Origin of the sequence: Microlunatus flavus, assembly GCF_900110855.1 — a bacterium.
In the GTDB taxonomy this organism is placed as follows: domain Bacteria; phylum Actinomycetota; class Actinomycetes; order Propionibacteriales; family Propionibacteriaceae; genus Microlunatus; species Microlunatus flavus.
In genome coordinates this window covers 1-56436 of record NZ_FOFA01000008.1, presented here as the reverse complement: position 1 = coordinate 56436, position 56436 = coordinate 1, and the positions used below count along the sequence as shown (strand labels likewise).

General features: G+C 73.5%; 52 protein-coding genes, 2 tRNA genes and 1 pseudogene (1 of these 55 only partly in view). 30 read left to right on the top strand and 25 right to left on the bottom strand.

What is annotated here, in order from left to right:
- Positions 1 to 797, top strand: the 3' portion of a protein-coding gene (locus BMY04_RS16835) for a magnesium transporter CorA family protein (RefSeq protein WP_139209919.1). It extends 229 nt beyond the left edge of the window; 797 of the gene's 1026 nt are visible here — the last part of the coding sequence; its start codon lies off the left edge, out of view; it ends in the stop codon at positions 795 to 797.
- A gap of 13 nt (positions 798 to 810) precedes the next feature.
- Here BMY04_RS16835 and BMY04_RS16830 read toward each other — a convergent pair whose 3' ends face one another.
- Positions 811 to 2031: an acyltransferase family protein gene (locus BMY04_RS16830; protein ID WP_091183715.1), complete on the bottom strand. Its 1221-nt coding sequence runs from the start codon at positions 2029 to 2031 to the stop codon at positions 811 to 813.
- A gap of 116 nt (positions 2032 to 2147) precedes the next feature.
- Between BMY04_RS16830 and BMY04_RS16825 the strand changes: the two genes are divergently transcribed.
- The 3 genes from BMY04_RS16825 (at position 2148) to BMY04_RS16815 (ending at position 5134) form a co-directional block, all read left to right on the top strand.
- Positions 2148 to 2606, top strand: coding sequence for a DUF3151 domain-containing protein (locus tag BMY04_RS16825; protein WP_091183712.1), 459 nt, complete (start codon positions 2148 to 2150; stop codon positions 2604 to 2606).
- Between the two features lie 153 nt (positions 2607 to 2759).
- A complete protein-coding gene (locus BMY04_RS16820) occupies positions 2760 to 4046 on the top strand; it encodes an adenylosuccinate synthase (RefSeq protein WP_091183708.1) in 1287 nt (428 codons plus the stop codon).
- Positions 4047 to 4120: 74 nt separating this feature from the next.
- Positions 4121 to 5134 carry a LacI family DNA-binding transcriptional regulator gene (locus BMY04_RS16815; protein ID WP_091183704.1) on the top strand — a complete coding sequence of 338 codons (1014 nt, stop codon included), beginning with the start codon at positions 4121 to 4123 and terminating at the stop codon, positions 5132 to 5134.
- A 10-nt stretch (positions 5135 to 5144) separates the two neighbouring features.
- On the opposite strand, the gene BMY04_RS16810 is transcribed toward BMY04_RS16815, so the two are convergent.
- Positions 5145 to 6440 carry a glycoside hydrolase family 32 protein gene (locus BMY04_RS16810; protein ID WP_091183702.1) on the bottom strand — a complete coding sequence of 432 codons (1296 nt, stop codon included), beginning with the start codon at positions 6438 to 6440 and terminating at the stop codon, positions 5145 to 5147.
- Between the two features lie 118 nt (positions 6441 to 6558).
- Between BMY04_RS16810 and purD the strand changes: the two genes are divergently transcribed.
- From purD to BMY04_RS16780, 6 genes are all read left to right on the top strand, one after another.
- Positions 6559 to 7818 (top strand): phosphoribosylamine--glycine ligase, encoded by a 1260-nt coding sequence (gene purD, locus BMY04_RS16805; RefSeq protein WP_091184305.1) that lies wholly within the window; start codon positions 6559 to 6561, stop codon positions 7816 to 7818.
- Complete coding sequence (gene purB / locus BMY04_RS16800; protein ID WP_091183699.1) at positions 7815 to 9260, top strand: adenylosuccinate lyase; 1446 nt, start codon at positions 7815 to 7817, stop codon at positions 9258 to 9260. The genes purD and purB overlap by 4 nt, the downstream gene beginning before the upstream one ends.
- A gap of 164 nt (positions 9261 to 9424) precedes the next feature.
- On the top strand, positions 9425 to 10039 hold the full coding sequence (locus BMY04_RS16795; RefSeq protein ID WP_091183695.1) for a TetR/AcrR family transcriptional regulator: 615 nt from the start codon (positions 9425 to 9427) through the stop codon (positions 10037 to 10039).
- On the top strand, positions 10020 to 10433 hold the full coding sequence (locus BMY04_RS16790; RefSeq protein ID WP_091183692.1) for a hypothetical protein: 414 nt from the start codon (positions 10020 to 10022) through the stop codon (positions 10431 to 10433). The genes BMY04_RS16795 and BMY04_RS16790 overlap by 20 nt, the downstream gene beginning before the upstream one ends.
- Complete coding sequence (locus BMY04_RS16785; protein WP_091183688.1) at positions 10430 to 10930, top strand: alpha/beta hydrolase; 501 nt, start codon at positions 10430 to 10432, stop codon at positions 10928 to 10930. The genes BMY04_RS16790 and BMY04_RS16785 overlap by 4 nt, the downstream gene beginning before the upstream one ends.
- 74 nt (positions 10931 to 11004) lie before the next feature.
- Entirely contained in the window at positions 11005 to 11598 is a 594-nt protein-coding gene (locus BMY04_RS16780; RefSeq protein ID WP_091183685.1) for an alpha/beta fold hydrolase, read from the top strand.
- On the opposite strand, the gene BMY04_RS16775 is transcribed toward BMY04_RS16780, so the two are convergent.
- On the bottom strand, positions 11576 to 11761 hold the full coding sequence (locus BMY04_RS16775) for a PspC domain-containing protein (protein ID WP_091183681.1): 186 nt from the start codon (positions 11759 to 11761) through the stop codon (positions 11576 to 11578). The two genes, BMY04_RS16780 and BMY04_RS16775, sit on opposite strands and share 23 nt — an antisense overlap.
- Positions 11762 to 11877: 116 nt before the next feature.
- Here BMY04_RS16775 and BMY04_RS23715 point away from each other — a divergent pair, with 116 nt between their 5' ends.
- The 5 genes and pseudogenes from BMY04_RS23715 to BMY04_RS16755 all read left to right on the top strand — a co-directional run bounded on the left by BMY04_RS23715 (position 11878) and on the right by BMY04_RS16755 (position 17524).
- Entirely contained in the window at positions 11878 to 12783 is a 906-nt protein-coding gene (locus BMY04_RS23715; protein ID WP_232506461.1) for a phosphoribosylaminoimidazolesuccinocarboxamide synthase, read from the top strand.
- Positions 12784 to 12987: 204 nt separating this feature from the next.
- Positions 12988 to 13224, top strand: a pseudogene (purS, locus tag BMY04_RS23710) (phosphoribosylformylglycinamidine synthase subunit PurS); the annotation flags it as partial.
- Positions 13225 to 13328: 104 nt separating this feature from the next.
- Positions 13329 to 14009 carry a phosphoribosylformylglycinamidine synthase subunit PurQ gene (gene purQ, locus BMY04_RS16765; protein ID WP_091183678.1) on the top strand — a complete coding sequence of 227 codons (681 nt, stop codon included), beginning with the start codon at positions 13329 to 13331 and terminating at the stop codon, positions 14007 to 14009.
- 16 nt (positions 14010 to 14025) lie between these two features.
- Positions 14026 to 16083, top strand: coding sequence for a hypothetical protein (locus BMY04_RS16760; RefSeq protein WP_091183675.1), 2058 nt, complete (start codon positions 14026 to 14028; stop codon positions 16081 to 16083).
- A 103-nt stretch (positions 16084 to 16186) separates the two neighbouring features.
- A complete protein-coding gene (locus BMY04_RS16755) occupies positions 16187 to 17524 on the top strand; it encodes an endonuclease/exonuclease/phosphatase family protein (RefSeq protein WP_170854192.1) in 1338 nt (445 codons plus the stop codon).
- A gap of 18 nt (positions 17525 to 17542) precedes the next feature.
- Here the strand turns inward: BMY04_RS16755 and BMY04_RS16750 are convergent, their stop codons facing one another.
- Together BMY04_RS16750 and BMY04_RS16745 are read right to left on the bottom strand one after the other, a co-directional pair.
- Positions 17543 to 18184, bottom strand: a complete 642-nt coding sequence (locus BMY04_RS16750; protein WP_091183669.1) for a hypothetical protein — start codon at positions 18182 to 18184, stop codon at positions 17543 to 17545.
- A 233-nt stretch (positions 18185 to 18417) separates the two neighbouring features.
- Positions 18418 to 18972 (bottom strand): hypothetical protein, encoded by a 555-nt coding sequence (locus tag BMY04_RS16745; RefSeq protein ID WP_091183666.1) that lies wholly within the window; start codon positions 18970 to 18972, stop codon positions 18418 to 18420.
- Between the two features lie 163 nt (positions 18973 to 19135).
- Here BMY04_RS16745 and purL point away from each other — a divergent pair, with 163 nt between their 5' ends.
- The gene (gene purL / locus BMY04_RS16740; RefSeq protein WP_091183661.1) at positions 19136 to 21403 is read left to right on the top strand and encodes a phosphoribosylformylglycinamidine synthase subunit PurL; all 2268 of its coding nucleotides are present in this window, start codon (positions 19136 to 19138) and stop codon (positions 21401 to 21403) included.
- 84 nt (positions 21404 to 21487) lie between these two features.
- Entirely contained in the window at positions 21488 to 22828 is a 1341-nt protein-coding gene (locus BMY04_RS16735) for a dipeptidase (protein ID WP_091183657.1), read from the top strand.
- Positions 22829 to 22888: 60 nt separating this feature from the next.
- Here the strand turns inward: BMY04_RS16735 and BMY04_RS16730 are convergent, their stop codons facing one another.
- The gene (locus BMY04_RS16730) at positions 22889 to 23929 is read right to left on the bottom strand and encodes a Gfo/Idh/MocA family protein (protein WP_232506460.1); all 1041 of its coding nucleotides are present in this window, start codon (positions 23927 to 23929) and stop codon (positions 22889 to 22891) included.
- Complete coding sequence (locus BMY04_RS16725; protein WP_091183654.1) at positions 23926 to 24924, bottom strand: Gfo/Idh/MocA family oxidoreductase; 999 nt, start codon at positions 24922 to 24924, stop codon at positions 23926 to 23928. Before BMY04_RS16725 ends, BMY04_RS16730 begins: the two co-directional genes overlap by 4 nt.
- Positions 24925 to 25212: 288 nt before the next feature.
- Here BMY04_RS16725 and zwf point away from each other — a divergent pair, with 288 nt between their 5' ends.
- The gene (gene zwf, locus BMY04_RS16720; protein ID WP_198410245.1) at positions 25213 to 26649 is read left to right on the top strand and encodes a glucose-6-phosphate dehydrogenase; all 1437 of its coding nucleotides are present in this window, start codon (positions 25213 to 25215) and stop codon (positions 26647 to 26649) included.
- A gap of 13 nt (positions 26650 to 26662) precedes the next feature.
- Here zwf and BMY04_RS16715 read toward each other — a convergent pair whose 3' ends face one another.
- Positions 26663 to 28042, bottom strand: coding sequence for an 8-oxoguanine deaminase (locus BMY04_RS16715; RefSeq protein WP_091183649.1), 1380 nt, complete (start codon positions 28040 to 28042; stop codon positions 26663 to 26665).
- Between the two features lie 88 nt (positions 28043 to 28130).
- Here BMY04_RS16715 and purF point away from each other — a divergent pair, with 88 nt between their 5' ends.
- The 6 genes from purF (at position 28131) to BMY04_RS16685 (ending at position 34683) form a co-directional block, all read left to right on the top strand.
- On the top strand, positions 28131 to 29699 hold the full coding sequence (gene purF / locus BMY04_RS16710) for an amidophosphoribosyltransferase (RefSeq protein WP_091183644.1): 1569 nt from the start codon (positions 28131 to 28133) through the stop codon (positions 29697 to 29699).
- 10 nt (positions 29700 to 29709) lie between these two features.
- Complete coding sequence (gene purM / locus BMY04_RS16705; RefSeq protein ID WP_091183640.1) at positions 29710 to 30774, top strand: phosphoribosylformylglycinamidine cyclo-ligase; 1065 nt, start codon at positions 29710 to 29712, stop codon at positions 30772 to 30774.
- 160 nt (positions 30775 to 30934) lie between these two features.
- On the top strand, positions 30935 to 31177 hold the full coding sequence (locus tag BMY04_RS16700) for a DUF3073 family protein (protein ID WP_091183637.1): 243 nt from the start codon (positions 30935 to 30937) through the stop codon (positions 31175 to 31177).
- Between the two features lie 41 nt (positions 31178 to 31218).
- Positions 31219 to 32199 (top strand): DUF4870 domain-containing protein, encoded by a 981-nt coding sequence (locus tag BMY04_RS16695; RefSeq protein ID WP_091183635.1) that lies wholly within the window; start codon positions 31219 to 31221, stop codon positions 32197 to 32199.
- Between the two features lie 12 nt (positions 32200 to 32211).
- Positions 32212 to 33198 carry an alpha/beta hydrolase gene (locus tag BMY04_RS16690; protein WP_232506459.1) on the top strand — a complete coding sequence of 329 codons (987 nt, stop codon included), beginning with the start codon at positions 32212 to 32214 and terminating at the stop codon, positions 33196 to 33198.
- Positions 33199 to 33414: 216 nt separating this feature from the next.
- Complete coding sequence (locus BMY04_RS16685; RefSeq protein ID WP_232506481.1) at positions 33415 to 34683, top strand: NAD(P)/FAD-dependent oxidoreductase; 1269 nt, start codon at positions 33415 to 33417, stop codon at positions 34681 to 34683.
- Positions 34684 to 34786: 103 nt separating this feature from the next.
- Here the strand turns inward: BMY04_RS16685 and BMY04_RS16680 are convergent, their stop codons facing one another.
- The 7 genes from BMY04_RS16680 to BMY04_RS16650 all read right to left on the bottom strand — a co-directional run bounded on the left by BMY04_RS16680 (position 34787) and on the right by BMY04_RS16650 (position 39190).
- Positions 34787 to 35665, bottom strand: coding sequence for an SDR family oxidoreductase (locus BMY04_RS16680; protein ID WP_091183629.1), 879 nt, complete (start codon positions 35663 to 35665; stop codon positions 34787 to 34789).
- 78 nt (positions 35666 to 35743) lie between these two features.
- Positions 35744 to 36526, bottom strand: a complete 783-nt coding sequence (locus BMY04_RS16675) for a fructosamine kinase family protein (protein ID WP_091184292.1) — start codon at positions 36524 to 36526, stop codon at positions 35744 to 35746.
- Positions 36523 to 37341 carry an anti-sigma factor domain-containing protein gene (locus BMY04_RS16670; RefSeq protein ID WP_091183626.1) on the bottom strand — a complete coding sequence of 273 codons (819 nt, stop codon included), beginning with the start codon at positions 37339 to 37341 and terminating at the stop codon, positions 36523 to 36525. Before BMY04_RS16670 ends, BMY04_RS16675 begins: the two co-directional genes overlap by 4 nt.
- Positions 37322 to 37885 carry an RNA polymerase sigma factor gene (locus BMY04_RS16665; RefSeq protein ID WP_170854191.1) on the bottom strand — a complete coding sequence of 188 codons (564 nt, stop codon included), beginning with the start codon at positions 37883 to 37885 and terminating at the stop codon, positions 37322 to 37324. Before BMY04_RS16665 ends, BMY04_RS16670 begins: the two co-directional genes overlap by 20 nt.
- Positions 37886 to 37927: 42 nt before the next feature.
- Positions 37928 to 38001, bottom strand: a tRNA-Phe gene (locus tag BMY04_RS16660).
- Between the two features lie 65 nt (positions 38002 to 38066).
- Positions 38067 to 38140, bottom strand: a tRNA-Asp gene (locus BMY04_RS16655).
- Positions 38141 to 38176: 36 nt separating this feature from the next.
- On the bottom strand, positions 38177 to 39190 hold the full coding sequence (locus BMY04_RS16650) for a helix-turn-helix transcriptional regulator (protein ID WP_170854190.1): 1014 nt from the start codon (positions 39188 to 39190) through the stop codon (positions 38177 to 38179).
- 105 nt (positions 39191 to 39295) lie between these two features.
- On the opposite strand from BMY04_RS16650, the gene BMY04_RS16645 reads away from it, so the two are divergent.
- The gene (locus tag BMY04_RS16645) at positions 39296 to 39712 is read left to right on the top strand and encodes a VOC family protein (protein ID WP_091183619.1); all 417 of its coding nucleotides are present in this window, start codon (positions 39296 to 39298) and stop codon (positions 39710 to 39712) included.
- A gap of 19 nt (positions 39713 to 39731) precedes the next feature.
- Here BMY04_RS16645 and BMY04_RS16640 read toward each other — a convergent pair whose 3' ends face one another.
- Together BMY04_RS16640 and BMY04_RS16635 are read right to left on the bottom strand one after the other, a co-directional pair.
- The gene (locus BMY04_RS16640) at positions 39732 to 40496 is read right to left on the bottom strand and encodes a DUF427 domain-containing protein (protein ID WP_091183618.1); all 765 of its coding nucleotides are present in this window, start codon (positions 40494 to 40496) and stop codon (positions 39732 to 39734) included.
- Positions 40497 to 40791: 295 nt separating this feature from the next.
- Positions 40792 to 41079, bottom strand: a complete 288-nt coding sequence (locus tag BMY04_RS16635) for a hypothetical protein (RefSeq protein ID WP_091183616.1) — start codon at positions 41077 to 41079, stop codon at positions 40792 to 40794.
- A gap of 459 nt (positions 41080 to 41538) precedes the next feature.
- Between BMY04_RS16635 and BMY04_RS16630 the strand changes: the two genes are divergently transcribed.
- Positions 41539 to 42996 (top strand): sensor histidine kinase, encoded by a 1458-nt coding sequence (locus BMY04_RS16630; protein ID WP_091183614.1) that lies wholly within the window; start codon positions 41539 to 41541, stop codon positions 42994 to 42996.
- A complete protein-coding gene (locus tag BMY04_RS16625; protein ID WP_091183612.1) occupies positions 42993 to 43628 on the top strand; it encodes a response regulator in 636 nt (211 codons plus the stop codon). Before BMY04_RS16630 ends, BMY04_RS16625 begins: the two co-directional genes overlap by 4 nt.
- Before the next feature lie 70 nt (positions 43629 to 43698).
- On the opposite strand, the gene BMY04_RS16620 is transcribed toward BMY04_RS16625, so the two are convergent.
- The 6 genes from BMY04_RS16620 to BMY04_RS16595 are packed head-to-tail and all read right to left on the bottom strand — an operon-like array spanning position 43699 to position 48510.
- Complete coding sequence (locus BMY04_RS16620; RefSeq protein WP_170854189.1) at positions 43699 to 44640, bottom strand: SLAC1 family transporter; 942 nt, start codon at positions 44638 to 44640, stop codon at positions 43699 to 43701.
- An 8-nt stretch (positions 44641 to 44648) separates the two neighbouring features.
- Positions 44649 to 45059 (bottom strand): cupin domain-containing protein, encoded by a 411-nt coding sequence (locus tag BMY04_RS16615; RefSeq protein WP_091183606.1) that lies wholly within the window; start codon positions 45057 to 45059, stop codon positions 44649 to 44651.
- On the bottom strand, positions 45056 to 45997 hold the full coding sequence (locus BMY04_RS16610; RefSeq protein ID WP_091183602.1) for an alpha/beta hydrolase: 942 nt from the start codon (positions 45995 to 45997) through the stop codon (positions 45056 to 45058). Before BMY04_RS16610 ends, BMY04_RS16615 begins: the two co-directional genes overlap by 4 nt.
- Positions 45998 to 46007: 10 nt before the next feature.
- Positions 46008 to 46865: an alpha/beta fold hydrolase gene (locus BMY04_RS16605; protein WP_091183599.1), complete on the bottom strand. Its 858-nt coding sequence runs from the start codon at positions 46863 to 46865 to the stop codon at positions 46008 to 46010.
- Positions 46866 to 46913: 48 nt separating this feature from the next.
- The gene (locus tag BMY04_RS16600) at positions 46914 to 47735 is read right to left on the bottom strand and encodes an alpha/beta fold hydrolase (protein WP_091183596.1); all 822 of its coding nucleotides are present in this window, start codon (positions 47733 to 47735) and stop codon (positions 46914 to 46916) included.
- Positions 47736 to 47793: 58 nt separating this feature from the next.
- Positions 47794 to 48510 carry an alpha/beta fold hydrolase gene (locus BMY04_RS16595; protein ID WP_091183592.1) on the bottom strand — a complete coding sequence of 239 codons (717 nt, stop codon included), beginning with the start codon at positions 48508 to 48510 and terminating at the stop codon, positions 47794 to 47796.
- A gap of 209 nt (positions 48511 to 48719) precedes the next feature.
- Between BMY04_RS16595 and BMY04_RS16590 the strand changes: the two genes are divergently transcribed.
- Positions 48720 to 49469 carry an SDR family oxidoreductase gene (locus tag BMY04_RS16590; protein WP_091183589.1) on the top strand — a complete coding sequence of 250 codons (750 nt, stop codon included), beginning with the start codon at positions 48720 to 48722 and terminating at the stop codon, positions 49467 to 49469.
- A gap of 15 nt (positions 49470 to 49484) precedes the next feature.
- On the opposite strand, the gene BMY04_RS16585 is transcribed toward BMY04_RS16590, so the two are convergent.
- The gene (locus tag BMY04_RS16585) at positions 49485 to 52352 is read right to left on the bottom strand and encodes an ATP-binding protein (protein ID WP_091184285.1); all 2868 of its coding nucleotides are present in this window, start codon (positions 52350 to 52352) and stop codon (positions 49485 to 49487) included.
- Positions 52353 to 52505: 153 nt separating this feature from the next.
- Here BMY04_RS16585 and BMY04_RS16580 point away from each other — a divergent pair, with 153 nt between their 5' ends.
- Entirely contained in the window at positions 52506 to 53447 is a 942-nt protein-coding gene (locus BMY04_RS16580; protein ID WP_198410223.1) for a LysR family transcriptional regulator, read from the top strand.
- 93 nt (positions 53448 to 53540) lie between these two features.
- Here BMY04_RS16580 and BMY04_RS16575 read toward each other — a convergent pair whose 3' ends face one another.
- Positions 53541 to 54260 (bottom strand): SDR family oxidoreductase, encoded by a 720-nt coding sequence (locus BMY04_RS16575; RefSeq protein ID WP_091183587.1) that lies wholly within the window; start codon positions 54258 to 54260, stop codon positions 53541 to 53543.
- A 116-nt stretch (positions 54261 to 54376) separates the two neighbouring features.
- On the opposite strand from BMY04_RS16575, the gene BMY04_RS16570 reads away from it, so the two are divergent.
- Positions 54377 to 55255: a LysR family transcriptional regulator gene (locus BMY04_RS16570; protein WP_091184276.1), complete on the top strand. Its 879-nt coding sequence runs from the start codon at positions 54377 to 54379 to the stop codon at positions 55253 to 55255.
- Positions 55256 to 56436 lie beyond the last annotated feature (1181 nt).

Here is a 56436-nt window from a genome sequence, read left to right as displayed (position 1 = left end):
CGCTGGACGGGCGGGCCAAGTTCGAGGAGATCGGCTCGGCGAGGATCATCACGACCAACGTCGTCGCGCTCGACCCGGAGGCGGTGGAGCTGCGGACGCACCCCGTGGCGGTCGTCGCCACCGACCGGCTGCTGATCTGCCTGGTCGACCCCACGCCGGACTTCCGGCCCGCCGAGCTCCTCACCGGGCACGCCGACCACCTCACGACCGGAGGCACGGACGCGGCGCTGCGCGAGCTGATGATGGCGGTGGTCGCCGGCTACGACGAGGTCGCCACCTGGCTCGAGGATGCGAGCGACGCCCTCGGGGAGCAGCTCACGGCGCTCGAACCGCTGAGCAAGGCCGGCCAGCTGCGCGCCTTCCACCTGCGGACGGTCCTGTCCCGGCTGCGGCGGGTGACCGACCCCATGCGCACGGTGATGGCCGACGTGACGGCGAGCCCGCCGGTGCCGCCCGGCAAGAAGGGCGGCGCCTCCTCCCAGGTGCGCCGTCGGTGGCTCATGATCAGCGAGCACCACACGCGCGTCGCCAACGCGGTCGACGCGCTGCGCGAGGCCCTGCAGTCGGTCGTCGCGACGAGCCTGTCGCTGTCGGACGCGCAGGGCAACGAGACGATGAAGAAGCTGTCCGGCTGGGCCGCCATCATCGCCGTCCCGACCTTGATCAGCGGGTTCGTCGGCATGAACGTGCTCGTCCCGCTCACCGGCAGCCGCGCCGGGTTCTGGATCTACCTGGCGGTGATGGTGGTCGCCGCCGTCGTGCTGTACCTGGTCTTCAAGCTCAAGCGCTGGGTCTGACTCAGCCCGCCGGTCAGCGGCCGACGTCGGCCGTGACCCGGGTGCGGGCGACGACCCACGCGCGCAGGCGCTGCGGCCAGGTCCGGTCCATGCACGGGCGCTCGACGAGCACGAAGAAGACCGCGGACACGGCGACGACGAACGGGACCATGACCAGCGCCTGCACGGCGAGGTCGAGGCCGTAGACGCCGGTCGGCGCGAGGTCCTTCGTCACGAAGAGCGTGTTGTTCAGGAGCACGTTGTGCAGCAGGTAGATCGAGTAGCACATGCCGCCCACGGTGGTCACGAGCGGGACGCGCAGGAAGGCGTTCAGCACGACTCCGCGGAACGCCGCGAGGCAGACCACGAGAAAGAGCCAGGGCAGTGCGAGCTCGGCGGCCACCCACCGTGCCGGCGTGTCCGACGGCAGCCAGGTCGCCACCCCGGTGCCGGTGTGCAGCAAGACCACCAGCGGCACCGTCGCGAGCGCCAGCGCGTCCCAGAGCAGGCTGCGCGGCCGGCGGAGCTGCCCGGAGACCATCAGGTCGGCCAGCAGGAAGCCGACCAGGAAGTACTGGGCGAACCGCAGCAGCGTGTTCTCCAGGTGCGGGCTGACCCCCGCCAGCTGCGGGCCGACGAGGGACGTCAGCACGACGGCGGCGACGATCACCGTGCGCCGGACCGCGGGGGACCGGATCGCCAGGAGCAGGGTCAGCCAGGGCACCAGCAGGTAGAACTGGATCTCCACCTCCAGCGACCACGCGACGTTGTTGATCACGCTGTCGCGGGCGTACACGAGGTCGTGGACGTAGAGCAGGCTGGCGAGCAGGTGCGGCGCGAGGGCCGCGGGGCTGCGGCCGTGCACGACGACCAGCAGCAGGAAGCAGCCGATCATCACCAGCGCGTACGGCGGCTCGAGGCGGGTCAGCCGGCGCAGGAAGTAGGCGCGCAGGCTCACCGGGCGCTCGCCGAGGAGGTGGTGGCGGGCGAACGGCAGCGCGAGCACCAGGCCGGACACGATGAAGAACAGCTGCACGCCCAGCTCGCCCGAGCGCAGCGCCAGGTGCAGCGGGTCGCCCGGCACCGGGTAGGCGAAGGCCGTCGGGTTCCGGCTCGCGAGGTTGATCGCGAGGTGGAAGGCGATCACGGCCATCACGGCGAGGAACCGCAGCCCGTCGACCTCGGGGACGAAGGTCTCGCGGGTCGTGACCCGGGAGAAGCGCGCCAGGAACCGCGGGTGCCGGTCCTGCTGCATGGACGAGATCTCAGCACACAACGGTGACGCAGGTGTTTCGAAGCAAGAACTGCCCGCGCCCGCAGCCGGGGTGGACGACGGCTCCCCGGCCACGACCTGGGCCTAGCCTCGAGGTCATGAGCGAGCGCACCCGCGAGAACCTCCTGGCGCACGGGCCGGGCACCCCCGACACCCTGCTGCCCGCCGACCCGGCCGCCGGCCTGCTGGGCGACGGTGCCGGCGCCGGTCCGGACGCCGTCGTCGACGCGGTCCGCACGCACCCGGACTCCTCGCTGGCCTGGGCGCTGCTCGCCGAGGGCGCGCTCGCCGCGAGCACTCGGGAGGCCGACGTGCAGGCGTACGCGTACGCCCGGACCGGCTACCACCGCGGGCTCGACGCGCTGCGCCGCTCGGGGTGGCGGGGCGCCGGGCCGGTGCCGTGGGAGCACGAGGCCAACCGGGGCTTCCTGCGTGCGCTGTGGGCCCTGAGCGTGGCCGCCGGCCGGTTCGGCGAGACGGCGGAGGAGGAGCGCTGCGCCCAGTTCCTGCGCGACTCGTCGGCGACCGGGTACGAGGTCCTCGCCCGGCAGGGCTGAGGCCCGCGGGCTCCGAGACGACGGCCCGGCCGGCGCGGGGATGACCGCGTGCGGGTCCGTCCGGTAGCCTCTGGTCGCAAGAGTCCCCCAGGCGATCGCCTGAGGGACTTCACTCTTTGGCGCGCGGGGCGCGTCGAGAAGGGCGGCGATCACATGCCGGGCATCGTTGTGGTGGGCTCCCAGTGGGGCGACGAGGGCAAGGGCAAGGCGACCGACCAGCTCGGTGACCGCGTCGACTTCTGCGTCCGTTACTCGGGCGGGAACAACGCCGGACACACCATCGTCGTCGGCGGCGAGCGCTACGCGCTCCACCTGCTGCCGTCGGGGATCCTCAACCCGGGCTGCGTCCCGGTCATCGGCAACGGCGTGGTCATCGACCTCGACGTGCTGTTCAGCGAGATCGAGGGGCTGGAGGCCCGCGGCGTCGAGGCGGCCTCGTCGCTGCTCGTCTCCGCCAACGCGCACCTGATCGCCAGCTACCACCAGGTGATCGACAAGGTGACCGAACGGTTCCTGGGCAAGCGCCGCATCGGCACCACGGGTCGCGGCGTCGGCCCGGCGTACGCCGACAAGGTCAACCGCATCGGCCTGCGCGTGCAGGACCTCTTCGACCCCGAGCTGCTCGCCAGCAAGGTCGAGGCGTCGCTGGAGCAGAAGAACCACCTGCTCGCGAAGGTCTACAACCGCCGGGCGATCGACCCGGCCGAGGTCACCGAGCACCTGCTCTCGTACGCCGACCGCGTCCGCCCGCACGTCGCCGACGTCTCCAAGGTGCTCAACGACGCCCTGGACGAGGGCCAGGTCGTGCTGTTCGAGGGGGCCCAGGCCCACCACCTCGACGTCGACCACGGCACGTACCCCTACGTCACGTCGTCCAACCCGGTCGCCGCCGGCGCCTGCGTCGGTTCCGGGGTCGGTCCGACCCGCATCGACCGCGTGATCGGCATCGCGAAGGCCTACACGACCCGCGTCGGCGAGGGCCCGATGCCGACCGAGCTGCTCGACGACGACGGCGAGCGGCTGCGTCAGGCGGGCGCGGAGTTCGGCACGACCACCGGCCGGCCGCGGCGCTGCGGGTGGTTCGACGCCGTCGTGGTGCAGGCCGCGGCGCGGGCGAACGCCTTCACCGACGTCTTCCTCACCAAGCTCGACATCCTCACCGGCTGGGACCGCATCCCGGTCTGCGTCGGCTACGAGGTCGACGGGCGGCGCCTCGACGCGATGCCGCTGACCCAGTCGGAGTTCGCGCGGGCCGTGCCGGTCTACGAGGAGCTCGACGGCTGGACCGAGGACATCAGCGGCTGCCGCGCGTTCGACGACCTGCCGAAGAACACGCAGGCCTACGTGAACCGGCTCGAGGAGCTGTGCGGCGCCCCGATCTCGGGCATCGGCGTCGGGCCGGACCGCGAGCAGTCGATCGTCATCCGCGATCTGCTGTGAGGCGGAGCGACCCGGGCGCCGTGCTCCGCTCTTTGGGTTGAGCACCGAAGGAATAAATTCCCTAGTCTGACGCCATGACGCGCCGAGCGACTGCGCAGGACGTGGCCGACCTGGCCGGCGTCTCGCGCAGCACGGTCTCCCTGGTGCTCAACGGCCGCGCCGACGGCAACATCTCGCGGGCCAAGCAGGAGGCCGTGCGCGACGCCGCCGAGCAGCTGCGCTACACGCCCAACGCGGTGGCGCTGAGCCTGCGCAGCAAGCGCACCGAGACCATCGGCGTCCTCACCTGGCCGGACCGCCGGCACATGCCGCTGGCGCTGCTGGGCGCGGTCTACACGGCGGCCAGCCGTGCGGGCTACCTGCTGATGATGGTGGACGCCGTGCAGCGGCCCGGCCAGGTCGACGCGCTCCTCGACCGCCGCGTCGACGGGTTCGTGGTCGTCGCCCCCGAGCTCACCGCCTTCGCCGTCCCCGAGGCCGTCGCGTCCGTCCCCGTCGTCATGGTCAACTGCTTCGACGAGTCGCTCGCGGCCTCCTCCCTCGTGCCCGACGAGGTCGGCGCGGGCGCCAGCGCGGCCCGGCTGCTGCTCGACGCGGGCCACCGAGAGCTCGCGGTGCTGACCGGCGACGGCCTGGCCGGCGAGCGGCGCGTGCTGGGCGTGCGCCGCACCGCGGCGAACGCGGGCCTCGTCGAGCCCGTCGTGCTCGCCGCCGGCCACAGCGTCGACGACGGGTACGCCGCGGCCCGCCGGCTGCTGCAGTCCGACCTGCCGCCGACCGGCTTCGTCTGCACCCACGAGCGGCTGGCGCTGGGCGCGCTGCTGGCCGCGGCCGACCTCGGACTGCGGGTGCCCGACGACGTCTCGCTGGTCAGCCTGGACGACGGGGAGGACCTCGCGGGCCTGCTGGTGCCGCCGGTCGGCCGCGTCGAGCGGCCCGACGAGGTGATCGCCGCCCACGCCATCGAGCTGCTCGTCGACCAGCTGCGCCACGGCCGTACGGACGTGCGGCGGCTGAGCTTCGTGTGCCCGGTGCAGCCCGGCAGCTCCATCGGCCCGCCCCGGCTGCGGGCCGCGCCGACGGGCTAGGCGGATCGGGTCAGGACGCCGCGGCCGCGGGCAGCGCGAGCGGCCAGAGCGTGAGGCAGGCCGGGTCCACGTCGACCGTCCAGCAGGTGGAGGCCGTCGGGTAGGCCCGTTCGGTGCGGGTCTGCCCGCCGCGGAAGTGCTCGACGATGCTGCCGTCGACGAGCACGGTGGTCGGCACCTCCGCCGAGCCGCCGACGTCGAGGGTGAACACCTCGTGGTCCCCCTCGAGCAGCCGGAGCCGGCCGGCGCCGAGGCAGCGGAGCTCGAAGGCGTCCGTCCCGATCGCCGCGCCCGGGGCGGCCGGCTCGCCCCGCAGGGACGTCAGCTCGCGGGCGGGGCGGGCGCCGAGCGCGCCGTCGGCCTCGAGGTAGAGCTCGCGCGGGAACGTCAGCACGCCGGCCCAGCCGGCGGCGCGCACCTGCTCCTCGCTGCGCCCGACCTCCCAGGCCCACCCCCACACGAGGGTCCGGTCGCCGTCGGGCAGCACCTGCGGGGCGTAGAAGGCCGCGCCGCGGTCGAGCACGCAGCCCGAGGTCGCGACGAACCTCAGGCCCGGGCCGTCGGGCTGCAGGTCGCCGACGAGGTAGCGGACGCCGGCCAGCTCGTGCTGCTCGTCGACCCAGCGCCACAGCGAGACCAGCAGGACCCAGCGCTCGCCGCCCGCGGGGTCGGGCAGGCGTACGAGGTTGGGGCACTCCCAGAGGTTCGCGCCGGCCACGGCGGCCGCGACGGGGTCGTCGTCGGTCAGGAGCGGGCCGAGGTCCACCCAGTGCTCCAGGTCGTCCGCGGCCCACAGCAGCAGGCTCGGCCGGCCGTGGCGTGACCCGGCCCCCTGCACGACGTAGCGGTGCCCGTCGACGTGGACCACGAAGGGGTCGCGCACCTCCTCCACGCCCTCGACGAACGGCGGCCCGGCGACGAACGACGTCCCGGCCGTCCACGTGAGCAGCGAGCGGTCGCTGCGGGCGAGCAGCGCGCCCGCCTCCTGCGCGTGCCCCGGAACGGCCGTGAAGACCGCGGTGGGGGTGCCGGCGTCGTCGGTGACGCAGCCGCTCCAGCAGCCGGCCGCGTCCGGCGTCCCGGGCTGCGGCACCAGCGCCGGCGGGTGCTCGGTCCACGTGAGCAGGTCCGTCGAGCTGGCGTGGCCCCAGTGGATGTCGCCGTGCACGGGCGCGTACGGGTTGTGCTGGAAGAACACGTGGTAGGTCCCGTCCACGCGGCACAGGCCGTTCGGGTCGTTGACCCAGCCCTCGCGGGGGCGGACGTGCAGGCGGGGGAGCTCGGGACCGGGCTCGGGCGCGTGCATCTCGGCACCCTAGCGGCGTACGGCGTGCCCGGTCTGCTCGCACCCGTGACCGGGGCTGCGGTTCGGTGGTCGGCGCCACGGCCCCCGCTCGGTAGGCTTGCGCGACGTGCCTGACCCGCTGCGTGTGCTCGTCCTCGGTTCCGGCGGCCGCGAGCACGCGCTCGCGCTGGCGCTGGCCCGTGACCCCGGAGTCGGCGAGGTCCACGTCGCCCCGGGCAACCCCGGCACCGCCGAGGTCGCCACCAACCACGCGGTCGACCCGCTCGACGGCGCTGCGGTCAGCGGGCTGGCCCGCCGGCTCGGCGTCGACCTCGTGGTCGTCGGCCCGGAGGCGCCGCTCGTGCTCGGCGTCGCCGACGCCGTCCGCGCCGCCGGCGTCGCCTGCTTCGGCCCGTCCGCCGCGGCCGCCCAGCTCGAGGGCAGCAAGGCCTTCGCCAAGGACGTCATGGACATCGCCGGCGTCCCGACGGCCGCCGCGCGCCTGTGCCGCGACCTCGACGCCGTGGCGGCGGCGCTGGACCACTTCGGCCCGCCCTACGTCGTCAAGGACGACGGCCTCGCCGCCGGCAAGGGCGTGGTGGTGACCGACGACCGCGAGGCGGCTCTCGCCCACGCGGCCGGCTGCGAGCGCGTCGTCGTCGAGGAGTTCCTCGACGGCCCCGAGGTCAGCCTCTTCGCCCTGACCGACGGCCGCTCGGTGCGCGCGATGCAGCCGGCGCAGGACTTCAAGCGCGTGGGCGACGGTGACGCCGGGCCGAACACCGGCGGCATGGGCGCGTACACGCCCCTGCCCTGGGCCCCGCCGGACCTCGTGGAGGAGGTGACGCGGCGGGTCCTCGAGCCGACGGTGCGGGAGATGGCCCGCCGGGGCGTCCCCTTCAGCGGGCTCCTCTACGCGGGCCTGGCGCTGACGGCCGCGGGAGTACGGGTGGTCGAGTTCAACGCACGGTTCGGCGACCCGGAGACCCAGCCCCTGCTGGCCCGGCTGCGGACCCCGCTCGGCCGGCTGCTGCACGCCGCGGCCACGGGGACGCTCGGCGAGGAGCCGGAGCTGGAGTGGTCCGACGACGCCGCGGTCGGCGTCGTGCTGGCCGCGCGCGGCTACCCGGGGACGCCGACCCTCGGCGACGCCGTGACCGGGCTCGACACCGTCGCCGCGACGGGCGCGTCCGTCGTCCAGGCCGGCACCGCGTACGGGCCCGACGGCGCGGTCGTCAGCAGCGGTGGGCGCGTGCTCACCGTCGTCGGCACCGGCGCCGACCTCGCCGCCGCGCGCGCCGTCGCGTACGCCGGCCTCGAGCGCCTCGGCCTCGAAGGTTCCTTCCACCGCCACGACATCGCCGAGGCCGCAGCGCTCGGCCAGCAGGAGGACCGATGAGCGTCCCCAACGTCCTCGCGAACCGCTACGCGTCGCCCCAGATGCGGGCGGTGTGGTCCCCGGAGAACAAGGTCGTCGCCGAGCGGCGGCTCTGGCTCGCCGTGCTCGCGGCGCAGCGCGACCTCGGCGTCGCCGTGGGGGTCGAGGGGGGCGGCGGCGAGGACCCCGACGCGGTCATCGCCGCGTACGAGCGCGTCGTCGACGACGTCGACCTGGCCTCGATCGCCGCCCGCGAGCGGGTCACCCGGCACGACGTGAAGGCGCGCATCGAGGAGTTCAACGCGCTCGCCGGGCACGAGCAGGTGCACAAGGGCATGACCTCGCGCGACCTGACCGAGAACGTCGAGCAGCTCCAGATCCGCTCGGCGCTGGAGATCGTGCGCGACCGCGTCGTCTCCGCGCTGGTCCGGCTGGGGGAGCGGGCGGCGCAGTACGCCGACCTGCCGATGGCCGGCCGTTCGCACAACGTCGCCGCGCAGGTGACGACCCTGGGCAAGCGGTTCGCGACCGTGGCCAACGAGCTCCTCGTCGCGTACGCCCGGGTCGAGGAGCTGCTGGCGCGCTACCCGCTGCGCGGCATCAAGGGGCCGGTCGGGACGGCGCAGGACATGCTCGACCTCGTCGACGGCGACGCCACCCGGCTGGAGGCGCTGGAGCAGCGCGTCGCCGAGCACCTCGGCTTCGGCTCGGTGCTGGTCAGCACCGGCCAGGTCTACCCGCGCTCGCTCGACTACGAGGTCGTCACCGCGCTGGCCCAGGTCGCGGCCGCCCCGTCGAACCTCGCCACGTCGATCCGGCTGATGGCCGGCCTCGAGCTGGTGACCGAGGGCTTCCAGCCCGGCCAGGTCGGCTCCAGCGCCATGCCGCACAAGATGAACACCCGCTCCTGCGAGCGGGTCAACGGCCTCGCCGTCGTCGTCCGCGGCTACGTCTCGATGGTCGGCGAGCTCGCCGGCGACCAGTGGAACGAGGGCGACGTCTCCGACTCCGTCGTGCGCCGCATCGCGCTGCCCGACGCGTTCTTCGCCATCGACGGTCTGTTCGAGACGTTCCTGACCGTGCTCGAGGACTTCGGCGCGTTCCCCGCGGTCATCGAGGCCGAGCTGCGCCGCTACCTGCCGTTCCTCGCGACGACGAAGGTCCTCATGGCGGCGGTACGCCACGGCACCGGCCGCGAGACCGCGCACGAGGCGATCAAGGAGCACGCGGTGGCCGTCGCGCTGCGCATGCGCGAGAGCGGCGGCGGCAACGACCTCGTCGACCGCCTCGCCGCCGACGAACGCCTCGGCATGACGCGCGAGGCCCTCGAAGCCGCGCTCGCCGACCCGATCGAGCTCACCGGCACCGCGCGCGCCCAGGTCGCGACGCTGGTCGCCCGCATCGACGACGTCGCCGCCAAGCACCCGGACGCCGCCGCGTACGTTCCTGGCCCAGTCCTCTAGGTCCGGCTCGGGCCGCCGCCGTCGGCCCGCACTTGTCCGAGGTTCCTCGTGCTCTACCCGTCCTGCAGGTGTGGCAGAGCGCGTGCATTTCACGACAACGTGAAATGCACGAGCCGGCCCACCAGGTCTTGCCAACGGTAACTTGACGGCGGTAACTTCGCCGGGTGAGTCAACCGGCGCGGACGTACCACCACGGGGACCTGCGCGCCCAGCTGCTGGCCCGGGCGGCGGAGCTCGTCGCCCGGGACGGGGCCGAGGCCTTCAGCCTGCGGGCCGTCGCCGCCGAGCTCGGCGTCAGCCACACCGCGCCCCGGCACCACTTCGGCGACCGGCTCGGCGTGTTCACCGCGCTCGCCGCCGAGGGCTACACCCTGCTGTCCGAGGCGCTGGAGACGGCGGCGCCGCTGGGGTTCGCCGAGGTCGGCGCGGCTTACGTGCTCTTCGCCGTCAGCCACCCGGGCCACTTCGCCGTCATGCACGCCCCGGACCTGGTGCACGGCGACGACCCGGCGCTCGCGGCGGCGGCGTCGCGGGCCAACCGTCAGCTCGTCGACGGCGTCGCCGACGTCGCGCCGGGGACCCGCGACCAGGTCGCCGTCAAGGCGGCGGCCGCGTGGGCGCTGGTCCACGGCCTCGCGACCCTCGCGCTGAGCGGGGCCCTCGAGCGAGACCGCCTCATGGGCAGCGGGCTCGGCGACCTGCACCACCTCGTGCTGCGGGCCACCTCGCTGCTCGACCTGACCCGCGACGGAGAGATCGATGACCCTTTCCAGCTCTGAGCTCGTGACGGCCGGCGTCGTCCTGCTGCTCGTCGTGACCGTCGCGTACGGGGGGACGTTCGTCCTGCGGGTCACCACCGGGCAGCAGCCCGCCAACGAGCTGCAGCGCTCCTTCTTCCGCGCCGGCCACGCCCACGCGGCCGTGCTGATCGTCCTCGGGCTGCTCGTCCTGGTCCTGGTGAGCAGCCCGGGCGTGCCCGGCTGGTCGCGGTTCGGCGCGTCCGGGGTGCTGTGGGCCGCGGTCCTCATGCCGGCCGGCTTCTTCCTCTCCGTGCTCGGGCGCGACCCGCACCGGCCGTCCCGGCTGCTGGTGCTGCTCTGGCTGGGCGCGGCCGTGCTCACCGCCGGCCTCGTCTGCGCGGGCGTCGGCCTGGTGCTCGCCGGGACGCGGTGACCCACCCGGAAGCCCAGCCGGCGGTCGACCGGCTCGAGGCGGGTCCGCGCGGACGACCGCGCCCCGAGCTCGTCCGGCGCGTCGTGCGCGCTCTCTTCGCCGCACTGGTGACGTGGCTGCTGCTGGCGGTCCTCTCGATCGCGACGGCGACCGGCTGGCGCCCGCCCGAGCGGGTGACGCCGCTCGAAGTCGCGCCGCTCCCGGTCGTGCCCATCTGGGTCCAGCACCTGCCGTACGCCTTCGTCGACCGCGTCGACACCGTCACCGCGTCGGGCCTCCCGGCCCGGGTCGTGCGCCCCCGCGGTGCCGAGGGCACGATCCCCGGCGTCGTGCTCGTCGACGGTCCCGGCCCGACGACGCGCGACGACCTGGCCGACGAGGCCGAGGCCCTCGCCCGCGGCGGGCTGGCCGTGCTGACCTACGACAAGCGCACCGAGGGCTACGGCCCGCTGCGGCGCAGCTACGACCGGCTGCCGACGACGCGCTGGGCGCCCTGACCACCGTCGCCCGCCAGCCGGGGGTCGACCCCGGGCGAGTCGGGCTGCTCGGGTTCAGCGAGGGCAGCTGGGTCGTGCCGATCGCCGCCGCCCGCGAGCCCGGACGGGTCGCGTTCACGGTGCTCGTCTCGGCGCCGGTGGTGACGCCGCTCGAACAGGCGTCGTGGGTGGTGGACCGGCGACTCTCGGCGCTCCCCGGTGCGGTCCGCGGGGGCGCCGCGGCGGCGCTCGGCCTGGGCGGACCGGTCGCCCCCTGGCTGAGCACGGACGTCGCACCGGCCCTAGCCGCCGGGGGCCAGCCGTCGTACGCGCTGTGGGGTGCCGACGACGCGACCGTTCCGGTCGCGGTGGCCGCGGGGCGCTACCGCGCGGCGGTGGGCACCCGGGGCCGGGTCGAGGTGGTGGCCGGGGCCGGGCACCGGATCGGCGTCGGCAGCGGCTGGGCGGAACGGGTGTCGGACTGGGTCCGCCAGGGCTACCCCGGCGACCTGCAGGTGCGCGGCGGTCAGCCCGCCCGGCTGGTCGGGCTGCCTGCGCTGCCCCGGCCGGGCTGGCCCGCCGACCCCCGCGTGGGGCTCGGGCTGGCGGCGCTCGTGGCGCTCGCCGTGGGCGCCCGGCCGGGACGGCGCAGGCTCGGCCGCAGCGTCAGGAGCGCTCGTTCGGGATGAGGATCCAGCCGGCGAGGTAGATCAGGATCTGCGGGCCGGGCAGCAGCATGCTGACGAGGAAGATCACCCGCACCAGGAAGGGGCTGATCCCGAACCGGTTGCCGATCGCGGCGCACACCCCCGCGACGACGCGGCCGTGACGAGGGCGGGAGAGCGAGGACATGAGGTGCCTTCCTTCGGGTGGGGGACCGGGTCGGTCCGAGCTCCACTGTGCCGTCCGGGAGGGCCTTGGCACCAGGCTAGGGTGGCCCGATCATGGACGAGCCAGGGTCTGCCTCCGTGCCCTCCCTCGGCGGCTTCGCCGGGGTCCTGGACCTGCCGCTGCTCCACGTCGGCAAGGTCCGCGAGCTGTACGCGTACGACCGCCCCGACGGGCACGGCCCCGCCGGCTCGGCCCTGCTGATGGTCGCCACCGACCGGATCAGCGCCTTCGACTTCGTCCTGGACAGCCTCGTGCCGGACAAGGGCGCGGTGCTCACCCAGCTGTCGCAGTGGTGGTTCGCCCAGCTCGGCGACCTCGTCGAGAACCACGTGCTCTCGACCGAGGTCCCCGAGGCGGTCCGCGGCCGGGCCGTGGTGTGCGAGCGCCTGGAGATGGTTCCGGTCGAGTGCGTGGCGCGGGGCTACCTGACCGGGTCGGGCTGGGTCGAGTACCAGCAGTCCCGCTCGGTGTGCGGCGTGCCGCTGCCCGACGGGCTCGTCGACGGCTCCCGGCTGCCGGAGCCGATCTTCACGCCCGCGACCAAGGCGGCGTTCGGCGAGCACGACGAGAACGTCGACTTCGCCACCATGGTCGAGACCACGGGCCAGGCGCTCGGCGAGCAGCTGCGCGACGTGACGCTCGCGGTGTACGGCCGCGCCGAGGCCGTCGCCCGCGAGCGCGGCCTGGTGCTGGCCGACACCAAGCTCGAGCTCGGCCGCCGCGCCGACGGCACGCTCGTGCTCGCCGACGAGGTCCTCACGCCGGACTCCTCGCGCTACTGGGACGCCGCCACCTGGGCGCCCGGCGCGCGGCTCGACTCCTTCGACAAGCAGTTCGTCCGCAACTGGCTGCTCCACGAGTCCGGCTGGGACCGCGGTTCCGGTGCCGCGCCGCCGCCCGTGCCCGCGCAGGTCCTCGCCGACACCCGCCAGCGCTACCTCGACGCGTACGAGCGCCTGACCGGGACGGCCTTCTCCGCCTGACCCGGACCGCGTAGCACCCCGAAGACCGGCCGCACCAGGGCGCTTGAGCCCGGCTTGCGCGGGTCCTTGCATTTCACGATGTCGTGAAATGCACCGGCTCTGCACAGGCTGCAGGACGTGCAGAGCACGAGCAACCTGTGCAGAGCCGGTCCGGGCTGGCGCGCGAAAGCGGCGCTGGGCGCCGGAGTCCCTAGAATCAGGGCCATGGCACGCGTGGTGGTCGACGTCATGCCCAAGCCCGAGATCCTGGACCCGCAGGGCAAGGCGGTGACCGGCGCGCTGGGCCGGCTCGGCTTCTCCGGGCTCGCGGTGCGGCAGGGCAAGCGGTTCGAGATCGAGGTCGACGGCGAGGTGACGCCCGACCGGCTGGCCGACATCGAGCGTGCGGCGGAGACGCTGCTCGCCAACACGGTCATCGAGACGTACGACGTCCGCGTCGAGACCGACGTCGCGGGAACCGTCGACGAGGCGGCCCCGACCGCGCAGGGCGGGACCGACCACCCCGGCCACGACGTGGACCACCTCAACGAGGAGACGACGGCCTGATGGCGCCGCGCATCGGCGTCGTCACGTTCCCCGGCTCGCTCGACGACCACGACGCGCTGCGTGCCGTGCGCATCGCCGGCGCCGAGGCCGTCGCCCTGTGGCACGGCAGCGACAGCCTGGACGGGGTCGACGCGGTCGTCCTGCCCGGCGGCTTCTCGTACGGCGACTACCTGCGCTGCGGCGCGATCGCCCGCTTCGCGCCGGTGATGGACGAGGTCGTCCGCGCGGCGGGTGCGGGTATGCCGGTGCTCGGCATCTGCAACGGCTTCCAGATCCTCTGCGAGGCGCACCTGCTGCCGGGCGCGCTGATCCGCAACGACGTCCGGACCTTCGTGTGCCGCGACCAGGGCCTGCGGGTCGAGTCGGTCGACACGACCTGGACGAGCCGCTTCGAGGTCGGGCAGGAGATCGAGATCGTCCTCAAGAACGGCGAGGGCGGCTTCGTCGCCGACGCCGAGACGGTCGCGCGCCTGGAGGGCGAGGGCCGGGTCGTCTTCCGCTACACCGGGGCCAACCCGAACGGTTCCGTCAACGACATCGCCGGCATCTGCAACGAGCGCGGCAACGTCGTCGGGCTCATGCCGCACCCCGAGCACAACGTCGACCCCCTCACCGGCCCCTCGCTCGACGGCCGGCCGATCTTCGCCAGCGTCCTGGACTTCCTCGGCGCCCACGTCTGACGGGCGCGGGCACCGCGTGGGCAACCGGCCGCGGGCGCGCAACGCCCCCGTCCCCGTCCGGGTGCGCCCGCCGCGACGCGGGCTCGGGGTCCTCCTGCTCGTCCTCGGGGTCGTCGTCTTCGCGCTGCTGCGCGGCGTGGACGCCCTCGCTCCCGAACCCACGCCCAGCGACGTCTACACCGAGCACGTCGTCCTCGTCGGCGTCCCCGGCCGCTCTGCGCTGACCGACGCCGACCGTACGGTCCTCGGCGCGCACCTCGAGGACGCGCAGACCGGGACGGTCAACACCCGGGCCCGCTACGTCGGCAGCTGCGCGGCGGCCAGCTGGACGACGCTCGGGGCCGGACGACGGGCCGCGGTGGACGACCTCTGCGCTCCTGCCGTCGCCCCTGCGGGGGCCGGTGCGCGGGTGACCGACTGGGACGCCCGGCTGGCGGCCGCGGCCGCGCGGCGCGGCGACGCCCGGCTGGGCACGCTCGCGGGCTCGGTGCCCGGCTGCGTCGCGGCCGTCGGTCCCGGTGCCGCTCTCGCCGCAGCCAATTCCGACGGGAGCGTCGCGTCCTACACCGACGCCGCGGCGTTCGTCGCCGGGGGCGAGAAGCTCTCCTGCCCCGTCACCCTCGTCGACGCCGGCGATGCCTCTGACGCGGTGATCACCGCGCTCGCGGCCCGCGACGACGTCACGCTGCTGGTCAGCGGGATGGGGCCGGCGGCGGGCTCCGACGACCCGGCGATGGGGGTCTTCTACCGGATCGGCACGACGCTGCCGGGCTTCGTGACGTCGGCGAGCACCCGCCGCGAGGGCATCGTCACGCTGACCGACGTCACGCGCGAGCTCGTGGACGTGGGACGCGGTTCCAGCGCCGCGGTGGCGACCATCGACGGCTCCCCGCTGGAGGTCTACCCGGCGGACCTCTCGCTCCCGGTGGTCGAGGCGCAGGTCCGCGAGGTCGCCGCGCTGTCCGACGCGTCGGTCACCGGCTACCTCTCGCTCGCCGCGGGCGGCACCCTGCTCGCGCTGCTGGCGCTCGTCGGCGTGTGGCGCCGGTGGTGGCTCCTGCCCGAACGCGTCCTCACGCTCGGCTCGGTCCTGCTCGCCGGGATGATGCTGACGGGCGCCGTCCCGTGGGCGCGGTCAGGTTCCCCGGGGCTCGCCGTCGGCGTGGCGGTGTGGTCGGTGATCACGGTCCTGACCTTCCTGGCGCTGGGGCTCTCGCGCCTCCTGCGGGTGCCGCCCCCCGTCGCCGGGGCCCTCGTCAGCGCCGTCGCCTTCACGGTCGACGCGGCGCTCGGCGGACCGTTCGAACCGGGGTCGCTGCTCAACTCCCGGCCCGTCTTCGGGCTGCGCTGGTACGGCTTCGGCAACGTCACCTTCGCCGCGTACGCCGCCGCCGTCCTCGTCGTCGCCGGCTGGGTGGCGCACCGCCTGCTCCAGGCCCGGCGGCGCCGTGCCGCCGTGGTGGCGGTGGGCGTGATCGGCGGCGTGATGGCGCTCTGCGAGGGCTGGCCGTCGATGGGCAGCGACTTCGGCGGCATCATCGGGATGGTTCCGGCCGTGGTGTGGTTCTGCCTCGCGCTGTCGGGCGCGCGGATCACGTGGCTGCGGGCGCTGCTGGTCGGCGCCGCGGGCGTCGTGGCCGTGGCGGCGGTGTCGGTCGCCGACTGGTCGCGGGGCCCGGACCGGCGCAGCCACCTCGGCAACTTCGTGCAGCGCGTGCTCGACGGCGACGCGGTCGACGTCGTCAGCCGCAAGGCGGTGGCCTCGGCCGAGACCATCCTCTCGGTGCAGGGTGTCGTCTCGGTCGTGGTCGGCGTCGCGCTGTGGTGGGTGATGCTCCGCTGGGCCGTGCCGCGGTTGCAGGGCCGGTTCACCACGCTGCGGCCGACGCTCGTCGCGATCCTCCTGATGGCCGTCGTCGGGACCCTCGCCAACGACGGCGGCATCGGCGTCTGGCAGCCGGCGACCGCGTACGCGACGACCGTCGTGGGGTGCCTGTGGGCGGCGTCGCTGCGGGCGGGACGAAGGTCCGGAAGTTCGCCGTCACCCCTGCGGCGAGGGACCCCGAGGGCTTAGTCTCAGAGCACGACCGGGGGCGTCGTCGGGCCGTCGTGCTCGAACGTCCTCGGAGCCAGGAGTGGAAGTGCGCGTAGGAGCTCGAGCCGCAGCAGCGACCGGCGTGCTGGCGGCCGTCCTGTCGGCCTTCGTGCCGACGACGGCATCGGCGGCCGGACGCCCGGGTTCGGTGACGAGCGTCGTCGCCAGCCCCGGCGCGCAGGCGGGCGAGATCAAGGTCAGCTGGCACGCCAGCGGGTCGCGGACCGACAAGTTCCGCGTCGAGACCGCGCTCACGCCGTTCGGCTCCTCCGACGAGGGGCGCGGTGCTCAAACGTTCACGGTCAGCGGGTCGCGCCGTTCGGTCACCCTCAGTGCAGAGGCCGTGCGCAAGGCCGGGGCGGCGCCGGCGACGGGAAACCACCTCTACATCCGCGTCGTCGGGGTCGACGTCAGACGGCACGGCGTCCGCAAGGGCAAGGCCTCCGACCTCGTGGCGACGACCGCGCGGGCCGTGCCGCCGCCGGCGACCGGCTCGCCGCTGCGGATCGCGAGCTACAACATCCGCAGCGCCAAGTACGACGGCGAAGACCGCCGCAACTGGTCGGTCCGCGCCGCCGGGGTCGCGTCGGACATCCTCAAGGTCGACCCGGGGATCGTGGCGATCCAGGAGGCCAGCCCGGCCCGGTTCGGCGGGCAGCGCCAGACCGAGAGCGTGCAGTCCGCGCTGATCAAGGCCGACCCGACGATGGCGCGCTACACGCTCACGCGCAGCACGATCTACAACCCGCCGGGGACCCCGCACGGCAGCCAGGCCGCGCGCATCCTCTACGACTCCTCGCGCTACCAGCTGCTCACACCGTGCACCGACACGACCGTGGTCAACGGCGCGACGCTCGACTTCAGCACCAGCTGCAGCTTCGACCTGCCGATCCTGCCCGGCGACGCGCCGACGTGGAAGCGCAGCGCGGCGTACGGGGAGTTCCTGGACCTCGCGACCGGCAAGCCCTTCCTCGTCGTCTCGGCCCACCTCGACTACCGCCACAGCGACAAGGCGTCCGAGGAGGCGAAGTTCAACGAGCTGCGCCGGGTCCAGGCCGCCACGATCTGGGCCAACATGAACCTGATCCGCAAGCCGAATGAGCCCGTCGTCGTCGCGGGCGACTTCAACTCCAGCCAGACCGACAAGGCCGGCAACGCGCCGCACGACTACCTGGTCTCGCAGGGCTTCTACGACGCCGCCGGCGCGGAGAAGCAGGTCAACCTCGAATACCCGAGCCTCAACCACTTCGACACCACGCTGAAGGCCGACCCCCAGGGCTACGCCCGCCGGGTCGACCAGATCCTCGTCTACGGCACCATCGGGTCGAAGACGTTCAGCCAGGTGGTGGAGCAGCGCAACCCGGCGCGCAACTCCGACCACAACATGGTCTACGCCGACGTGGTGCTGCCGACGTTCTGACAGGAACGTCGGCCCGGGTCAGTGGGTGAGGACCTGCAGCTCGCCGACGGGGATGGTCGTCGCGGCCTGCTGGTAGAGCGGGATGGTTCCGCCGACGCCGTTCACGGACCAGTCGACCGCCCACGTGCTGTACGCCGTCACGGTGTAGCTGCCGCGGGGGAGCGAGGGCTGCGTGTAGGTGTGGCCGCAGGCCGGCGAGGCGGCACCGGGTTCGACGGCGGGGGTCCACCGGCTCGTGAGGTCGGTGCAGGTCAGCTCCGTGCCGTCGCCCAGGTCGAACGTCGTGCTCGCCAGGTGCGCGTCGAGCCGCACCGTCAGGTCCTGCACCGTGGTCGAGACCGGAGCGGGGTCGAGGTCGCCCTCGGCCCAGAGCCAGTACGGGTAGCCGACCGCTGCCATCTTCCACTCGTTGATCTTTGGCGAGGGGCCGATGACAGGCTTCGGCGCGGTGAGGCGCAGGCGGGCGACAGCCACGTACGCGGCCTGCTCAGGCGAGATCTGCGGCGCCGCGATCCCGCCCCCGGTCGACCGGACACCGTCGTCCAGCGGGCGCTCGCCCGGCGCGGGGACCGCCGTCGGCGCCTGCGGGCAGCCGGCGATGGGGCAACGGTTCGGCCCGGCGCGGACCGTCAGGTACTCCCGGTACGCCGCGTCGCGCACCTTCCAGGCCGCAAGTTCGCGGTCGTAGTTCGAGGGCTTCGAGGCAGTCGGTCTCGGAGCGCTTCCGGCTCTCTTGGCCGGCTTCGACTTGCTTCCGCCCTTCGCCTTGGATTTCCACGCCTTGACGCTTACGGAGTCAGACGATTCTGTCGTCGCGCTGCCCCAGTCGTCGTCCGCCTGAGCTGAGTTCACTACGGCGCAGGAGAGGATTAGGGCGAGCGCTCCGGCTTGAATCAGGCGTCGCACGATGTTACCTTTCGGCCTCTGCCAGACCAGACTTTCCAGCTCCCGTCCTCGAGCCTCACTTCCAGCTCGGCCTGACGCTGTTCGCCGCGCCCGATCATCTTCCCGGCCTTATCGAAGATCTTTACGGATCGCGTGTCTTCGCAGGTCATCAGCACCAGCGACGTAGCGGAGTAGCCCTGGCGTTGGACATAGACGATCTTGCCGGCGCCAGAACTGTGCTGCTGTAAGCCCTTGTAGGCCTGGAGGACTTCAGTGGCTTCCTGGAGGTAGGACCCGCCAGCGACTGCCTTCATAGGACTTGTCGCGGATGAGGCCCCGCCTGCGTTGAGTGCGCGGCGGTACTCAGCCCGGAAATCCCGGTAGCTCTTCTCCGCCGCTTCATACGCGAGCCGCTCCTCGCGCTCCTGCGCCGACTCGGTCGGGGTCGCAGAGGTGCTGACGGGCGGAGGCGGGGGCGTCGTCTCCCGCGTGCAGCCGAACCCGACGAGCGCGAGCAGGCTGACGCCAAGGACAAGCCCCCGCCTCGTCCGCCTGCGCACCATCGACAACCCCCCGGTCAGGGGCTCAGGCTAGCGATTTCGTGCTCCATCGGCTCGGGTCTGTGGACAACTTCAGCGACTTCAGGGCTCCGATCGAAGCAGGCGACGAGTGCCCGCCGAACCTCGACCGGCCGGCCGGGCCCACGAGCCCCGGTACCGTAAGCGCGTGGTCGACACCGTCGAGAACGCCGCCCGCACCCCCGAGCAGACCCAGCCGTGGTCCGAGCTCGGCCTGACGAGCGACGAGTACGACCGCACCCGCGAGATCCTCGGGCGCCGCCCGACCGGCGCGGAGCTGGCCATGTACTCCGTCATGTGGTCGGAGCACTGCTCCTACAAGTCGTCGAAGGTGCACCTGCGCCGCTTTGGCGAGGTCCCGCAGACGACCCCGAACGGCAGCGCGCTGCTCGCCGGCATCGGCGAGAACGCGGGCGTGGTCGACATCGGTCAGGGCTACGCGGTCACGTTCAAGGTCGAGTCGCACAACCACCCCAGCTACGTCGAGCCGCACCAGGGCGCCGCGACCGGCGTCGGCGGCATCGTCCGCGATATCCTCGCCATGGGCGCGCGCCCGATCGGCGTCATGGACCCCCTGCGCTTCGGCCCGCTCGACGAGCCCGACACCGCGCGCGTGCTGCCCGGCGTCGTGTCCGGGGTGGGCAGCTACGGCAACTGCCTCGGCCTGCCGAACATCGGCGGTGAGGTCGTGTTCGACAAGACCTACCTCGGCAACCCGCTCGTCAACGCACTCTGCGTCGGCGTCCTGCGCCACGAGGACCTGCACGTCGCCAAGGCGACCGGGGCGGGCAACCAGGTGATCATGTACGGCGCGGCGACCGGCGGCGACGGCATCGGCGGCGCGTCGATCCTGGCCAGCGAGACGTTCGACGCGACCAAGCCGAGCAAGCGCCCGGCGGTGCAGGTCGGCGACCCGTTCATGGAGAAGCTGCTGATCGAGTGCACGCTCGAGCTCTTCGCCGCCGGCATCGTCACGGGCATCCAGGACTTCGGTGCCGCGGGCATCTCCTGCGCCACCTCCGAGCTCGCCGCGGCCGGCGACGGCGGCATGCACGTCGAGCTCGACCGCGTCCCGCTCCGCGACCCCTCGCTCAGCCCCGAGGAGATCCTCATGAGCGAGTCGCAGGAACGCATGATGGCCGTCGTCGAACCCGCCGACGTCGACCGCTTCATGGAGATCTGCCGCAAGTGGGACGTCCTCGCCACGGTCGTCGGCGAGGTCACCGAGGACGACCGGCTGATCATCGACTGGCACGGCGAGACCGTCGTCGACGTCGACCCGCGGACCGTCGCGCACGAGGGCCCCGTCTACGAGCGCCCGTACGCGCGCCCCGACTGGCAGGACCGCATCCAGGCCCGGGGCACGCGGGACCTGGCTCGGCCGAGCACCGGCGACGAGCTCGCCGACACCCTCCTCACGCTGGCCGCGTCCCCGAACCTCTGCGACAAGTCCTGGGTCACCGACCAGTACGACCGCTACGTCCGCGGCAACTCCGTCCTCGCGCAGCCGGAGGACGCCGGCATGCTCCGCATCGACGAGGAGACCGGCCTCGGCGTCGCCCTCGCCACCGACTGCAACGGCCGCTTCGCGCTCCTCGACCCGTACGCGGGCGCGCAGCTCGCCCTGGCCGAGGCCTACCGGAACGTCGCCTGCTCCGGCGCCGAGCCCGTCGCCGTCACCGATTGCCTGAACTTCGGCTCGCCCGAGGACCCCGGGATCATGTGGCAGTTCACCCAGGCGATCGCCGGCCTGGTCGACGGCTGCCAGGTCCTCGGGACCCCGGTCACCGGCGGGAACGTCAGCTTCTACAACCAGACCGGGACGCAGCCGATCCTCCCGACGCCGGTGGTCGGGGTCATGGGCGTGATCGAGGACGTGACGCGGCGTACGCCCGTCGGCTTCGGCGGCGAGGGCGACCCGGTCTACCTGCTCGGCGAGACCCGCGACGAGCTCGACGGGTCGGCGTGGGCCGACGTCGTCCACAGCCACCAGGGCGGGCGACCGCCGCAGGTCGACCTCGCCCACGAGCAGCGCCTCGCGCAGGTCCTCGTCCGCGCCAGCCGTCGTGGCCTGCTGCGCAGCGCCCACGACCTGTCGGACGGCGGCCTCGCGCAGGCGCTCGTCGAGTCGTGCCTGCGCCGCGGGTTCGGCGTGGACGTGACCCTGCCCGACGCGCTCGACCCGTTCGTCGCCCTCTTCTCCGAGAGCGCCGGGCGCGTGCTGGTCTCGCTGGCGCCCGACGCCGAGGAAGACCTGGCGTCGCTCTGCGCGGAGCACGGCATCACGCTGACCCGCCTCGGCACGACGACCACGGCCGGCGCGGCGACGTTGACGGTCGAGGGCCAGTTCAGCCTGCCGGTCGAGCAGATCCGTGAGGGCTGGGCGGCCACGATCCCCGCAGCGCTCGCCTCCTGATCCTCGCCTCGCGCGACAGTGGGTGAGTTCTTGCACCATGGTGGTGCACAAACTCACCCAGTCCCCACGACCTAGGCTGCCGCGGTGAATCTCGCCGCCACCGTCCGCCGCCAGCAGCCGCAGGTCCTCGCCGACCTGGAGCACCTGATCTCGATCGAGTCGGTGAGCGCCGACCCCGCGCGTGCCGGCGAGGTCCGGCGTAGCGCCGAGACTGTGGCGCAGCTGCTCCGCGACGCGCGGTGCCCCGACGTCCGGATCGTCGACGCCGGTGGCGCGCCGGCGGTCATCGGCCGCTACCCGGCGCCGGACGGTCGGCCGACGGTCTGCCTCTACGCCCACCACGACGTCCAGCCCGAGGGCGAGCCCGGCGGCTGGGATACGGAACCCTTCGCCGCCACATCGGTGGACGGGCGGCTCTTCGGCCGCGGGAGCGCCGACGACAAGGGCGGGTTCGCCGTGCACCTTGCCGCGCTGCGCGCGTTCGACGGGCGACCGCCGGTCGGCGTGACGGTGTTCGTCGAGGGCGAGGAGGAGGTCGGGTCGCCCACGCTCGAGCGCCTGCTCGCCCAGGAGCGCGAGGCGCTCGCGGCCGACGTCTTCGTCATCTGCGACTCGGCCAACTGGGAGGTCGGGACCCCGGCCTTCACCACGACGCTGCGCGGGGTGACCGACTGCGTCGTCACGCTCTCGACGCTGCACCACGGCGTGCACAGCGGCAGCTTCGGCGGCCCGGTCCCCGACGCCCTGACCTCGCTCTGCCGGCTGCTCGCCACGCTCCACGACGAGAACGGTGACGTCGCCGTCGAGGGCCTCGCCACGACGACGCCGCCGGACCTGGCGTACCCGGAGGACCGCCTGCGCCGGGAGGCGAGCATGCTCGACGGGGTCGAGTGGATCGGCACCGGTTCGCTCGTCGAGCGGCTCTGGTGCAAGCCCGCCCTCGCCGTCATCGCGCTCGACACGACGCGCCTGGCGCAGGCGTCGAACACGCTCATCCCCGCCGCGCGCGCCAAGATCAGCCTGCGCGTCGCGCCCGGCGACGACGCAGAACGGGCGCTCGAGCACCTCGCCCGCCACCTGCGCGAGCACGCGCCCTGGGGCGCGCACGTCGAGGTCGAGCGCGGCGACAGCGGCCAGCCGGCGCGCATCCCGTTCGAGGGCCCGTACGCCGAGGCGGCGCAGGCCGCGTTCCGCGAGGCGTGGGCGAGCGACCCGGTTTTCACCGGCCAGGGCGGCAGCATCCCGATGGTCGCCGCCTTCCAGAAGGCGTTCCCGGGCGCGACGATCCTCGTGACCGCGGTGGACGACCCCGACAGCCGCCCCCACAGCACGAACGAGTCGGTCCACCTCGGCGACCTCGAGCGGGCGTGCGTGGCGGAGGCCCTGATGCTCGAGCGGTTCGGCGCGCTGACGACGGGCTCCTGACGAGATCGGTGCGGATCGTGCCGCGACTACGCGGCACGATCCGCACCGACGTCGCGCACGTCAGCGCTCGGCTTCCCAGACCTGGCCGATCTGGCGACGGACCTCGTCCATGAGCGCCATGGTCGCGATCGAGTCAGCCATCGGGCGGACCGGCGTGGAGGTCTCGCCGGCCGTTACCCGACGGGCCACCTCGGCGGCCTGGTAGGCGAGCGCGTCGTACGCGATGGGCGGTTCGTCGTACGCCAGGTGCCTGCCGTCCGTGCCCACGACCGAGAACGGCCCGGGCCGGTAGAAGACGCCGGGGATCGTGAGCGTGGCCTCGGAGCCGGCGACCACGAACGACACCGGGGTGTTCGCGAGGATCGTCGTGTGCACCACGCCGCGGGCGTTCTCGCCCCACGCGAGCAGCGTGGCGATCTGGCCGTTCACGCCGCTCGGCGCGTCCGTGCCGCGCGCGACGACCTCGTCGGGCGTGCCGAGGACCCAGTGCGCGAACGAGAACGGGTACGTGCCCAGGTCGAGCAGCGGCCCGCCCGCCAGGTCGTGGCGCTGGATCCGGTGCTCGGCGTCGAACCACTCGCCGTTGTCGGCAACGACCGCCGTGATGTCACCGAGCAGACCGGCGTCGAGCACCTGCCGCACGACGTCGAGCTTGGGGGTGAAGAGCGACCACAGCGCCTCCGCGCAGAACAGCCCGCGCGCCGCCGCCACGTTGGCGATCTCCTGGGCCTCGGCCGCGTTCAGGGCGACCGGCTTCTCCACGAGGACGTGCTTGCCGGCCTCGAGGGCGAGCAGCGCGTGGGGTCGGTGGAAGTTGTGCGGGGTGGCGACGTAGACGACGTCCACCTCCGGGTCCCCGACGAGCGCCTCGTACGAACCGTGCGCGTGCGCGATCCCGAACCGTCCGGCGAACTCCCGCGCGGACTCCGTGGACCGGCTCCCGACGGCGACGACCCGCTGCGCGGTGAGCCGCTGGAGCGCGGCGACGAACCGTTCCGCGATCCAGCCCGTGCCGACCACGCCCCAGCGCAGCGCGGGCGCCTCGCGCGGGTCGGGCACCCGGGAGGCGGGCAGCCCGGCCAGGTCGGCGAGGCGCGTCACGAGGCCCCGCCGACCGCAGGCACCTCGACGCGGGTCCAGGCCCCGTCGCCGTGCATGGACGTGATCACGGCGTCGGCGACGGCGCTCGCGACCAGGCCGTCGTACGCGGTGGCCAGCGGGCCGGTGTCGCCGCCGCCGAGGCCGTCGACCCACGCCTGGAGCTCGAGCCGGTAGGCGTCGGCGAAGCGCGGCCGCCAGTCGGCGGCGTACGCCAGCCCGCGGGTCAGGCTCGAGTCGACCTCGAGCCGGGCCGGCTCGCGCAGGCTCGCCGTGCCGTTCTCGCCGACGACCTCGCAGCGCACGTCGTAGCCGTAGCGCGCGTTGAGGAACAGGTCGACGGTCGAGAGCACGCCGTCCTCGGTGCGCAGCAGGATCAGCTGCGGGTCGGCGAAGTCGGCCGCCGCGGTGCGGCGCGGGGCGTTCCAGCTCACCTCCACGATCGGCGAGCCGAGGAGCCACGCGACGATGTCGAGGTCGTGGACGGCGGAGTTCGTCACGGCCGACTCCGACGTCGCCCCCGGACCGGAGGAGACGCCGCGGCCGGTGCTGTGCACGGTGACCGGCGTGCCGATCGCGCCGGCGGCGAGGGTCGCGCGGAGGTCGGTGTAGCCCGGGTCGAACCGGCGCATGAAGCCGAGCGAGACCAGCGACGTCCGCTCACCGAGGTCGCGCACGAGGGCGGCCGAGTCGTCGAGGGTGGGGGAGAGCGGCTTCTCGCACAGGACCGGCTTGCCGGCCTCGACGCACGCGCGGACCAGAGCGGGGTGCGTGGCGTCCGGCGATGCCACGACGACCGCGTCCACCTCGCCCGCCGCCACGAGGGCGAACGGGTCGTCGACCGCCCGGCAGCCGACGGCGTCCGCCGCGGCCGTGGCCCGGGCCAGGTCCGGGTCGGCCAGCAGCGTCACCTCCGCGCCCGACACGAACCGCTGCACCGTGCGCGCGTGGTCCGCGCCCATGATCCCCGCCCCGACGACTCCGACCCGTACGACCACGACCGCTCCTCAGCTTCGGACTGCTTTGTCACGACAAACTCTAGGGCTGGCCGGGCGCAGGCGGGAGGCGGGAGGGTGAACCCTGTACGAGGACCCGGCTCGTCGGGCGACGAGCGGGGCGGATGGCGTGTGGCGGGCGAACGGCGCGTGACGATCGTGCGTCAGCCGCCCGTCGGAGCACCCCCGTCCTTGTTTCGCGCGCAAGGACGGTGGGAACATCACGTCGTGACACTCGAGGCCCAGACCATCGCCTATCCCGCGATCGGTGCGCGCGCGACGCGCAACGGGATGGAGGCGATCTCGCCGCACGTGATCATCCTCTTCGGCGCGACCGGCGACCTGTCGCGGCGCAAGCTGCTGCCCGGTCTCGCGCACCTCGCGCTGTCCGCGCTGGCCCCGGACATCCAGGTCATCGGGACCTCGCTGGAGGACATGAGCGAGGAGGAGTTCCGCGCCTTCGCCAAGCAGGCGGTCAACGAGTTCACGCACCACCCCCTGACGGCGGCGCAGTGGGACATGTTCGCCCAGCGCCTCACCTACGTCCCGCAGAGCCTGGGCGCCGACGGGCTGCGCGACGCCGCCAAGCTCGCCGAGGAGAAGCTCGGCGGGGAGGTCGGCCGGCTCCACTACATGAGCGTGCCGCCGGTCGCGGCGCCCGCGGTCATCCAGATGCTGCGCGACGCGAACCTCGTCGAGCGTTCCCGCGTGGTCATGGAGAAGCCGTTCGGCACCGACCTGCAAAGCGCGATCACGCTGAACGACCAGGTCCACGAGACGTTCCGCGAGCGTCAGATCTTCCGGATCGACCACTTCCTCGGCAAGGAGGCGGCGCAGAACATCCTCGCGTTCCGCTTCGCCAACGGCCTCTTCGAGCCGATCTGGAACCGCAACTTCATCGACCACATCCAGATCGACATCCCCGAGACCCTCGGGCTGGACCGCCGCGCCTCCTTCTACGAGGTGACGGGCGCGTACAAGGACATGGTGGTGACGCACCTGTTTCAGGTGCTGGCCTTCGTCGCGATGGAGCCGCCGACGGCGCTGGAGCCCCGGGCCATCAGCGAGGAGAAGAACAAGGTCTTCCGCTCGATGCTGCCGCTCGACCCCAACCAGGTCGTGCGCGGGCAGTACCAGGGCTACCGCCAGGAGGACGGCGTCGCCCGCGACTCCGACACCGAGACGTTCATCGCGCTCAAGGCCGGCATCGACAACTGGCGCTGGGCGGGCGTGCCCTTCTACTGCCGCACCGGCAAGCGGATGGCCGAGGGCCAGCGCATCATCTCGGTCGCCTTCAAGGAGGCGCCCAAGTCGATGTTCCCGCAGGGGTCCGGCGTGGGGGCCTCGGGCCCGGACCACCTGACCTTCGACCTGGCCGACGAGTCCAAGGTGTCGCTGTCCTTCTACGGCAAGCGGCCCGGCCCGGGCATGAAGCTCGACAAGCTGAGCATGCAGTTCTCCACGCAGGAGACCGACCAGGCCGGCGACGTCCTCGAGGCGTACGAGCGGCTGATCCTCGACGCGATGCGCGACGACCACACGCTGTTCACGACGGCCGAGGGCATCGAGTCGCTCTGGGAACGTTCCGAGCCGCTGCTGCGCAACCCGCCGCCGGTCAAGCCGTACGCGGCCGGTTCCTGGGGGCCGAACGCGATCCACCAGCTCATCGCCCCGCACGCCTGGCGTCTGCCCTTCGAGCGCGCCTGGCGCGAGAAGCGCGGCAGCTGATCGCCACGCGTCCCTACGCGACCACCCCGGCGCGCTGCAGCAGCGCGCGGCTCGACGCGGCCACCTCGGCGGCGACCTGCTCGACGTCGACCGTCGTCAGGGCACCGTCCTCGACGACCGCCTCCCCGCGCACGAGCAGCAGCCGCAGCGGCGGCTGGCTGCCGAGGACCAGGGCGGCGAGCGGGTCGGCCACGTCCACGTGGGCGAGGGACGACAGGTCCCACACCGCCAGGTCGCCCTGGAACCCGACGGCGAGCTGCCCGATCTCGGCCTGACGCCCGAGCACCCGCGCGCCGCCCCGCGTCGCCAGGTCGACGGCGTCGCGGACGGTGAGGGCCTGGGGCCCGCCGCGCGCCCGCGCGAACAGCACGGCGTGGCGCACCTCCTCCCACATCGAGGCGGCCTCGTTGGAGGCGGCGCCGTCCACGCCGAGGCCGACGGGGACGTCCGCGTCCCTCAGGTCGCGGACGCGGGCGATTCCGGCGCCGAGCCGGGCGTTCGACGACGGGCAGTGGGCGGCACCCGTGCCCGTCGCGGCCATCGTCGCGATCGAGGCGTCGTCGAGGTGGACGGCGTGGGCGAACCACACGTCCGGGCCCAGCCACCCCAGCGTCTCCATGTAGTCGACCGGGGTGGAGCCGAAGTGCTCGCGGCAGTAGTCCTGCTCGTCGAGCGTCTCGGCCAGGTGCGTGTGCAGCCGTACGTCGCGCTCGCGGGCCAGCCCGGCCGACGCCCTCAGCAGGTCCGCGGTGACGGAGAAGGGCGAGCAGGGCGCCAGCGCCACCCGCAGCATCGAGCCCGGCGACGGGTCGTGGAAGCGGTCGATCGCGGACGCCGAGGCGTCGAGGACCGCGTCGATGTCCTCGACGACGTGGTCCGGCGGCAGGCCGCCCTTGCTCTGGCCGAGGTCCATCGAGCCCCGCGTCGGGTGGAACCGCAGCCCGACGGTCCGCGCGGCCTCGACCTCCGCGGCCAGCAGGTCCCCGCCGCCGCGCGGGAAGACGTAGTGGTGGTCGGTCGTCGTCGTGGCCCCGGTCAGCGCGAGCGTGGCGAGGGCGCCGGTGGCGGCGGTCCGGGTGGTGTCCTCGTCGAGGTGGGACCACACGGGGTAGAGCGTGGTCAACCACTGGAAGAGGGTGCCGTCGACCGCGAAGCCCCGGGTCACCCACTGGTAGAGGTGGTGGTGCGTGTTCACGAAGCCGGGTGTGATCAGGCAGCCCCGGGCGTCGACCCGCCGCCCCTCGTACGCGGCGTCGGCCGGCCCGTCGCCGACCGCGACGACCACGCCGTCCTGGACGACGACGTGCCCGTCGCTCCACTCGTGCCGCTCGTCGTCGGCGGTGTACACGTGCGCGTGCTCGAGGACGTAAGCGTCCTGACGCTGTCCGCCCACACCCTGAGCCTGTCGAAGGGTCACCGCCGCATCGTGGCGCACCGGCCGACCGTCCGGCGAGCCGGCTCCCGCCGGTTACGATGGGGCTGTGCCTGGTGGAGACGGCCTGCTGAACCACGACCTCGACCCCCAGGACAGGGGACCCCAGGACGCCTGCGGCGTCTTCGGCGTGTGGGCGCCCCGCGAGGAGGTCGCCAAGCTCACCTACTTCGGGCTGTACGCGCTCCAGCACCGCGGCCAGGAGTCGGCGGGCATCGCGGTCGCCAAGGGCAGCCAGACCATGGTGTTCAAGGACATGGGCCTGGTGAGCCAGGTCTTCAACGAGGCCACGCTCGAGTCGCTCGGCGGCGCCCACCTCGCGATCGGGCACTGCCGCTACTCGACCACCGGCGCCAGCGTCTGGCAGAACGCGCAGCCCACGTTCCGCAGCACGGCGACCGGCGGCCTCTCGCTCGGCCACAACGGCAACCTCACCAACACCCTCGAGCTGCAGGCCTGGCTGGCCGAGCGGGACAGCGACGACTCGCTCGTCCCCGGCTCGCTGCTGCACGAGGCGACGACCGACACCGCGCTCATCACCGCGCTGATGGCCACCTTCCCGGGCTCGAGCACCGAGGAGGCGGCCATGGAGGTGCTGCCGCGGCTGCGCGGCGCCTTCTGCCTGGTGTTCATGGACGACCAGACCCTGTACGCCGCCCGTGACCCGCAGGGCATCCGCCCGCTCGTGCTCGGCCGGCTCGAGACCGGCTGGGTCGTCGCGAGCGAGACCGCCGCCCTCGACATCGTGGGCGCGTCGTTCGTGCGCGAGATCGCGCCGGGCGAGCTGGTCAGCATCGACGAGAACGGCCTGCGCACCCGCAGCTTCGCGACGCCCGACCCCAAGGGCTGCCTCTTCGAGTACGTCTACCTGGCGCGGCCCGACACGCTCATCAGCGGCAAGCGGCTGCACTCGGTCCGGGTCGAGGTGGGCCGCACCCTGGCCCACGAGCACCCCGCCGACGCCGACCTGGTCATCCCGGTGCCGGAGTCGGGCACGCCGGCGGCGATCGGCTACGCCGAGGCCTCGGGCATCCCCTACGGGCAGGGCCTGGTCAAGAACTCCTACGTCGGGCGCACCTTCATCCAGCCCAGCCAGACGATCCGCCAGCTCGGGATCCGGCTCAAGCTCAACCCGCTGCGCGACGTCATCGCCGGCAAGCGGCTGGTCGTCGTCGACGACTCGATCGTGCGCGGCAACACCCAGCGTGCCCTCGTGCGCATGCTCCGCGAGGCCGGGGCCGCCGAGGTCCACGTGCGCATCTCCTCGCCGCCGGTGAAGTGGCCCTGCTTCTACGGCATCGACTTCGCCTCGCGCGCCGAGCTCATCGCCACCGGGCTCAACGACGAGGAGATCTGCCGCTCGATCGGCGCCGACTCGCTCGGCTACGTCAGCCTCGACGGTCTCGTCGCGGCGACCGACCGGACCAAGGACCAGCTGTGCCGGGCCTGCTTCGACGGGGTCTACCCGGTCGAGCTGCCGCTGGCCGAGCGGCTGGGCAAGAGCATCCTCGAGGACGGTGCCCGGCAGGAGGAGTCCCTCGCGGGCCGCCGCGGCGTGGACGGGCTGGAGGCCGCTGTCGCCGGGGTCGGTGCCGCCGACGCCCTCGACCGGCCGTAGGGGGACTCGCGTGACCGAGCCAGCGACCAGCGCGTACGCCGCCGCGGGCGTCGACATCGAGGCGGGCGACCGCGCCGTCGAGCTGATGAAGACCTGGGTCGCCAAGACCCGGCGGCCCGAGGTGATGAGCGGTCTCGGCGGCTTCGCCGGCCTCTTCGACGCGGCCCCGCTCGCCCGGATGGCGCACCCGGTGCTCGCCACCTCGACCGACGGGGTCGGCACCAAGGTCGCCGTGGCCCAGGCCCTCGGCGTGCACGACACCATCGGCTTCGACCTCGTCGGGATGGTGGTCGACGACCTCGTGGTCTGCGGGGCCGAGCCGCTCTTCATGACCGACTACGTGGCGTGCGGCAAGGTCGTTCCCGAGCGGATCGCCGCCATCGTCAAGGGGATCGCCGAGGCGTGCGCCGAGGCCGGCTGCGCGCTGCTCGGCGGCGAGACGGCCGAGCACCCGGGGCTGCTGGCGCCCGACGAGTACGACGTGGCCGGCGCGGCCACCGGCGTGGTCGAGCGCGACCGCATCCTCGGTGCGGACCGCGTGCAGCCCAGTGACGTCGTGCTGGCCATGGAGTCCTCGGGCCTGCACTCGAACGGCTACTCGCTCGTGCGCCACGTGCTGCGCGAGGCGGGCTGGTCCTACGACCGCCACGTCGCCGAGCTCGGCCGGACGGTCGGCGAGGAGCTGCTCGTCCCCACCCGCATCTACTCCCGCGACTGCCTCGCGCTGATCGAGGCCGTCGAGGTGCACGCGATGAGCCACGTCACCGGCGGCGGCCTCGCGAACAACCTGGCCCGGGTCGTCCCGTCCTCGTGCACGGTGCGGATCGACCGCAGCACCTGGTCGCCGGCCCCCGTCTTCGGGCTGGTCCGCGAGCTCGGGGACGTCAGCGAGCGCGACCTCGAGGCCACCCTGAACCTCGGCGTCGGCATGGTCGCCGTCCTCCCCGCCGCCGGCGTGGACGCCGCGATCGCGCTGCTCGCCGGTCGCGGGCTGCGCGCGTGGGTCTGCGGTGCGGTGGAGGGGTCGACGGGCCCGGACGACGCGCGGGTCGTGCTGGAGGGCTCGTACGCCTGACGCAGGGCCCGGGTCGTGGCCCGGCGTGACCCACCTTGCATCCCGGCGCTGTGCGGTTGCTTTGCCAGGCTCTGTCCATTGGGTAGTCTCTGCCCCACGACATTGACCAAGAGGAGCCGCGGCCCAGCCGCCGGCTGACCAGAGCGAGGGGGTCGACCCTATGGGGCGCGGCCGTGCAAAGGCGAAGCAGACCAAGGTCGCTCGCGAACTCAAGTACCGCTCATTCGGCACCGACTTCGGGTCGCTCGCCGCGGAGCTCCGTCACGAGGGCAGTGAAGTGCCTCCGGCGTACGCGGACCTCGCGGAGGAGAGTCCGGACTCCGACGAGAGCGACGACGACCCTCGCGCCTACGACGCCGAGGACGACGACGACGGCTACGCGGAGCTCCGCAAGTCCGGCTGACCGTCGTCCGCCGACCCGGGCGCACCAATTAACCTGGTCGCATGAGCGAGACCTCTGGTCCCCGTCCTGCTGAACCGTCCCCGGACGAGCAGCAGACGCACGAGCAGCCGTACGACGTCCCCAGCGGGGCGCAGCAGTACGGCCAGCCTCCGTCCACGGGCTACCAGCCGCCGGCCGCCGACGGTCAGTCGGCGCCGGTGGAGGGCCAGGGTCCCCAGCAGTACGGCCAGCCCGAGCACGGGCAGGCGTCGTACGCCCAGGACGGCTTTCCCGCGCCCGGTCACGGGCGCGGTGGCTACGAGTCGCCGGCTCCCGACCAGGGTCAGCCGCCGACCGGTGCTCCCGGCTTCGGCGCTCCCGAGCAGGGTCAGCCGGGCGGCGACCAGTCGGCGTACGGCGGTCAGCAGCCCTACGGGCAGCCGCAGGGCTACGGCGATCAGCAGACGTACGGGCAGCCGCAGGGCTACGGCCAGCAGCAGCCGTACGGGCAGCCTCAGGGATTCGGCCAGCCCCAGCCCTACGGGCAGCCGCCGGCGTACGGGCAGCCGCAGGGCTACGGGCAGCAGCAGCCCTGGAGCGGTCATCCGTACCCGGGCCAGCAGGGCCAGGCCCAGCAGGGCTACCAGCAGCCCCACCCGGGGCAGCCGCCGTACCCACCCCAGGCGTACGGGCCCGGCGGTCAGGCGGCGCCGATGTCGGACAGCGACCAGCGCCTCTGGGCGACGCTGACCCACATCAGCACGGTCGTGGTCACCTTCGTCGGCCCCGTCATCGCGTGGGCCGTGCTCAAGGACCGCAGCCAGTTCCTCAAGGACTCCACGACCGAGGCCCTGAACTTCTCGATCCTCTTCTCGATCGCCCTCGTCGTCAGCTCGGTCCTCGCGGGCGTCACCTTCGGTGCGCTGAGCATCCTGCCGTTCGCGGTGTGGGTCGTCGGGGTCGTCTTCTGCATCCTCGCCGCCGTCGCGTCGAACAAGGGGCAGGTCTACCGCTACCCGGTCAACTGGCGGCTGGTGAAGTAGGGCGCTCCCGACGTGCGCTGGGACCCCGACCTGCTGGACGGCTACGTCTCCACCGAGATCGCGTTGCCCGACGCCGCCCGGATGCCGGACGAGCCGCCGGACGTGGAGGTCGTCGCGACGCTCGTGCGCCGTGACGAACCGCGGCGTTCCCGGCGCGCCGTGCTCTACGTCCACGGCTGGAACGACTACTTCTTCCAGACCCATCTCGCGGACTTCTGGGCGGCCCTCGGCTTCGACTTCTACGCCCTCGACCTGCGTCGCTACGGGCGCAGCGCGCGCCGCGGCCACCTCCGCGGCTTCACCAGCGACCTCGGCGAGTACGACGAGGAGCTGGACGCGGCCGCCCGGGTGATCGCCGCCGACCACGACGTGCTCGTGGTCATGGGCCACTCGACCGGCGGCCTGGTGACGGCGCTGTGGGCGGCCCGCCGGCCGGGTCGCGTGGACGCGCTCGTGCTCAACTCGCCGTGGCTCGACCTGCAGGGCTCCGCGCTCGTGCGGGCGATCGGCGCGCCGGTGATCGACGCGCTCGGCGCCCGGTCGCCGTACGCGGTGCTGCGGGCCGCCGACCCCGGCCACTACGCGCGGGCGCTGCACCTCTCGCTGGAGGGGGAGTGGGACTACGACCTCGACATGAAGCTGTCGCCGGGCCCGCCGATCCGCGTCGGCTGGCTGCGGGCCGTGATCCAGGGGCAGCGGCGCGTGGCCGCGGGGCTCGACATCGAGGCCCCGGTCCTCGTGCTCGCCTCGACCCGCACGAGCTTCGCCCGACGCTGGAGCGAGGACCTGCGGGTCGTCGACACCGTCCTCGACGTGGAGCAGATCGCCGCCCGCTCCGTACGGCTCGGGCGCTGCGTCACCGTCGTCCGCGTCGAGGAGGGCGTCCACGACCTGGTCCTCTCGGCCCCCGCGGTCCGCGCCCACGTGTTCACCGAGATCGAGCGCTTCACCCGCGGCTACGTGTCTGTGTCCTCCTCCTCGCGCCCGCCTGCGCCCTGACGCTCCGGTCTTCCTCCTCGATCGTCAGCGGTCGTCGCTGCCGCTGCCGCGACTCCCCGGCTGACTCGCTCGTCGTCCAGACCGGACCGGGGCTCCGGCTGCCCGACGCTCGGAGGGGGTCGGCCTCGTGCTCGGCCCACGCAGGTCGACTCCCTCCAACGAGCGGGCGCGCTATTGCGGTTCCCTGAAGGCTGGTTAGATAGCACGGTGACTGAGATGCCGCATGTCGTCGTGGTGGGTGCCGGGTTCGCCGGGCTGTCGGCCTCCAGCGAGCTGGCCAAGGAGGGGTTCCGGGTCACGCTCGTCGACCGGCACCCCTACAACACGTTCCAGCCCCTGCTCTACCAGGTCGCGACCGGCGGCCTGAACGCCGGCGACGTGACCTACTCGCTGCGCTACTTCGCGGCGCGCCACCGGGGCGTCCGGTTCCGCCGCGCGTCGGTGACCGGCATCGACCACGGCGCGCAGCAGGTCGTCTGCGACGACGGCGTGCGGATCGACTACGACTACCTCGTGCTGTCCACGGGCATCACGACCAACCACTTCGGCATCCCGGGTGCTGCCGAGTACACGATGTCGATGTACACGCGGGCCGAGGCCTTGCGGGTGCGCGACACGATCTTCGGCAGCATGGAGATCATCGCCGGCAAGTCGCACCCGAACACCGGCGGCTTCACCGTGCTCGTCGCCGGCGGCGGCGCGACCGGCGTCGAGATGGCCGGGCAGCTCGCCGAGCTCAAGCAGGAGGCGCTGCCCAAGACGTACCCCGAGCTCAACCCGGCCCAGGTGCACGTCGTGCTGGTGGAGATGGCGCCCTTCGTGCTGGCGCCGTTCGACGACTCGCTGCGCAAGTACGCGCTCGAGGAGCTCAACAAGCGCGGCGTCGACGTCCGCCTCAACACGGCGATCTCCGAGGTCCACGCCGACAAGGTGGACTTCAAGGACGGCTCGTCGATGCCCGTCGACCTGGTCATCTGGGCCGCCGGCGTCTCCGGCAACCCGATCCTGCGCGAGTGGGGCCTCCCGATCGGCCGCGGTGGCCGCATCGAGGTCAACAGCGACCTGCGCGTCATCGGCGAGGAGCGGATCTTCGCCGCGGGCGACGCGAGCCTCACGGTCGACAACCCGCTGCCGCAGCTCGCCCAGCCCGCGATCCAGGAGGGCAAGTTCGCCGCCCGCCAGATCGCCCGCCTCCACCGTGGCGCCCCGACCGAGAAGTTCGAGTACCACAACAAGGGCACCATGGCCACGATCGGCCGCGGCGACGCCGTGCTGCAGACGCCGTTCGGCCTCAAGCTCAAGGGCGTGCTGGCCTGGCTCGGCTGGATCGGCCTGCACATCGTCTACATCCTCGGCGGCCGCAACCGCCTGCAGACGCTGCTCAGCCTGACGTCGCGCTACCTGCTGCCGCGTCGGAGCAACACCATCGTCGGCGACGTGATGGAGACGCCCAAGCTGCGCGCCGGCAGCGCCAGCCGCAGCTGACGCTCCGCCTCCTCCGTACGCGCGTGCCCCGGGTCCTCGAGGACCCGGGGCACGCGTGCGTCTGGAGGAGGTGCGGCCCGCGGGACGGGGCTCGCCCGACCGGTCAGGGGGTCGGCATGCCGCCGTTGAGGTTGAGCGTCTCGCCGCTGACGTAGCTCGACTCGGCGGAGGCGAGGTAGACGTACGCGGCGGCCATCTCCGCCGGCTGCCCGGCCCGCCCCAGCGGCGTCTGCTGCCCGAACTCGTCGAGCGCCTCGGTCGGCTGACCGCCGGTCACCTGCAGGGGCGTCCAGACCGGCCCGGGGGCGACGACGTTGACCCGGATGCCCTTGGGGGCGAGCTGCTGGGCCAGCGCCTTGCTGAACGTGTTGATCGCGGCCTTGGTGCTGGCGTAGTCGACCAGTCCCGGGCTCGGGCTGTAGGCCTGGATCGACGACGTCGTGATGATGCTCGAGCCGGCGGGCAGGTGCTTCAGGGCCTCCTGGACCATCCAGAAGAGCGCGTAGACGTTCGTCTTGTAGGTCTGGTCGAACTGCTCCGACGTGACGTCGGCCAGGTCGTCGACGTACTGCTGCTTGCCGGCGACGATCACCAGCAGGTCGAGGCCGCCGAGCTGCTCGACGGCGTCGGTGACGACCTTGCGCGCGTTCTCCTCGACCGACAGGTCGGCGGGCAGCTGCACGACCTTGCGGCCGTCCTCGCTGATGACCTTGACGACGTCGTCCGCGTCCGGCTGCTCCTCGGGGAGGTAGGACAGCGCGACGTCGGCGCCCTCGCGGGCGAAGGCGATCGCGGCGGCGCGCCCGATGCCGGAGTCCGCGCCCGTGACCAGCGCCTTGCGCGCGGTCAGCTTGCCGCTGCCGACGTAGGAGCCCTCGCCGTGGTCGGCCTTGGGCGTCATCTCCTCGTCGAGGCCCGGCGCGGCCTGGGACTGCTCCTCGGTGTTCTTGGGGTACTGGGTCACGGGGTTGATCAAGGGCATCAGGCGTCTCCGTCTCCGGCGCTCCCGGGGTGGGGCACCAGGAGATTGGTTACCCGGCCCGCGCCGGCCGAACGCGGCTCAGCGGTAGCGGCGCGCCACGCCCGCGGCCTCGGAGCCGTACGCCGGCCCGTGGCTGACCGCGTGCACGAGCAGCGGGTGCAGCTGGTGCAGCCCGACGAGGTCGCGCCACCCGTCGTGGAGCCCGGCGGCCTCGGCGTACGTGTCGCTGATCCGCTCCAGCCCCGGCGCGCCGAACAGGTGCAGCATCGCCAGGTCGGTCAGGCCGTGGCCGCCGTGGGCCGCGGGGTCGATGACGACGACGCCGGCGGGGGTGAACACCACGTTGCCCGACCACAGGTCGCCGTGGATCCGCGCCGGGGGCCGGCCGTCGTCGAGCTCGCCCGCGCGCAGCCGCTCGGCGACGCGCTCGACGGCGGCGAGCCCCGCGGCGGAGAGGTGGTGGATGTCGTACGCCTCCCGCGCGTAGGGCAGGACGCGCTGCTCGGCGTAGAAGGCGCCCCAGGTCGGCGTCGGCCGCATCGCCATCCGCTGCCGGCCGATGAAGCCGTCGCCCTCCCAGCCCTCGGGCGGCGACCCGAAGGCCGGCGCGCCCGCGGCGTGCGTCCGCGCGAGTGCCGCGCCGAAGGACTCGGCGGCCTCGGTGGTCGGCCGCGCCGTCTTGAGCCGGTCGAGCACGATGTGGTGGGAGCCGACCTCCTGCACGCCGACGACGGCCGCGCCGTCCGGCGCCGCCGCGAGCCAGCGCAGGCCGGCGGCCTCGATCGGGAAGTACTCGGGGGGCGTGCTCGGCCCGCCGTGCTTGACGTACGGCTCCGGCCGGGAGCCGGCCGCGTCGCTCAGAGCTTCAGCCGTCCGCGGACCACGGACACGTCGGAGTGCGCCGGGTCTGGGTCGTCCTGCGGTTCCAGGGACACGTCGACGATCGGGTGCGCCGCGAGGTCGACCCCGGCCGGCACGGCGAAGCGGCCGGACAGCCCGTTCAGGCTGCCCATCAGCAGCATGTCGCTCGCCCGGCTGTCGCTCATCCAGACGTCGAGGCGCCCGTCGACCGTGCGGCCCGCGGGCATCTCCATGGTGACCACGAGGGTCCGCTGGCCGTCGGCCTCCTCGACGGTGGCCGTGCCGTTGGCGCCCGACCAGCTGGGCAGGGCGTTGAGCTGGGTGGCCCCGACGACGTCGGGTGCGGGGTCGAGCGCCCCCTTGAGGGCGAAGCCGCCCCCGAGACCCACGACCAGCGCCGCGGCGGCGGCCAGGGCCGGCACGAACCATCGCGGACGGGATCGCGGCGAACGGGGAGCCGCGGCTGCGTCGGCCGGGCGGGCCGCCCCGTCGCGGGGACCGTCCGGCAGCCCTCCGAAGGGCACGGGGTCGGGCTCGGCCGGCGGCACGACGGGCTGCTCGCGGAGCAGGACCGCGCCGGGGAGCGGGATGACGCGTCCGTCGTTCACGTCGGAGGCGATCCGCTGCCACACCCGCGGGTGCGGGGCGACCAACCGGTCGGCGGGGCCGAGCGTGCGGCCCACCGCCGCCACCTGCTGCAGCGTGTGCACCTCGTCGGTGCAGGCGCGGCACGTGGCCACGTGGTCGAGCGAGACCTGGTCGGCGTCCTCCCCGAGCGCGATGAGCGCCAGGAGGTCAGGCGCCGGATGGGCCATCGCCAGACTCCTCCAGTCTCCGTCGGATCTTGATCAGGCTGCGCCTGATGTGGCTCTTCACGGTGCCGGGCGGCAGCTGGAGCCGCTCGGCGATCTGCATGTGCGTGAGGTCCTCGTAGAACGCGAGACGGAGCACCTTCTGGGGCATCTCGTCGAGGCGGGCGATCTCGTCCGCCACGATGAGGCGCTCGGCCACGTCGAGAGGTTCGCGGGGAGTGTCGTAGTTGGACGCCACCTGGTCGGCGATTCTTCGTTGCCGGGCCCGGCCCTGGTGGGCGTCGACGATCTTGTTGCGGGTGATGCCCATCAACCACGCCGAGAGGCTCGCGCGCTCCGGCTTGTAGTTGTGGCGCTTGTCCCAGGCGGCGACGAAGACCTTCTGGGTGACGTCCTCCGCCTCGGTCACCTCGCCGAGGGAACGGAGGCAGACGCTGTACACGAGGGAGGAGTAACGGCGGTAGACCTGCTCGAGCGCGCGCTCGTCACCCGCCAGGAACGCCGCAACGAGGGCGTCCCGCTCCTCGTCGTTCGGCGCAGCTGTCACGCGTCGTGATCCTCCCGGTGCGGTGGGAACCGCGACTCTACGTGGCCAGGGCCGGGTTCGAACCGGCGACCTTTCACTTTTCAGGCGAACGCTGCTACCAGCTGAGCTACCTGGCCGAAAGGCCAGGGGCTGAACGCTCCTGACCGCAACGACACCAGGCGTACGCCTGACGTCGCCCTCGCGACCCCGACGGGACTCGAACCCGCGACCTCCGCCGTGACAGGGCGGCGCGCTAACCAACTGCGCTACGGGGCCTCATGGCCCTGAACGCCCTCCCGGGCGCCCGCAGAACTATAGCGCAGGCGGGCCCTGGCTCCGAACCGACGGAACCGGCGTGGAAGCCGTCCGCCCGAAGCGCTCCGCGAGGAGGCCGAACGCGGCCCGCAGCGGTTCCGGCCCCACCACCTCGACCTCCGCGTCCAGCTGGCCCAGGCGCGCCGCGAGCGCCGGCCACGACCAGGCGCCCAGGACCAGGCGGCAGCGGGTCGCCGACACCGCCTCCACCCAGCCGTCCCCCGCGTACGGGGCGACGTCCGCGAGGGGGAGGTCGACCAGCACCTCGCCCCGGCAGGGCCAGTCCGACGTCGAGCCGTCCGTGCCCCGGAACCGTCCGGCGACGAACGCGGCGGCGTCCCCGCCGGGCACCTCGCGGCGTCGGAAGCGGGGCCCGCCCGGGCTGCGCGGCCGGAGCCGGTCGAGGCGGAACGTGCGCCAGTCCTCTCGGTCAAGGTCCCAGGCCAGCAGGTAGTGCCGCCCGCCCGCCGCGACCACGGCGTACGGTTCCGCGCGGCGGGCCGGGCCCGGCTCGTCCGCCTCCCGGCCGGGGGTGGCGTAGTCGAAGCGCAGCACCTCGCTCGCGTGCACCGCGGCGCCCACGGTCGCCAGCGTCGCCGGGTCCGTCCCCGAACCCCGCCCCGGGCTCGCCAGGGTCTCGACACGGACGGTCTCCACCCGGCGCCGCAGCCGCGCGGGGAGCACCTGCCGCACCGTCACCAGGGCGCGGGCGGCCGCCTCCTCCAGTCCGGCACCGGCGCCGGCGAGGGTCTGCAGGGCGACGGCGAGCGCCACCGCCTGGTCGTCGTCGAGCAGCAGCGGCGGCAGGTCGGCGCCCCGCCCGAGCCGGTAGCCGCCGTCCGGCCCCTTGACCGCCGTGATCGGGTAGCCCAGCTCGCGGAGCCGGTCGACGTCGCGGCGGACCGTGCGCGGACTGACGTCGAGGCGGTCGGCGAGCAGCGAGCCGGGCCAGTCCCGGCGGGCCTGCAGCAGGGAGAGGAGCGTGAGCAGCCGGCGCGAGGTCGTGGGCACGGATCCGATCCTGCCCGAAGAAGAGGACAGAACCTGACCGCCACGGGCGGGAGGCTGCACGGGAGCCCGGCACCAGGCCGGGCGCCCGAGACCACGGAGGACCTCATGGCCCTGACCACCACCACCCACCTGAACTTCGACGGCGACGCCCGCGCAGCCCTGGACTTCTACGGCCAGGTGTTCGGCGCGGAGCCGGTCGTCGTGACGTACGCGATGGCGCACAGCGCCGACCAGGTCGACGACCCCGAGCGCGTGATCTTCGGCCAGGTGGAGACCGCCGCCGGCTTCCGGGTCATGGCCTACGACGTCCAGCACGGCCGGGCGTACGACCCGGGCCAGCACCCCTTCTACGTCTCCGTCCGCGCGGACTCCGAGGACGAGGCCCGGGGGATCTGGGACCGGCTCTCGGTGGAGGCGACGGTGGTCACGCCCTTCGGCCCGTCGATGTGGTCGCCCGCGTACGGCATGGCCACCGACCGGTTCGGCGTGACCTGGTTCGTCGACGTGACCCCGCAGGGCTGAGGCGCCTCGAGGCGTCGGCTCAGGCCTCGTCCCGGGCGCTGAAGGGCGACTCGGGGCGGGGCAGGTCGACGCCGTCCACGGTCACGTCGACGTGCTCGTCGTAGAAGGCCAGGCGGCCGGCGACCAGCCCGACGGCGGGCTTCGGGTCGGAGTAGGACCAGACCAGGTCGCGGCCGCCGGCCTGCCCGACGACGTCGAAGTACCGGTCGGCCACCCCCTTGTAGGGGCAGAAGCTCTGCGTGGCGGAGGGCTGCAGCCGCTCGAGGGCGACGTCGGACTCGGGCAGGTAGTAGCGCGTGGGCAGCCCCGTCTCCAGCAGCAGCACCGGCCGCGACGACTCCGCCAGGACCACGCCCTCGCGGCGTACGACGACGTGGCGGCTGCTGGGCAGCACCTCGACGCGGTGGTGCGGGTCGCGCGGGTGCCCGGCGACCTCCTCGTCCTCCTCGGTCCAGCGCAGCGGCAGCGCCGGGTCCCAGGACAGGACCACGAGCCCGGCGACCGCGGGGTCGTCGCGCCGCCAGGCCGCATGCGGCACGACGTCGTTCCCGACCACGAGGTCGAACCACTGCACCACCGGACCCTGCGGCCCGTGGAACGACCACGGTCCGGCCGGCGGCGGTGCGGTCTCGCGCAGCACCCCGGGCGTCACGGCTCCCGACTCGAAGGCGTACGCGGGGATGGGGAAGTGGTCTTCCCAGACGAGCAGCGGTCCGCGGGCGTCGACGACGACCGTGCCGCCCACCCGGGCCCGGACCCGCTTGTCGACCGTCTCGGTGCGCATGCCGCCAGCGTCGCACCACCGCCGCGCCGCCGTCACCGGCGAACTCACCCCACTCGCAGCGGTGCGCGGCTCCCTGGTGCGGGTCCAGGGTCGGTCCCCGAGTGTGGCGCTCGGCAGGTCGCGTACCCAACCACCGCGGGCCACGCTGCGGTAGAGGCGGGAGCCCGGCCGTGAGGCGCAGCGGCTCCGCTACCGGTACGCCGGGCGGGGCGGGACCGGCGGACCCGCAGGGGCGGGTGACCAGGTGCCCCGGCCCGTGGCGAGCCGGTCGGCTCGCCACGGGGCTGGGTGCAGCTCAGGCGGAGTAGTTCTCGTGGCTGCCGGACTTCGCCAGGCCGCGGGCGACGAGGTAGGCGATGGTGAGGTAGACGACGTAGCGCATGGCGGTCGTGGCGCCGAACGGGTCGCCGCCGGTGCTGCCCGCGTCGCCGTCGTAGAAGTTCGCGGTCAGGATCACGGCCACGACCATCGCGACGAACACGAAGAACTCGGTGGTCTTGGTCGCGTTCTTCGTCTCGGTGCTCAGCCGACGCGGCTGGTCGACGCCCAGGTCGAGATCGGTGCGGCCGGTGGTGGTGCTCATGGGTTCTCCTCATCGTCAGCCGCGTTCCCGCGGCGGTGGCGGAGCCGGTTCTCGACTTCTTCGCCTCGAGCTCTCGACGAAATGTTTTCTCGTCGGTGGGCTCGCTATCGAAGGTGTCATACGAGAAAGACCGTGTCGAACGGGAAGAACGCGCATTTCTTCACGCTCCTCCGGCTGGTGGTCGATGTCCGGTCAAACGGTGCCGATGGTCTCGGTGCCGGGCTGCGCGCCGGTCCCGGCACCGCTGAGCGTCAGGGTCCCGGGCCGGGTGGCGGCGCTCGGCTCCTTCCCCGTCCACCAGGCCGTGCGAAACGGTTGTCGTCGGTCCCAGGGGTCCTACGACCATCGGCACCCCGCTGACCGCGCCCCGGACCTGTGATCGTGGAGGAGGACGGCAGCTCGCCGGAGGCTGGACGAGGAGGTCATCGTGCTCGGTGCGACACGATCGGCCCGCGACCGATGAGCGACGGTGCCCCGGGGGACGGGGATCTCCCCGGCGCCGCTGACGGCGTGTTCGTGGGCCGGACGGCGACGGGGGGCGACGGTGACGCCGCACCCAAGCGCCGGAGCAGGCGGCGCCTGTCGTCGCGCGGCCCGATCGAGCGCCTGGTCGTCCGCTACATGCTCGCGGCGCTGGGCGCGTTCGTCCTGTGCGGCGTCGGGCTGGCACTCGCCCAGCGCCAGGCCGCCCTGCAGGAGACCGTCCGCGACGCCGAGAGCACGGCGGCCCTGCTCGCCACGCGCGTCGTGCAGCCGGCCCTCCCGCGGACCTCGTCGGCGAGCACGATCGACGACCAGGCCTTCGACCGGCTGGTGCGGGAGCGCGTGCTCGTCGCTCCGGTCACGCGCGCGCAGCTGGTCGACGAGACGGGGTCGATCCTCTACGACACCGACGCCCGGGCCGCCGGGCAGCGGGAGGACCTGTCCGCGGCCGAGCGCGAGGCAGCCCGCTCGGGAGGTGTCGCCGCCGAGCAGGACGACGGGTCCGACCCGACCAGCCTGCTCAGCGACCACTCGGGCCGAGCCCTCGAGGTCAGCGCGGGCCTGCGGGGAGCTTTCGGGCAGCCGCTGCTGCTGCGGACGACCCAGGCGTCGGCGGTCGCCTGGCAGACGAGCCGGGCGGTGTTCACGACCCTGCTGCCGAGTCTGGTCCTCGCCCTCGTCCTGCTCTACCTCGTCAAGATCGGTTTCACCTACCGCCTGACGAGGAGCCTCCGGACCGTCCAGGACGAGCGCGAGCAGCTGCTCGTCACCGCGCTGGCCGCTGCGGACCGCGAACGGACGCTGATCGCCTCCGACCTCCACGACGGCGTGGTGCAAGGACTCACCGGTGCGAGCTACACCCTGACCGACACCGCCAACCGCACCCGTGCGGCCGGGCAGCCCGAGCTCGCGGACGACCTCGCCGGGACCGCCCGGAACCTGCGGCAGTCCGTCCGCGAGCTGCGCAGCCTCATCGTCACCGTGACCCCGCCCGCGCTGCACAGCGAGGGGCTGCAGACCACCCTGAGCGACCTGGTCGCGATCCTGGAGGCGCGCCAGATCGCCGTCCAGCTCGAGGTGGACCCGAGCGACGGCCTGTCGGAGACCGACGAGGCGCTGGTGTACCGCGTCGCGCAGGAGGCGGTGCGCAACATCGTCCGGCACGCCCACGCGTCCGCGGTGCACGTGAGCGTCACCCAGGAGGCCGGGGACCTGGAGCTCGAGGTCACCGACGACGGGCAGGGCTTCGACCCGCAGCAGTCGACCCGGCGGCACGGCAGCGTCGGGCTGCCGCTGCTCGCCGCGCTGGTCCAGGAGCGCGGCGGCCGGCTCCGGGTGGCCTCGGCCGCTGGTTCCGGCACCACCGTCACGCTGCGCCTCCCCTCAGCGGCCGCGCCCCAGCCCGAGCCCCTCGCCGGCACGGTGTCCCGATGATCCGGGTCCTCGTCGTGGACGACCACCCGCTCGTCCGCCAGGGCCTGACCGGCGTCCTCGCCGGAGCCCCCGACATCGAGGTCGTCGAGGCCGTGGCGGACGGCTCGCTCGCCGCGGGGGCGGCCGCAGCCGGGCAGGTCGACATCGTGCTGATGGACCTGTCCATGCCCGGCACGGACGGCATCCAGGCCACCGGCGAGGTGCTCGCCCGGTGCCCCGACGTCCGGGTCGTGGTGCTCACCTCCTTCGCCGAGCAGGCCCGCGTCACGGCTGCGCTCGACGCGGGGGCGATCGGCTACCTGCTGAAGGACACCGAGCCGGACGACCTCGTCCAGGCCGTCCGCGAAGCCGCTGCCGGGAACGCACCCATCTCACCCCGGGCCGCCCTGGCCCTGCTGCCGCAGCGCCGACCCCGTCCGTCACCGAGCGCCGACCTCAGTCCTCGGGAGCGCGAGGTCCTCGCGCTCGTCGCCGTCGGCCTGCCCAACAAGAGCGTCGCCCGCCGGCTCGACATCAGCGAGAAGACCGTGAAGGCCCACCTCACCAGGATCTTCGCCGCCCTCGAGGTCTACGACCGCACCTCCGCCGCCCTCTGGGCCCAGCGCAACGGGCTCCTCGAGGAGAGCCACTGACGTAGGCGCCCGCCGTCGCGAGGAGCCGCGCTCCGCACCAGGACCGTGGACCTGCCGGCCGCTGCGGTCATCACGCCGTCCCGGCGCCCGGCAGGAACGTCCGGCGTACGAGCCCGCGGCCGGTGAGGGCGGCGAGCAGGAGGACGCCGGCGGTGGAGACCGCCAGCAGGAGCCAGACCAGGGCCGTGCGACCCGGGACGTCGGTGCCGGCGATCCAGTGGAGGCCGAAGGTCACGGCCTGCAGGTAGGAGAACGCGAAGGCCCAGCTCCCGGGGCCGAACGGCACGTGCCGGTACAGCGGGGCGAGCCGGACCTGGACGATCACCATCAGCAGGCCGTAGCCGGCGAGCGTCAGGGCGACCTGGTCGAGCCGGCCGCCGTGCATCGCGAACCAGGCGTTCCCGGCGACGGCCGGCGGTGCGAGCTCGATCGCGAGGGTCGGGCGCAGCTTGACGGGCAGCATCGGCTGGCTGAACAGCCGGGCCAGGATGATCGAGCCGAGCACGAACCAGCAGACCAGGCCGTAGCCGAACATCACGGACGCGAGCCCGCCGAACCCCAGCCGGGCGGCGACGTTCGCGGCGATCAGGCCGCCGCCGACCGTCGGCAGGAAGTAGCCGGGGTGCCACTGGGCGAGCTGGAGGTCCTCGAGGATCCACTGGCCCGTCAGGTAGCCGCCGACGAGCAGGGTGGCGAGCAGCCCGACGACGAAGACGGCGGCGCCGGCGTCCCGCGACCAGGGCGCGAGCGCGCCGCCCAGGAGCATGACCAGCATCGCGGGGACCGCGGTGAACGGGCCGAAGGTCGGGTCGGCCAGCTCGCGACGCAGGCCCCGACCGCGGGCGATCTGCCGGGCGTACGGGACCAGGACCACGAGCCAGGCGGCGGCGGCGAGGGCCCACACGACGCCCGAGGCGGACCCGGGGGCGTGCACGGCCTCCGCGGCCGCCGACCAGCACGCGGCGAGTCCGGCGAGCCCGAAGGGGATGCCGAACAGGTTCGGCCGGAGCACGCTCCCGCTCATCCGGCGGCGCCGCCGGAGCCGGCCGGGTCGGGCGGCGCGTCGACGTAGCGGGACAGCGGAGCGGTCGGGTCGACGAGGTAGGTGGAGAGCATCACGCCCGTACCGGGCCCGAGGTCGTGCGCGTTGTGCGGTGTACCGGGCGGAATGAGGAAGCCGTCGCCGGCGTGCAGGAGCAGGTCGTCGGCGTGGGCGACCTGCATCCGTACGGTTCCCTCGACGATGTAGCCGATCTCCTCGCCCGGGTGGGTGTGCCAGCCCGACGCGACCCCGTCCGGGATCTCGGTGCGCACCTGCACGATGTCGCGCCCCGGGATCGACGACGTGCGGTGCTGGATCTCCGTGCGGCGCAGGCCCGAGGCGAGCGCGTCGGCGGGGCCCGAGGAGCTGGTGGTGAGCGGGTCGGTCATGGGGTCCTCGTTTCCTCGTTCGTGAGTGGGTCGTGGCGCGGCAGGCCGGCGACGAGGTCGGCCAGGGCGTGGAGCACCTGCTCGGGGTCGTCCTCCACGAGGAAGTGGCTGGCGTGGACGCCCCAGCCGCGGACGTCGTCGGCCCACGGGCGCCACACCCCGAGGACGTCGCCGTAGAAGCGCGGCAGCGCGCCGGTCGCGCTCCACAGGACCAGGAGGGGGCAGGCGATCCGCCGCTGCCCGTGGTCGGCGTCGTCGTCGTCGCGGTCGACCGTCGCACCGGCCCGGTAGTCCTCGCAGATGGCCTCGACCACGCCGGCGTCGTCGAGGATCTGCCGGTACGCCGCGACGAGCGGCGGCGGGTACCGCTCCGGGTCGGCCCCGAGACCGAGCCGGCGTACGTGGTGGTCGAAGAACGCGTCCGGATCGGCGGCGATCAGCCGTTCCGGCAGCGGGGCCGGCTGGGCCAGGAAGCCCCAGTGCCAGTACGCCAGGGCCATGGCGGCGTCGGCGCGCGACCAGACCTCCCCGGTGGGGACGACGTCGAGCGCGGCGGCCGCCAGGACCCGGTCGGGGTGGTCCAGCGCCATCCGGTAGGCGACGCGCCCACCGCGGTCGTGGCCGGCGACCACGAACCGTTCGTGCCCGAGCCCCCGCATCGCCTCGACGAGGTCGAGCGCGAGCGCCCGCTTGCCGTGCGGTCGGTGGTCCGGCGCCGGGGTCGGTCGGAACGAGCCCCCGTAGCCGGGCAGGTCCGCCACCACGACCGTGCAGGCCTCGGCGAGCGCGGGCGCGACGCCGCGCCACATCCGGTGGTCCTGCGGGTAGCCGTGCAGCAGCAGGACCGCCGGCCCGGTCCCGCCCACGCGGGCGAACACGTCACCACGCGCGGTCGGCACCTGCCGTTCCGCGAAGCCGGGGAACAGGTCGACGGCCATCGGAGCCTCGTCAGGCCTGCGCGCCGGCGGTGGCCGGCTGCCCGAGGAACGCGAGTAGCGCGGCGTTGGCCTCGGCGGCGTGGGTCAGGCAGTTGAGGTGCGGCCCGCCCTCGATCTCGACGTACTCGGCGTGGGGGAGCGCGGCGTGCAGCCGCCGGCCCTGCCCGTCGACGGGCAGGATCCGGTCGGCGGTGCCGTGGATGATCAGCGTCGGGACGTCGACCTTGGTGATGTCGTCGGTGAAGTCCTCCAGCCAGCCGCGGGGGCAGGCCCAGGTGGCCTCGGCGGACGCCTCCATCCCGGTCTGCCACAGGTAGCGCTCGGTCTCGGGGCTGACGCGGGTGCCGAGGTAGTCGTCGAGGTTGAGGAAGTTCTGGTCCATGCCGCTGAGCCAGGCCGCGCGGTCGGCGAGGATGGCCTGCTGGACGCCCGCGACGCCGGCCGGGTCGACGCCCGTGGGGTTGTCGGCGGACTTCACGAAGCTGGGGGCGAGCGTCTCCCAGAAGACGCAGGACCGCAGGCGGGCGGTGCCGTACGACCCGATGTAGCGGGCGAGCTCCCCGGTGCCGAGCGAGAGGCCGACGATCGTGACGTCGTGCAGGTCCAGCTCGTTCAGCAGGGTGTCCAGGTCGGCGGCCAGGGTGTCGAAGTCGTAGCCGGTGCTGGGCCGGCTCGAGCGGCCGAACCCGCGACGGTCGTAGGTGACCACGCGGAACCCGGCGCCGAGCAGCGTGTGGACCTGCGCCTCCCACGAACGGCTGTCGAACGGCCAGCCGTGCAGGAGCACGACGACCGGGCCGCTGCCCACGTCGTCGTACGCGATCTCGATCGGGGCGCTGTTCTCGCGGCCGACGGTGACGGTGGGCATGCGTGCTCCTTGGGGTGTGGTCGTGGCGGTCGGTGCTGTGCGGGCGGGTCAGCCCGTGATGAAGCCGAGGAGGTCGTCGTCGAACTCGAGCTCGTGGGGACCGGTCAGGCCGTGCGGGGCGCCGGGGTAGACCTTCAGGGTCGCGTCGGGCAGGAGCTTCACCGACTTGAGCCCGGCCGACTGGATCGGCACGATCTGGTCGTCGTCGCCGTGCAGCACGAGGACGGGGATGTGGATCTTCTTCAGGTCCTCGGTCGTGTCGGACTCCGAGAAGGCCTTCACGCAGTCGTACGCACCCTTGACCCCGACGGTCATCGACATCAGCCAGAACGCGTCCTTGGCGCCCTGGGTGACCGTCGACCCTGGTCGGTTCGCGCCGTAGAACGGCTCGGCGAGGTCGCGGTAGTACTGCGAGCGGTCGCCGCCGACGCCGGCCCGGATCTGGTCCAACACCTCCAGCGGCGTGCCCTCGGGGTTGGCGTCGGTGCGGAGCATGAGCGGCGGGATGGCGCTGAGCAGGACGGCCTTCGACACCCGGCTGGTGCCGTGCCGGCCGAGGTAGCGGGTGACCTCGCCGCCGCCGGTGGAGTGACCGACGAGGATCGCGTCGTGCAGGTCGAGGGTCTCGATCAGCGTGGCGAGGTCGTCGGCGTAGTGGTCGAGGTCGTTGCCCTTCCAGGTCTGGCTGGAGCGGCCCCCGCCGCGCCGATCGTGGGCGATGCCGCGGAAGCCGTGGTCGGCCACGAGCTTGAGCTGGTTGTCCCAGACGTCGGAGGTGAGCGGCCAGCCGTGGCTGAACACGACGGGCCGTCCGGCGCCCCAGTCCTTGTAGAAGATCTGGGCGCCGTCGGGCGTGGTGACGAAGGGCATGCGGGTCTCCTTGCGGGTGGTTCGGGCGGGTGGTTCGGGCGGCTGTTGAGGCCGGTGATCAGGTGCGGGCGGGCACGGACGCGTCGACGGCCTCCTGGACGACCCGGACGGTCTCGTCGGGGTGGGAGATCCCGACCACGTGCGACGCACCGGGGACCTCGGTGGTCCGGCGTGCGCCCGCCCGCCGGGCCATGACGTGGTGCGCGCCGGCCGGGATGTTGCGGTCGAGCTCGCCGAACAGGAACCAGCTGGGCACCGACGTCCACAGGGGCTCGCCGGCCAGGGGCTCGTTGAGGGCGCCGAAGGTGACCGGCCGCTGGCTGACCGCCATCAGCGCGGCCTGCTCGTCGGGCAGGTCCGCGCAGAACTGGTGGTGGTACTTCTCCGGCGCGATGTAGGTGTCCGTCGTCCCGTCGCCGAGCGGCACGGTCGTCAGCGTGTCGGCCAGCGTCGAGCCCGGGCTCAACGCCGACGCGGCGGCGGCGCTCTCCCCGGTCTCGAGGGCGAAGCCGGCCACGTAGACGAGCGCCACGACGTGCTCGGCCCGGGTCGCGACGGCCGTCATCACGGCGCCGCCGTAGGAGTGGCCGACGAGCACGACGGGACCCTCGACGCTCCTGACCAGGTCGCTCAGCAGGGCTGCGTCGCTCGCCACCCCGCGCAACGGGTTGGCGAACGAGACCACGCTGTGGCCCTGGGCGAGCAGCGGTCCCACGACCCCGTCCCAGCTCGACGAACCGGCGTACGCGCCGTGGACCAGCACCACTGTCGTCATCGCTGCCTCCTCCGTGCGGACCGGGGATCGGTCGGCTCAGCCACAGGCAAGCAGCCCGGGACCGGAGCCGGCATCGGTCAACCGACCGCGCTTGCCCGGCGCCTCGTGGCGCGGCGGCAGGCCTGCGGTCACCTGACCGATGCGGGCCGGCGGCGGCCGCGCGCAGCCTGAGGTCGACCGCCCGTCCGCAGCGAAGAAGGAGAGCTTTCGTGGGACAGCTGGAGAACAAGACGGCCCTGATCACGGGAGGCGCCTCCGGGATCGGGCTGGCGACCGCCCGCCGCTTCGTGGCCGAAGGCGCGCACGTCTTCATCACCGGGCGGCGGCAGGCCGAGCTCGACCAGGCGGCGCAGTCGCTGGGGCCCAACGCGACCGCCGTACGCGGTGACGTCTCCGACCTGGGCGACCTGGACCGCGTCTTCGACGCCGTCCGGGAGCGCGGGCGAGGGCTGGACGTGCTCTTCGCGAACGCCGGCGGAGGTGCATACGCCACCCTGGAGGACCTGACGCCGGAGGAGTTCGACCAGACGTTCACGATCAACGTCCGCGGGACCGTCTTCACGGTGCAGAAGGCCCTGCCGCTGCTCACCGAGGGCGCGTCGGTGATCGTCACGGGATCGACCACCGCCTCCAAGGGCGTCCCGGCGTTCGGCGTCTACGCCGCGACCAAGGCCGCGCTCGGCTCGTTCACGCGGACCTGGGCCGGCGAGCTCAGCGGGCGGGGGATCCGGGTGAACGCCATCGTCCCCGGCCCGACCGACACCCCCGGGCTCCGGGGCCTGGCCGCCGGCCCTGAGCACGTCGCGCAGCTGCTCGGCCAGATGGCCCAGGGCGTGCCGCTCGGCCGGGTCGCGGCCACGGACGAGATCGCCAGCGCGGTGCTCTTCCTGGCCTCCGACCAGTCCTCCTTCGTCACCGGTAGCGAGCTGTTCGCCGACGGTGGCGAGGTGCACGTCTGAGCCCGTCGCCGGGCCTCAGCGCCGCGGTGCGACGAGCGCCGCCAGCTGGACGCGCGACGTGATGCCCAGCTTGGGGAAGACGTGGCGCAGGTGCGCGCCGACCGTGCGGTGGGACATGAACAGCCGCTCGCCGATCTCACGGTTCGACAGGCCCTCGCCGGCCAGCCGGGCGATCTGGAGCTCCTGAGCCGTCAGCCGGTCCTGCCAGGCGGGCTCCCGACGGACGCCGTCCCGGCTCGAGGTGCGGTCACCGGTCGCGCGCAGCTCTGCGCGCGCCTGGTCCAGCCAGGTGCTCGCGCCGATCCACTCCAGCGTCTCCAGCGCGGACCGCAGGGGGACGCGGGCGTCGCTGGGCCGTCGCCGGCGTCGCAGCCAGGACCCGTACGCGAGCTCGAGGCGCGCCCGCACCAGCGGCCACCGGGCCAGGTCGTGCTCGAGGGCGGAGCGGTACGCCGGCTCGGCCCGGGCGTCGTCGGCGAGCACGGCCCGGGCGTAGACGAGGTGCACCTGCAGCAGCGGTGACGGGGTCGCCCGCGCGGCGTCCTCCAGCTCCGCGACGACCGACCGGGCGTCCTCCCGGCGCCCCGCGCGGACGCCCGCCTCGGCCAGGAACATGATCCCGGGCATCCGCTCACGCTCGTGGCAGCAGGGGTCTTCGTGGTCGAAGAGCCGGCGGAGGACGGCGTACGCCTCCGCGTGGCGGCGCTCGTCCAGCAGCGCGAACCCGCGCGCCAGCAGGGCGCTCGCCCCCGCGCAGACGTTGCCCCGCGCGCCGGCGTCGTTCTCCAGCCCGGCGGCCAGCCGCCGAGCGACCGCGATCTCCCCGCGGAGGGCGTGGCCCCGTGCGACTGTCATCGTGCTGCCGGCCCGCCAGGTCGGCTGCCGGGTCTCCGCCGCCAGCCGGTGCGCCTCGTCCGCGGCAGCGGCCGCCCCGCGCCAGTCGCCCAGGTCCATGCCGACCGCGCTGCCCAGCGCGAGGACCTGCGTCAGCAGCCCCAGACGGCCCTCACGCCGGCAGGCCGCCCCCGCGCGACGCAGGAGGTCGGCGGCGAGCGGCTGGTCGCCGACGGCGAAGGCGGCCATCCCGTGCAGCGCCAGTGCCTCCGGGTCGGTCTGACCGCTCGAGCCCGCCCTGGACAGGAGGTTCCCGACCCGACGCCCCTGCAGCAGCGGCTGCGCCACAGCGAGCGCGGCGACGTGGCGCGGGTCCGTCTCCGTGCCCGCGAGGCCCGCGACGGCGGTCACCACCCGGTCCCGGACGCCGGACGTCGGCCAGCCCCAGTGGCAGCGCAGCGCCGCCGCGACGAGGAGGTCGAGGGCCAGGTCCACGTCGACGGTCGCCGCTCGACGCGCGAGGTCGACCAGCTCGGTGATGCGCCGGGCGCTGCGGAGGTCGGTGTCGTCCGGCAGCTCGCGCAGCCACTCGAGGCGGGCCCGGTCGAGCTCGCCCAGCGCGTGCGCCTCGGCCTCGCCCAGCAGCCGCGTGACGAGGTCGGCCTCACCCAGGCCGAAGCCGAGCTCGGCGGCCAGCAGCAACCGGTGGCCCCGCCGCGCTGAGCTGCCGGTCAGCTGGGCCGACCGCTCCAGCGCGGAGATCGCCGCCGTCACAGACCCTCGCCGGAGGTTCTCCGCGTGGGCCGTCTCGAGCTCGTCGGCCACCGCCTCGTCCGGACCGGTCGTCGCCTGCGCCCGGTACCAGGTCCGCCGCCACGGCTGGTCGCCCAGGACCTCGGCGAGCGCGGCGCAGGCCGCCCGCCGCCGGCTCGCGGACTCCGACTGCAGGATCGCCGACCTCACGAGGGGGTGGCGGAAGCGGACCCGGGCGTGGTCGAACGTCAACAACCGCGCTCGTACGGCCGGCTCGAGAACGGCCGCGTGGACCGGTGCGCCGGTGAAGACGGACGCGGCGCCGAGGACCTCCGCCAGCTCGTCCTCCGCGTCCACGGCCGCCACGAGGAGGGCGTCGCGGGTCGCCGGCGCAAGCTCAGGAAGCCGGGCGGCGAAGGCGCGTTCCAACCGGGCGCTCAGCGGCGCCGGCGCGGGGACGGCGTCGCCCAGGGAGGAGCCGGGCCGGGTCGCGGCCGTCCGGTCCGAGCGCCACGACGCAGGCAGCTCGACCAGCGCCAGAGGGTTGCCGGAGGCCAGCCGCAGGACCTGCTCCCGGTCGACCTCGTCGAGGTGGTCCGCCACCGCGCCCAGCAGGTCGCGGGACGCGACGTCGTCGAGGCCCTGGAGCTCCACCGCCTCCAGTCCGGCGTGCAGCAGCGAGCTGTCGTGCCCCGTCCGCAGTCCCGCGACCATGACCACGGGGTCGCCGGCCAGCCGACGCGCCAGGAAGGCCAGCGCCTCCGCGGTGGGCCTGTCGAGCCACTGCACGTCGTCGACGACCAGCACCACCGGACGGGTCCCCGCCACCTCACTCAGCAGGTTGAGCGCTGCCAGCCCGACCAGGAAGGGCTGCGGGGCCGGCCCCTCCTCGAGCCCGAACGCGGTCGCCAGCGCCTTCCGCTGGGCCGGGGGCAGCGTCCGTACGGCCGCGATCACCGGGCGGAGCAGCAGCTGGAGCCCGGCGAACGCCAGTCCCTCCTCCGACTCCACCCCGGTCGCCTCCAGCAGGCAGCACCCGCGTTCGCGCGCCCGCTGGGACGCCGCTCGCAGCAGGCTCGACTTGCCGATGCCCGGCTCGCCGGTGATCAGCAAGGCCTGGCCGCGCTTGTCGGCCCCGTCGACGGCCCCCACGACGAGCTGCCGCTCGACCTCGCGTCCGACCAGGAACGCGTCCGTGCGCGGAGGCCGGCCGGTCTCGTACGGGTGAGGCCGACGGGAGCCGCTCCGGGCCGGGGCCCGGTCGTCCGCGCCTGGCGGGCTCTGCAGAACGGGCATGGCGGCCTCCCCGGCGACGGACTTCTCCTCACAGCGTCGGGCTTCGGACCCCACGGGAAAAAGACGGAGCAGGCCGATCCATCCATCGTCTGCGTCGATGAGTTCGGCTGCTGCCCTGGTCGTCCCGGGGTGGTTCGGCCTAGCGTGGTGGTCGTGGAGCTGCGCCAGCTGGAGGCGTTCGGCGTACTGGCGGAGGAGCTCCACTTCGGGCGCGCGGCGGCCCGGCTGGGCATCGGCCAGCCGACCCTCAGCGACCTCGTACGCCGCCTGGAGCGTGAGCTCGGCGTGGCCCTCCTCGTCAGGACGACGCGGCGGGTCTCGCTCACCGAGGCGGGACGGGTGCTCCTGGACCGCGGCCGCACCATCACCGGCCTGGTCGCCGAGACCCGCGTCGCCGTCTCCGCCCTCGGCACCGGCGAGGAGGGCCTCGTCCGCTTCGGCTTCACCCCGCCCGCCGCCCCCGTCCTGGCGCCGCACCTCGCGGCCGGGTTCGCCGCCGACGCCCCCGGCGTACGGGTCGAGCAGGCTCGCCTGTGGCTGCCGCGCCTGCGGGAGGCGGTCGCCGACGGGAGCGTCGACGTCGGCGTGACCTGCGGGGTGCAGGAGCCGACGGCCGGTCTGCGCACCGAGGTCTTCGCGGGGGAGCCGTTGCTGGTGGCCCTCCGGCCCGACCACCGCCTCGCCCGTCAGCCGTCGGTCGACCTCGAGGAGCTGGCGCAGGACCGGCTCGGGGTGACCGACCCCTCCCTGTTCCCCGCCTGGACCGCGGCCCAGCTCCAGGCCTTGACGACGGCCGGCATCGCGCCGCCCACCGTGCCCCTCGCGCGCACCGACCTCAACGCGGTGGGCTGGCTGGACCAGAGCGACGTCGACTGGGTGCTGCTCAGCCCGTCCCTGACCGGCGGGCACGGGACCGACGTCGTCCTCCCGGTCCGACCCGCGCAGCACGTGACGTTCGTGGTGTTGTGGCGCTCCGCGCCGTCACCGTCCCCCGCCGTGTCGCGCTTCGTGAGGCACGTCCTCCGCGCGCCGCTGCCTAGGGGTTGGAGCCGGGTGCGTCGTTCTCTCGACGGCGAGGGTCCGTCTCTGCGCTGACCAGACGCGCCGTCGGGAGGCGGGCTGAGCCCTGGTTCCCCGAGGCGACAAGCCGCAGGCCGACGCGACGGAGCGCAGATCTCGGAGCCCGGGTCAGACCAGGAGCGCGCCGCCGTCGACGGGGATGGACGCGCCCGTCATGAAGGACTGCGTCATGCAGTAGACGAAGGCCTGGGCGACGTCGTCGACCTCGGCGACGCGGCCGACGGGCAGGGACCTCGCCTGCTGGTCGTACATCGCCTCCTGGTCCTCGACGCTCATGGCGCTCCACAGGGGGCTGCGCACGATCCCGGGTTCGACGACGTTCACGCGAAGCGGTGCGAGCTCCACGGCCAGGGCGCCGGCCAGGCTCGTCGTCGCGCCGCACAGGCTGGACGCGACGGACCAGCCGGCGCCGGGGCGCGTACGGGCCGAGCCCGAGGTGAGCGTGATGGATCCGCCCGGGCGCAGGTGCTTCGCGCCGATGCTCACCGCGTTCAGGGCGCCGAAGTACCGGACCTGGAAGAAGCCGCGTGCCTGGTCGAGGTCCAGCCCGTCCACCGGCAGGAGGCGGAGGGACTCGCCCGCGGTGTACGCCAGGTGGTCGAAGGCGCCGACCCCGTCGAAGAACGCGCGCACCGCCTCGTCGTCGAGGACGTCCAGGACGGAGCCGGTCGTGCCGGCTGGGAGCGCACCGAGCGCTGCGTCGACGCTCGTCCGGCGGCTCGACGCGACGACGACCTGCGCCCCGTGCTCGAGCGCGGCGTGCGCGGTCGCGAGGCCGATGCCGGACGTGCCGCCGATGATGACCACGCGCTGGTCCGTGAGATCCATGGGGTTCCTTTCTGAGAAGCCGCATCGAGTCTCGGCGCCGCCGTGGTCCCCCGTCCAAGACCTCTTCCGTACTCGCTGACACCCAACGGGTATGAGCGACGTGGGAGCCTGAAGTGGTGAGCTCTGACCTGGACCTGCGCAAGCTGCGCTACTTCGTGGCGGTCGCCGATGAGCTCAACTTCGGACGAGCGGCCGAGGTGCTGATGATCGCCCAGCCCGTGCTGTCGCGGCAGATCCGGGCGTTCGAGGAGGAGCTGGGCGTGCAGCTGTTCGTCCGCGACACCCGCGGCACGGAGCTCACCGACCACGGCAGGCTCCTTCGCCAGGAGGCGGAGGGACTGCTCGCGGCGGCGGCAGCGGTCCGGCGCCGCCTCTCGGTCGCGGCTCGAGGCGAGGCGTTCTTCACCGTCGCCTTCATGCCCGGTCTGGTCGTCACGGACGCGGTGAAGGAGTTCCAGCGCGCCCACCCCGAGGTGACGCTCCACGTCAGGCGCACGGGGTGGGACGACCAGGTCCAGGTGCTCCACGACGGCCGCGCCGACGTGAGCTATCTGCGGCGCCCGTTCGACGCCGCGGGTCTGTCGACCGCGCTGCTCTTCGAGGAACCGCGGGTCGTCATGCTGCCCGCGGACCACCCGTCGGCGGACGCGGACGGGCTGGTGATGAAGGACCTCGCCGAGGCGCACCTGCTCCAGGACCCGGCCGCCGTGCCGGAGTGGGCGGAGGTCGCCGCCGAGATGCGCCGTCGAGGCGGCTGGGTGCGCTCACCGAGCCGCACCGTCGAGGAGAAGCTGGAGCTGGTGGCCGTGGGGCAGGGCATCGCGATCCTCCCCCTGTCGACCGCCCGGTTCTACCGACGACCCGACGTCCGCTTCGTCCCCGTCACGGACCTCCCGCCCACGGAGGTCCACCTCGGCTGGGAGCGAGGCCGCCGGTCGCGGTTGGTCACCGCCTTCGGCGCGATGGTCCGCGACGCGACCCGTTCGGTGAGCTAGTGGCGTGCGAGCGCTCGCGTTTCAGACCTTGCTGAGGGTACGTCTGCTTTCACGCCACAAGATTCGACCCGCGCTGCCGCCTTGAAGGCGCCTCCGAGGCTGTTTTTCGACGTCTGTCAGTGTCTGCCGAAGACCCTCGAACCTAGCCATGACAAGGCATGATACTCGAATCGGCTTTTTCGACATCTGTCGACGCTCCGCGGCTTTTTCTGACCTCGTGTGCCCAGAATGTGCCCAAGCCACGGCTTGGAACGACACTAATCGAACACCTGATGCTAGCGGCCCGGAAGGCGTCCTTGCGCGTCGAGTGTTCACGAGCGCCAGTGACTCTGCACGCGCCCGACAACCAACTCGCCGCCTTGCTCTCGCGAACATCGTTCCCTCATCGGAGGGGAACGTTCCTTCAGCTTGTTGCCAAGCATCGAGCGTTTGGGTCCCGCCGCGAACCAGTGCCGCGGAGGTACAGCCTGCTACCAAGGCTCGTTGTGCCGGTCGTCTCGTCTCTGGGAGGAGATCGCCGTGTAGACGGCGTCAAGAGACCGGGAGAGAGCTTCGCCGTCGAGCCGGCCCTCGAGTACATCGCGAGCGAGCCGATCGAGCTGCACGACCCACTCCGAGGTGGTGCCCGGGTAGGTGGCGACGAATCGGTCGACCGTGACCATCGCTACGCGGCCGTCGCGAGCGGCCCGGGCCTGCTCCCACGCTCGGTGACAGCAGTTCGCCGAGCAGAACCTGGGTAGGGGCCCGCGGCCCCTTACGGGGGCCAACGAACCGCACCACGCGCATTCCACGTGCTGCTGCCTGCGCAGCCGGGTGCCTCTAGAGGGCGACCCGACGGCGGCGCCCCCGCTCGGCCTGACCGATTGGAGGAGCGGAGCCGCCTCCGGCTCGGGGCGCTGGGCAGCCTCGACTCCTCGGGCGCTCCTGGCCGCCTGCTGTTCCGCCTTTAGCCGCTCGAGCTCACGCCGCCGCTCGCGCTCCCGATCGAGCCCTGCTCGACCGGCCTTCCTCCGCGCCACGAATACCGCCTCCCTGCCCCCAAAGGTCGGCCGTGAAGTCCGTCGCTCAAACCTGTAGCAACGAGTTCACACACCTCTTGCATCTCGGTCGAGGATGGCTGGTGCCCCGGCGTGGTCGGGGTCCGCGCTGCTGTCGGGGTGGCTCGACCTTTTGCTGCCCGG

Bases quoted from the DNA above. Each gene is read 5' to 3' on its own strand.
- BMY04_RS16820 (WP_091183708.1), top strand. From the start codon at position 2,760: ATGCCGGGCATCGTTGTGGTGGGCTCCCAGTGGGGCGACGAGGGCAAG.
- BMY04_RS16810 (WP_091183702.1), bottom strand. From the start codon at position 6,440: ATGCACGCGCCCGAGCCCGGTCCCGAGCTCCCCCGCCTGCACGTCCGC.
- BMY04_RS16830 (WP_091183715.1), bottom strand. From the start codon at position 2,031: ATGCAGCAGGACCGGCACCCGCGGTTCCTGGCGCGCTTCTCCCGGGTC.
- BMY04_RS16615 (WP_091183606.1), bottom strand. From the start codon at position 45,059: ATGACCGACCCGCTCACCACCAGCTCCTCGGGCCCCGCCGACGCGCTC.
- BMY04_RS16635 (WP_091183616.1), bottom strand. From the start codon at position 41,079: ATGAGCACCACCACCGGCCGCACCGATCTCGACCTGGGCGTCGACCAG.
- BMY04_RS16625 (WP_091183612.1), top strand. From the start codon at position 42,993: ATGATCCGGGTCCTCGTCGTGGACGACCACCCGCTCGTCCGCCAGGGC.
- BMY04_RS16680 (WP_091183629.1), bottom strand. From the start codon at position 35,665: ATGCCCTTGATCAACCCCGTGACCCAGTACCCCAAGAACACCGAGGAG.
- BMY04_RS16670 (WP_091183626.1), bottom strand. From the start codon at position 37,341: ATGGCCCATCCGGCGCCTGACCTCCTGGCGCTCATCGCGCTCGGGGAG.
- BMY04_RS16630 (WP_091183614.1), top strand. From the start codon at position 41,539: ATGAGCGACGGTGCCCCGGGGGACGGGGATCTCCCCGGCGCCGCTGAC.
- purB (WP_091183699.1), top strand. From the start codon at position 7,815: ATGAGCGTCCCCAACGTCCTCGCGAACCGCTACGCGTCGCCCCAGATG.
- BMY04_RS16640 (WP_091183618.1), bottom strand. From the start codon at position 40,496: ATGCGCACCGAGACGGTCGACAAGCGGGTCCGGGCCCGGGTGGGCGGC.
- BMY04_RS16775 (WP_091183681.1), bottom strand. From the start codon at position 11,761: ATGTCCTCGCTCTCCCGCCCTCGTCACGGCCGCGTCGTCGCGGGGGTG.
- BMY04_RS16575 (WP_091183587.1), bottom strand. From the start codon at position 54,260: ATGGATCTCACGGACCAGCGCGTGGTCATCATCGGCGGCACGTCCGGC.
- BMY04_RS16600 (WP_091183596.1), bottom strand. From the start codon at position 47,735: ATGCCCTTCGTCACCACGCCCGACGGCGCCCAGATCTTCTACAAGGAC.
- BMY04_RS16585 (WP_091184285.1), bottom strand. From the start codon at position 52,352: ATGCCCGTTCTGCAGAGCCCGCCAGGCGCGGACGACCGGGCCCCGGCC.
- BMY04_RS16610 (WP_091183602.1), bottom strand. From the start codon at position 45,997: ATGGCCGTCGACCTGTTCCCCGGCTTCGCGGAACGGCAGGTGCCGACC.
- BMY04_RS16825 (WP_091183712.1), top strand. From the start codon at position 2,148: ATGAGCGAGCGCACCCGCGAGAACCTCCTGGCGCACGGGCCGGGCACC.
- BMY04_RS16745 (WP_091183666.1), bottom strand. From the start codon at position 18,972: ATGGTGCGCAGGCGGACGAGGCGGGGGCTTGTCCTTGGCGTCAGCCTG.
- BMY04_RS16685 (WP_232506481.1), top strand. From the start codon at position 33,415: ATGCCGCATGTCGTCGTGGTGGGTGCCGGGTTCGCCGGGCTGTCGGCC.
- BMY04_RS16645 (WP_091183619.1), top strand. From the start codon at position 39,296: ATGGCCCTGACCACCACCACCCACCTGAACTTCGACGGCGACGCCCGC.
- BMY04_RS16605 (WP_091183599.1), bottom strand. From the start codon at position 46,865: ATGCCCACCGTCACCGTCGGCCGCGAGAACAGCGCCCCGATCGAGATC.
- purQ (WP_091183678.1), top strand. From the start codon at position 13,329: ATGGCGCCGCGCATCGGCGTCGTCACGTTCCCCGGCTCGCTCGACGAC.
- zwf (WP_198410245.1), top strand. From the start codon at position 25,213: ATGGAGGCGATCTCGCCGCACGTGATCATCCTCTTCGGCGCGACCGGC.
- BMY04_RS16695 (WP_091183635.1), top strand. From the start codon at position 31,219: ATGAGCGAGACCTCTGGTCCCCGTCCTGCTGAACCGTCCCCGGACGAG.
- BMY04_RS16595 (WP_091183592.1), bottom strand. From the start codon at position 48,510: ATGACGACAGTGGTGCTGGTCCACGGCGCGTACGCCGGTTCGTCGAGC.
- BMY04_RS16815 (WP_091183704.1), top strand. From the start codon at position 4,121: ATGACGCGCCGAGCGACTGCGCAGGACGTGGCCGACCTGGCCGGCGTC.
- BMY04_RS16790 (WP_091183692.1), top strand. From the start codon at position 10,020: ATGACCCTTTCCAGCTCTGAGCTCGTGACGGCCGGCGTCGTCCTGCTG.
- BMY04_RS16700 (WP_091183637.1), top strand. From the start codon at position 30,935: ATGGGGCGCGGCCGTGCAAAGGCGAAGCAGACCAAGGTCGCTCGCGAA.